This window comes from Paenibacillus rigui (assembly GCF_002234615.1).
Lineage (GTDB): Bacteria > Bacillota > Bacilli > Paenibacillales > NBRC-103111 > Paenibacillus_S > Paenibacillus_S rigui.
The window spans coordinates 1-57671 of record NZ_NMQW01000039.1 but is presented as its reverse complement, the minus strand read 5'-3'; the positions used below and the strand labels follow the sequence as shown (position 1 = coordinate 57671).

General features: G+C 44.9%; 52 protein-coding genes, 2 pseudogenes and 2 riboswitches (1 of these 56 running past the window's edge). Of the genes and pseudogenes, 37 read left to right on the top strand and 17 right to left on the bottom strand.

Annotation, left to right across the window (positions count from 1 at the left end):
- A protein-coding gene (locus CF651_RS24240; RefSeq protein WP_094017516.1) for a Cof-type HAD-IIB family hydrolase crosses the window boundary here: on the bottom strand, positions 1-259 show its start. The gene continues 542 nt to the left of window position 1, outside the view; 259 of the gene's 801 nt are visible here — the first part of the coding sequence; it begins with the start codon at positions 257-259; the stop codon falls past the left edge of the window.
- A 187-nt stretch (positions 260-446) separates the two neighbouring features.
- Here CF651_RS24240 and corA point away from each other — a divergent pair, with 187 nt between their 5' ends.
- From corA to CF651_RS24205, 7 genes are all read left to right on the top strand, one after another.
- A complete protein-coding gene (gene corA / locus CF651_RS24235; protein WP_094017465.1) occupies positions 447-1397 on the top strand; it encodes a magnesium/cobalt transporter CorA in 951 nt (316 codons plus the stop codon).
- Between the two features lie 295 nt (positions 1398-1692).
- Positions 1693-1887, top strand: a riboswitch (cyclic di-AMP (ydaO/yuaA leader).
- 174 nt (positions 1888-2061) lie between these two features.
- Positions 2062-2263, top strand: a riboswitch (cyclic di-AMP (ydaO/yuaA leader).
- A gap of 203 nt (positions 2264-2466) precedes the next feature.
- A complete protein-coding gene (locus CF651_RS24230) occupies positions 2467-2895 on the top strand; it encodes a hypothetical protein (RefSeq protein WP_094017515.1) in 429 nt (142 codons plus the stop codon).
- 130 nt (positions 2896-3025) lie between these two features.
- Positions 3026-3103, top strand: a complete 78-nt coding sequence (locus CF651_RS33430) for a potassium-transporting ATPase subunit F (RefSeq protein WP_425436318.1) — start codon at positions 3026-3028, stop codon at positions 3101-3103.
- A gap of 58 nt (positions 3104-3161) precedes the next feature.
- On the top strand, positions 3162-4841 hold the full coding sequence (kdpA, locus tag CF651_RS24220; protein WP_094017463.1) for a potassium-transporting ATPase subunit KdpA: 1680 nt from the start codon (positions 3162-3164) through the stop codon (positions 4839-4841).
- 21 nt (positions 4842-4862) lie between these two features.
- The gene (gene kdpB, locus CF651_RS24215) at positions 4863-6893 is read left to right on the top strand and encodes a potassium-transporting ATPase subunit KdpB (protein ID WP_094017462.1); all 2031 of its coding nucleotides are present in this window, start codon (positions 4863-4865) and stop codon (positions 6891-6893) included.
- A 77-nt stretch (positions 6894-6970) separates the two neighbouring features.
- Positions 6971-7579, top strand: coding sequence for a potassium-transporting ATPase subunit KdpC (kdpC, locus tag CF651_RS24210; RefSeq protein ID WP_094017461.1), 609 nt, complete (start codon positions 6971-6973; stop codon positions 7577-7579).
- Positions 7579-9894, top strand: coding sequence for a histidine kinase (locus CF651_RS24205; RefSeq protein ID WP_094017460.1), 2316 nt, complete (start codon positions 7579-7581; stop codon positions 9892-9894). Before kdpC ends, CF651_RS24205 begins: the two co-directional genes overlap by 1 nt.
- Positions 9895-9995: 101 nt before the next feature.
- Here CF651_RS24205 and CF651_RS24200 read toward each other — a convergent pair whose 3' ends face one another.
- Positions 9996-12176 carry a 5'-nucleotidase C-terminal domain-containing protein gene (locus CF651_RS24200; protein WP_094017459.1) on the bottom strand — a complete coding sequence of 727 codons (2181 nt, stop codon included), beginning with the start codon at positions 12174-12176 and terminating at the stop codon, positions 9996-9998.
- Positions 12177-12493: 317 nt separating this feature from the next.
- On the opposite strand from CF651_RS24200, the pseudogene thyA (CF651_RS24195) reads away from it, so the two are divergent.
- From thyA (CF651_RS24195) to CF651_RS24185, 3 genes and pseudogenes are all read left to right on the top strand, one after another.
- A pseudogene (gene thyA, locus CF651_RS24195) lies at positions 12494-12973 on the top strand (thymidylate synthase); the annotation flags it as partial.
- 65 nt (positions 12974-13038) lie between these two features.
- Positions 13039-13995: a thymidylate synthase gene (locus CF651_RS24190; RefSeq protein ID WP_094017458.1), complete on the top strand. Its 957-nt coding sequence runs from the start codon at positions 13039-13041 to the stop codon at positions 13993-13995.
- A 92-nt stretch (positions 13996-14087) separates the two neighbouring features.
- Positions 14088-15026 (top strand): BsuBI/PstI family type II restriction endonuclease, encoded by a 939-nt coding sequence (locus CF651_RS24185; RefSeq protein ID WP_094017457.1) that lies wholly within the window; start codon positions 14088-14090, stop codon positions 15024-15026.
- Positions 15027-15133: 107 nt separating this feature from the next.
- On the opposite strand, the gene CF651_RS24180 is transcribed toward CF651_RS24185, so the two are convergent.
- Positions 15134-16171: a hypothetical protein gene (locus CF651_RS24180; protein ID WP_094017456.1), complete on the bottom strand. Its 1038-nt coding sequence runs from the start codon at positions 16169-16171 to the stop codon at positions 15134-15136.
- A gap of 57 nt (positions 16172-16228) precedes the next feature.
- The gene (locus CF651_RS24175; protein WP_094017455.1) at positions 16229-16582 is read right to left on the bottom strand and encodes a helix-turn-helix domain-containing protein; all 354 of its coding nucleotides are present in this window, start codon (positions 16580-16582) and stop codon (positions 16229-16231) included.
- 133 nt (positions 16583-16715) lie between these two features.
- Between CF651_RS24175 and CF651_RS24170 the strand changes: the two genes are divergently transcribed.
- The gene (locus tag CF651_RS24170; protein ID WP_094017454.1) at positions 16716-17705 is read left to right on the top strand and encodes a DGQHR domain-containing protein; all 990 of its coding nucleotides are present in this window, start codon (positions 16716-16718) and stop codon (positions 17703-17705) included.
- Positions 17706-17784: 79 nt separating this feature from the next.
- A complete protein-coding gene (locus tag CF651_RS32010; protein ID WP_144029101.1) occupies positions 17785-18135 on the top strand; it encodes a hypothetical protein in 351 nt (116 codons plus the stop codon).
- 85 nt (positions 18136-18220) lie between these two features.
- Here the strand turns inward: CF651_RS32010 and CF651_RS24165 are convergent, their stop codons facing one another.
- A complete protein-coding gene (locus tag CF651_RS24165) occupies positions 18221-18784 on the bottom strand; it encodes a non-canonical purine NTP pyrophosphatase (protein ID WP_094017453.1) in 564 nt (187 codons plus the stop codon).
- Between the two features lie 65 nt (positions 18785-18849).
- Positions 18850-19476 carry a hypothetical protein gene (locus CF651_RS24160; RefSeq protein ID WP_094017452.1) on the bottom strand — a complete coding sequence of 209 codons (627 nt, stop codon included), beginning with the start codon at positions 19474-19476 and terminating at the stop codon, positions 18850-18852.
- An 88-nt stretch (positions 19477-19564) separates the two neighbouring features.
- Between CF651_RS24160 and CF651_RS24155 the strand changes: the two genes are divergently transcribed.
- The 4 genes from CF651_RS24155 to CF651_RS24140 all read left to right on the top strand — a co-directional run bounded on the left by CF651_RS24155 (position 19565) and on the right by CF651_RS24140 (position 23204).
- The gene (locus CF651_RS24155; protein ID WP_094017451.1) at positions 19565-21061 is read left to right on the top strand and encodes an Eco57I restriction-modification methylase domain-containing protein; all 1497 of its coding nucleotides are present in this window, start codon (positions 19565-19567) and stop codon (positions 21059-21061) included.
- A complete protein-coding gene (locus CF651_RS24150; protein WP_094017450.1) occupies positions 21058-22008 on the top strand; it encodes a BsuBI/PstI family type II restriction endonuclease in 951 nt (316 codons plus the stop codon). The genes CF651_RS24155 and CF651_RS24150 overlap by 4 nt, the downstream gene beginning before the upstream one ends.
- A 206-nt stretch (positions 22009-22214) precedes the next feature.
- On the top strand, positions 22215-22520 hold the full coding sequence (locus CF651_RS24145) for a hypothetical protein (RefSeq protein ID WP_179232967.1): 306 nt from the start codon (positions 22215-22217) through the stop codon (positions 22518-22520).
- A gap of 48 nt (positions 22521-22568) precedes the next feature.
- The gene (locus tag CF651_RS24140) at positions 22569-23204 is read left to right on the top strand and encodes a hypothetical protein (protein ID WP_094017449.1); all 636 of its coding nucleotides are present in this window, start codon (positions 22569-22571) and stop codon (positions 23202-23204) included.
- A 228-nt stretch (positions 23205-23432) separates the two neighbouring features.
- Here the strand turns inward: CF651_RS24140 and CF651_RS24135 are convergent, their stop codons facing one another.
- The 3 genes from CF651_RS24135 to CF651_RS24125 form a co-directional block, all read right to left on the bottom strand.
- A complete protein-coding gene (locus tag CF651_RS24135; RefSeq protein ID WP_094017448.1) occupies positions 23433-24140 on the bottom strand; it encodes a DarT1-associated NADAR antitoxin family protein in 708 nt (235 codons plus the stop codon).
- A gap of 1 nt (position 24141) precedes the next feature.
- Positions 24142-24768 carry a DarT ssDNA thymidine ADP-ribosyltransferase family protein gene (locus tag CF651_RS24130; protein ID WP_094017447.1) on the bottom strand — a complete coding sequence of 209 codons (627 nt, stop codon included), beginning with the start codon at positions 24766-24768 and terminating at the stop codon, positions 24142-24144.
- Positions 24769-24918: 150 nt separating this feature from the next.
- Positions 24919-26343 carry a nucleotidyl transferase AbiEii/AbiGii toxin family protein gene (locus tag CF651_RS24125; protein WP_094017446.1) on the bottom strand — a complete coding sequence of 475 codons (1425 nt, stop codon included), beginning with the start codon at positions 26341-26343 and terminating at the stop codon, positions 24919-24921.
- A 745-nt stretch (positions 26344-27088) separates the two neighbouring features.
- Here CF651_RS24125 and CF651_RS24120 point away from each other — a divergent pair.
- Genes CF651_RS24120 through CF651_RS24105 form a run of 4 tightly spaced genes read left to right on the top strand, consistent with a single transcriptional unit; the run spans position 27089 to position 33509 of the window.
- A complete protein-coding gene (locus CF651_RS24120; RefSeq protein ID WP_094017445.1) occupies positions 27089-28411 on the top strand; it encodes a site-specific integrase in 1323 nt (440 codons plus the stop codon).
- Between the two features lie 4 nt (positions 28412-28415).
- A complete protein-coding gene (locus CF651_RS24115; protein ID WP_094017444.1) occupies positions 28416-31013 on the top strand; it encodes a hypothetical protein in 2598 nt (865 codons plus the stop codon).
- A 2-nt stretch (positions 31014-31015) separates the two neighbouring features.
- On the top strand, positions 31016-32839 hold the full coding sequence (locus CF651_RS24110; RefSeq protein WP_094017443.1) for a hypothetical protein: 1824 nt from the start codon (positions 31016-31018) through the stop codon (positions 32837-32839).
- Positions 32826-33509: a hypothetical protein gene (locus tag CF651_RS24105; RefSeq protein WP_094017442.1), complete on the top strand. Its 684-nt coding sequence runs from the start codon at positions 32826-32828 to the stop codon at positions 33507-33509. Before CF651_RS24110 ends, CF651_RS24105 begins: the two co-directional genes overlap by 14 nt.
- A gap of 346 nt (positions 33510-33855) precedes the next feature.
- Here the strand turns inward: CF651_RS24105 and CF651_RS24100 are convergent, their stop codons facing one another.
- The 4 genes from CF651_RS24100 to CF651_RS32960 form a co-directional block, all read right to left on the bottom strand.
- Complete coding sequence (locus CF651_RS24100; RefSeq protein ID WP_094017441.1) at positions 33856-34911, bottom strand: hypothetical protein; 1056 nt, start codon at positions 34909-34911, stop codon at positions 33856-33858.
- Positions 34912-34972: 61 nt separating this feature from the next.
- Entirely contained in the window at positions 34973-35683 is a 711-nt protein-coding gene (locus CF651_RS24095) for an AbiU2 domain-containing protein (RefSeq protein ID WP_094017440.1), read from the bottom strand.
- Positions 35684-35782: 99 nt separating this feature from the next.
- Positions 35783-36358, bottom strand: coding sequence for a phospholipase D-like domain-containing protein (locus tag CF651_RS24090; protein WP_245856135.1), 576 nt, complete (start codon positions 36356-36358; stop codon positions 35783-35785).
- A gap of 14 nt (positions 36359-36372) precedes the next feature.
- Entirely contained in the window at positions 36373-36540 is a 168-nt protein-coding gene (locus CF651_RS32960) for a hypothetical protein (RefSeq protein WP_245856134.1), read from the bottom strand.
- Positions 36541-37023: 483 nt separating this feature from the next.
- On the opposite strand from CF651_RS32960, the pseudogene thyA (CF651_RS24085) reads away from it, so the two are divergent.
- The 10 genes and pseudogenes from thyA (CF651_RS24085) to CF651_RS24040 form a co-directional block, all read left to right on the top strand.
- Positions 37024-37389: pseudogene (gene thyA, locus CF651_RS24085) on the top strand (thymidylate synthase); the annotation flags it as partial.
- Between the two features lie 275 nt (positions 37390-37664).
- On the top strand, positions 37665-38441 hold the full coding sequence (locus CF651_RS24080) for an MgtC/SapB family protein (RefSeq protein WP_245856133.1): 777 nt from the start codon (positions 37665-37667) through the stop codon (positions 38439-38441).
- Positions 38442-38570: 129 nt separating this feature from the next.
- On the top strand, positions 38571-39332 hold the full coding sequence (locus CF651_RS24075) for a DeoR/GlpR family DNA-binding transcription regulator (protein ID WP_094017439.1): 762 nt from the start codon (positions 38571-38573) through the stop codon (positions 39330-39332).
- A 78-nt stretch (positions 39333-39410) separates the two neighbouring features.
- Positions 39411-40502 carry an alcohol dehydrogenase catalytic domain-containing protein gene (locus CF651_RS24070; RefSeq protein WP_245856132.1) on the top strand — a complete coding sequence of 364 codons (1092 nt, stop codon included), beginning with the start codon at positions 39411-39413 and terminating at the stop codon, positions 40500-40502.
- A 286-nt stretch (positions 40503-40788) separates the two neighbouring features.
- Positions 40789-41841, top strand: coding sequence for an ABC transporter ATP-binding protein (locus CF651_RS24065; RefSeq protein ID WP_094017437.1), 1053 nt, complete (start codon positions 40789-40791; stop codon positions 41839-41841).
- Positions 41834-42712, top strand: coding sequence for a carbohydrate ABC transporter permease (locus tag CF651_RS24060; RefSeq protein ID WP_094017436.1), 879 nt, complete (start codon positions 41834-41836; stop codon positions 42710-42712). The genes CF651_RS24065 and CF651_RS24060 overlap by 8 nt, the downstream gene beginning before the upstream one ends.
- Positions 42713-42875: 163 nt before the next feature.
- Entirely contained in the window at positions 42876-43616 is a 741-nt protein-coding gene (locus CF651_RS24055) for a carbohydrate ABC transporter permease (RefSeq protein WP_245856137.1), read from the top strand.
- A 45-nt stretch (positions 43617-43661) separates the two neighbouring features.
- Positions 43662-44978, top strand: coding sequence for an ABC transporter substrate-binding protein (locus CF651_RS24050; protein ID WP_245856131.1), 1317 nt, complete (start codon positions 43662-43664; stop codon positions 44976-44978).
- A 20-nt stretch (positions 44979-44998) separates the two neighbouring features.
- Positions 44999-45763: a glycerophosphodiester phosphodiesterase family protein gene (locus CF651_RS24045; protein WP_094017435.1), complete on the top strand. Its 765-nt coding sequence runs from the start codon at positions 44999-45001 to the stop codon at positions 45761-45763.
- A gap of 29 nt (positions 45764-45792) precedes the next feature.
- A complete protein-coding gene (locus CF651_RS24040; protein WP_094017434.1) occupies positions 45793-46884 on the top strand; it encodes a phage baseplate protein in 1092 nt (363 codons plus the stop codon).
- A gap of 99 nt (positions 46885-46983) precedes the next feature.
- Here CF651_RS24040 and CF651_RS24035 read toward each other — a convergent pair whose 3' ends face one another.
- Complete coding sequence (locus CF651_RS24035) at positions 46984-47940, bottom strand: helix-turn-helix domain-containing protein (protein ID WP_094017433.1); 957 nt, start codon at positions 47938-47940, stop codon at positions 46984-46986.
- A gap of 637 nt (positions 47941-48577) precedes the next feature.
- Here CF651_RS24035 and CF651_RS24025 point away from each other — a divergent pair.
- From CF651_RS24025 to CF651_RS24010, 4 genes are all read left to right on the top strand, one after another.
- Positions 48578-49081 (top strand): dihydrofolate reductase, encoded by a 504-nt coding sequence (locus tag CF651_RS24025; protein WP_094017431.1) that lies wholly within the window; start codon positions 48578-48580, stop codon positions 49079-49081.
- A 72-nt stretch (positions 49082-49153) separates the two neighbouring features.
- A complete protein-coding gene (locus CF651_RS24020) occupies positions 49154-49471 on the top strand; it encodes a hypothetical protein (RefSeq protein WP_094017430.1) in 318 nt (105 codons plus the stop codon).
- A gap of 221 nt (positions 49472-49692) precedes the next feature.
- Positions 49693-50931, top strand: coding sequence for an LCP family protein (locus CF651_RS24015; RefSeq protein ID WP_094017429.1), 1239 nt, complete (start codon positions 49693-49695; stop codon positions 50929-50931).
- A 129-nt stretch (positions 50932-51060) separates the two neighbouring features.
- Positions 51061-51639 (top strand): undecaprenyl-diphosphatase, encoded by a 579-nt coding sequence (locus tag CF651_RS24010; RefSeq protein ID WP_179232966.1) that lies wholly within the window; start codon positions 51061-51063, stop codon positions 51637-51639.
- 318 nt (positions 51640-51957) lie between these two features.
- Here CF651_RS24010 and CF651_RS24005 read toward each other — a convergent pair whose 3' ends face one another.
- A complete protein-coding gene (locus CF651_RS24005; protein WP_094017427.1) occupies positions 51958-53214 on the bottom strand; it encodes a glycosyltransferase family 2 protein in 1257 nt (418 codons plus the stop codon).
- Positions 53215-53344: 130 nt separating this feature from the next.
- Here CF651_RS24005 and yyaC point away from each other — a divergent pair, with 130 nt between their 5' ends.
- From yyaC to CF651_RS23990, 3 genes are all read left to right on the top strand, one after another.
- Positions 53345-53935, top strand: a complete 591-nt coding sequence (yyaC, locus tag CF651_RS24000) for a spore protease YyaC (protein WP_094017426.1) — start codon at positions 53345-53347, stop codon at positions 53933-53935.
- A gap of 27 nt (positions 53936-53962) precedes the next feature.
- Complete coding sequence (locus CF651_RS23995) at positions 53963-55777, top strand: ABC transporter ATP-binding protein (RefSeq protein WP_094017425.1); 1815 nt, start codon at positions 53963-53965, stop codon at positions 55775-55777.
- 207 nt (positions 55778-55984) lie between these two features.
- On the top strand, positions 55985-56275 hold the full coding sequence (locus CF651_RS23990; RefSeq protein ID WP_179232965.1) for a hypothetical protein: 291 nt from the start codon (positions 55985-55987) through the stop codon (positions 56273-56275).
- A 100-nt stretch (positions 56276-56375) separates the two neighbouring features.
- Here the strand turns inward: CF651_RS23990 and CF651_RS23985 are convergent, their stop codons facing one another.
- Both CF651_RS23985 and sda read right to left on the bottom strand, forming a co-directional pair.
- Entirely contained in the window at positions 56376-57140 is a 765-nt protein-coding gene (locus tag CF651_RS23985; protein ID WP_094017423.1) for a sulfite exporter TauE/SafE family protein, read from the bottom strand.
- Positions 57141-57302: 162 nt separating this feature from the next.
- Complete coding sequence (gene sda / locus CF651_RS23980; RefSeq protein ID WP_094017422.1) at positions 57303-57464, bottom strand: sporulation histidine kinase inhibitor Sda; 162 nt, start codon at positions 57462-57464, stop codon at positions 57303-57305.
- Positions 57465-57671 lie beyond the last annotated feature (207 nt).

Here is a 57671-nt window from a genome sequence, read left to right as displayed (position 1 = left end):
GCTGGGGAACCGATTGCTCGTACAGCACCTGGCTGTCCTCGGAGTTTTTGACGAGCGAGCCGTTGTACGTAATAAGCGGCACATTCAGCTGCAGCTGCGAGGCCAATTGCTTCGCGGAAGCATACATGCGGCCTGTTGCCAGCGTGACGGTAATCCCGTGCGCCATCGCTTCGGCCAGCGCCTGCTTCGTTCCCTCCGTTACTTCCTTCTCATCATTAATCAGCGTATCGTCAATGTCGATCGCAAGCATTTTATACATGGTATCCACTCCGTTTTCTCCACCGTTTCTGTCTACGGCTCCCATTATACCTTGAATCCTGCGGATTGGGGAAGAACAAAGCACGCAATTCACCATCATTTGCTAACGGTGGAAGGCGTATATTATAAGACAACGGCACTTGTGGGACACTAGCTATCAAAGCCTTTGTTCGGGGGAGAGACAGCCTGTGATTCGAATCATTGCGGTAGATCATGACAACAGACGCATACCTGAGGCAACACTGGGGGATTTGCTCAGCTTGAAGGTGAAATGGTATTGGGTTGATTTTGACCAGCCAACGGAAGAGGAAGCGAAGCTGCTGGAAACTCATTTTCAGTTTCATCCGCTTGCGATTGAGGATTGCTATCAGCTGCTGCAAAGACCGAAGGTGGATCACTACGACGACGTGCATTTTTTTGTGCTGCATGCCATGAATGCGGAAACGCTCGATTCCGAGGAAATCGACTTGTTCTGGGGAAGTCACTTTATCGTTACGTTCCATTTTTCCCGTTCCCATGAGATCGATGAAGCCTGGAGGCGGATCAGCGAGCAGGAGCGTTTGCGTGAAAAAGGCCATGGTTACTGCGCTTATCTGGTCATGGACAAGCTTGTCGATGAATATTTCCCGAGCGTCTATCAGATCGAGGACCAGCTGGACGAGATTGAAGCCAAAGGCAAGGGCGAGCCGATTCATCTTCTCATGAATGAAATTTTTGAAATCCGCTCAAAGCTGCTGAAGCTGAGAAGAACGATCGTGCCGATGCGGGATCTGATGTACCGTGTAATCAACTCGGACCGGATCGAAGGGCTCAAGGAGCAGCTGGCGTATTTTACGGACATTTACGACCATTTACTCAAGCTGTCCGAAATCAACGATTCCAACCGCGAGATGACGGCGGATATGAGAGACAGCTACATCTCGCTCAATTCCAACCGGATGAACGCCATTATGAAAACATTAACGGTCATTACGACGATTTTCATGCCGCTTACCTTCATCGCAGGGATTTACGGCATGAATTTTGACCATATGCCTGAATTGAAATGGCAGTGGGGCTATTTTGCTGTATTATTGTTCATGTTCGGCATCGGCTTCGGGATGTATTTATGGTTCCGCCGCAAGGGCTGGTTTGAGTAAGGAAACGATGTAAACTCCAGAATGAAGCGATATTCACGTTTTTTCAGCTTTTTACGGATATGAATGCGGATTCAATGGGCTGTAGCATTTCATTTCTAACCTATTGCTGCGCAATGCTTGTTTTCTTGTAATATCCTCGAAATCGTGAGCGATATGGAGCTGGATAGAGTAAATAAGAGATCTCACTTCATTTGTCCTCTTAAAATGTCACTTTTGCCTTCAAATGCCGCACGGGATTTATTTACAGAAAGGTTCGGCAAGCGTAAGATACAACTCATGATTCATACAAAGTTTCCAATTCTAGCCGCTTAATTTCCTGGTCATCAGGGAAACGGGGGAACCAATTAAGCAATGCCTGCACGGTGTGAGAGCCGTTGTACGCATTGTTGGGGTGAATCCTGAGGCTATGCCTTCTTGGCATAGCCTCAGGTAGGGCGACTCTCACCGTCCGAATCCGTCAGCTAACCTCGTCAGCGTTGGTACAGCAAGCCAGCAGGCAATGAACCGGTTCGTGCCTGTCAGGTTTGTTCATGGAGAGAGGATGATGAAGCTTGTGATCGGATAATCGACCACAGGGCTTAGGCCTCTGTGGTTTTCTTATGCTTATTTTTGAAAAAAGCTTGGAAGTCTCATTTATACGCATGCCAAATTTTAAATACTGCATGCATCTTTATCGCTGAGTCCTTGAATAGAAAAGGAACGGGGGAACCAAAGGAGGCCCGATGCTTTAACTGCGAACAAGCAGATGAAGCATCCGTCTCCATGGGGTGAATCCTGCTGAAGTGCCATGCGGCACCACTGCAGGTAGGGCGACTCTCACGCCCGAATCCGACAGCTAACCTCGTAAGCGTATCGGGAGAGGCAACGATTGTCGTGGCAGGACACGGTTTATATGACTGTGCCTTAAGAAGCCGCGGGAGGAGTTCTTCTCTTGTCCGCAGGCTTCTTTTTTGTTGCCCGAAAAGTGCCGTGAAGCCATCCGGAACGCCGGAATTGCTGAACAGGCGGGCATCACTTTCGGGGATGTCGGTTGCCTTCTCTTTGTACATGGAGGAGGAGAATGTTGAACGTGGGGGATTCGCAAGAATTTATTCTAGTTTCCGCACCGAATAAAATGGGGGAGGCTTTTATCCGCCAGCTGTGCCTTCATCAAGCGCCCTTTGCCGTCATGGTGAACAATGCAAGGGAACAGGATCGGATGGCCGAAATGGGTGTGAAGCATTTTTTGAGGGTAGATACGGCGGAACAATTAAATTGGCATATGCCTGCATTTCAGGTAGAAAAGGTGTTTCTTTTTGAAAACAGCTTTAACTTGTGCTGCCGTTATATCCAAATGTGTCGGCGTTGGACACTGAACCCGATTTATGTCATTACGCAGACGAATAACCCGCGGTTGGTGTACCGGGGGCTGGGCGCCACTTATGTGATCCACAGCAACAGCGATGAGATTCCGTTTCTTATTCAAACAGTTGTCGGAGATAGGCCCCAGGATGTATGACGCATTTTCATGGAGGGATAACCATGCTGGATCTTTATATGGTGCTGCTGCTTGCAGTCTGCTACGGACTGTACAGCGGATTTACCGCTTTGTGCGGACGTGTTATCGAAGCGTCGGGAGGCGAGCTGAGATGATCGTGATTTCGATTGTGACTTTGCTGATCTTTGTTTATTTGGCGTATGCGTTAATTTATCCGGAAAAATTTTAAATAGAAAGCTTACGAAGCCAGTTTTGCTAAAGCAAAACTTCAGGAAAGGGGCCAAACCATGGGCATTGTGCAAATTGCCGTTGTGATCGTGATTTTGCTGCTGCTGGTGAAACCGGTGGGAACGTACTTATATCATGTTTTCTCCAATGAGGCGAACCGGACGGACAAATGGTTTGCTTTTGCCGAGAAGCCGATTTTTGCACTGATCGGGATGAAGGAACGCAAGGGGATGACTTGGAAGACCTATGCGTTCAGCTTCATCGTAACCAACATTGTGCTCGTAGCAATCAGCTATTTGATTCTCAGGCTGCAAAAATATTTGCCGCTCAATCCGAATGGTATCGACAATATGGAAGAGACGCTGACCTTCAATACGGTCATCAGCTTTATGACGAACACGAATCTGCAGCATTACAGCGGGGAGACGGGATTATCGTATTTCTCACAGATGGCCGTCATCATGATGATGATGTTTACCTCGGCCGCGACCGGCTTTTCGGTCGCCATTGCCTTCGTCAGAGGGATCACAAGCAAGGGACAGACGATCGGCAACTTTTTCGAGGATTTTGTCAAGGCGCATACGCGGGTGTTTTTCCCGCTCGCATTTGTCGTTACGCTGCTGCTTGTCGCGCTGCAGGTACCACAAACGCTGCAGCCAACGCTAACTGTCACTACGCTGGAAGGCGCGGAGCAGCAAATTGCGATCGGACCTGTGGCATCGCTGGAGGCGATCAAGCATTTGGGGACGAATGGCGGGGGCTTTTTCGGAGTCAACTCGGCCCATCCTTTTGAAAACCCGAGCGCATTAACGAATGTGATCGAAATGTTATCGATGTGGGTGCTGTCTGCGGCACTGCCTTACACGTACGGCCTGTTTGCCAAGAACCGCAAGCAAGGTTGGGTTATTTTCTCCTCGATGCTGATCTTGTTCGTAGTATTCCTGTCCCTGGTGTATACGGCGGAGTTGAACGGGAACCCGGTGATGAACAAGCTGGGCATCGACGCAGCACAGGGCAGCATGGAAGGGAAAGAAGTCCGCTTCGGCATTGCCCAGTCGGCGCTGTTTACGACCGTGACGACGGCGGCTACAACCGGTTCCGTCAACAATATGCATGATACCTTGACGCCGCTCGGCGGAATCACGCCGCTCTCGCTGATGATGCTGAACTGCGTGTTCGGAGGCAAGGGTGTGGGCTTGGTGAACATGCTGATGTACGCCATTCTCGGTGTATTCCTTGCCGGCCTGATGGTGGGAAGAACACCTGAATTTCTCGGCCGTAAAATTGAGGCCCGCGAGATGAAGCTGATAGCTATAGCGATCCTGGCGCATCCGTTTATTATTTTAACCCCGACAGCGATCGCCCTGGCAACGGATTTGGGGAAGGCAGCCATTACGAATCCGGCATTCCATGGCATCTCCCAGGTTCTGTATGAATATACCTCATCCGCCGCCAATAACGGATCAGGCTTTGAAGGACTTGGCGATAACACGCCGTTCTGGAATATATCCACGGGCTTAGTCATGCTGTTCGGCCGTTATATATCGATGATCGCCATGCTGGCGGTAGCGGGATCGCTCGTTCGCAAGCAGTGGGTGCCTGAAACGATCGGTACCTTCCGTACGGATAACCGGTTGTTCGTCGGTATTCTTGTAGGTACGGTCTTGATTATTGGCGCTCTGACATTTTTGCCCGGTATCGTGCTGGGGCCCGTCGCCGAGTATTTGACGATCCGTTAAAAGAAGAGGTGAAATCCATCCATGAATACGAATAGAAAAAAACTGCTGACCGGCGATATCGTGACGAACGCAATCAAGGACAGCTTTGTGAAGCTGAATCCGGTCATCATGATGAAGAATCCTGTCATGTTCGTTGTTGAAGCGGGGACGGTTATCGTGCTGTTGATGACCCTTTTCCCCGGATACTTCGGAACGGAGGCAAGCATAGGCTTTAACTTTACGGTATTTCTTATTTTGCTGTTTACGGTGCTGTTCGCCAATTTCGCCGAAGCTTTGGCCGAAGGACGTGGCAAGGCGCAGGCGGATTCCTTGAAAAATACGAAGAAGGAGATTACGGCCAACAAAGTGGTGAGCGGCGGGCTGAAGCAGGTTCCCTCAACCGAGCTGCGCAAAGGCGATATCGTCGTTGTCGCTCAAGGCGAGATGATTCCCGGTGACGGGGAGGTTATTGAAGGCCTGGCCTCGGTGGATGAGTCCGCGATTACAGGTGAATCGGCCCCCGTCATCAAGGAGGCCGGCGGTGATTTCAGCTCTGTCACTGGCGGTACCCGCGTAGTGAGCGATAAAATCCGGGTACGCATCACAAGCGATCCGGGGGAATCGTTCATCGATCGCATGATCGCACTGGTGGAAGGCGCCAAGAGACAAAAAACGCCGAATGAAATTGCGTTGAATACACTTCTGACGAGCTTGACGCTAATCTTTCTCATTGTCGTGGTCACGCTGGCCCCGATTGCCAAATATTTAGATATTTCATTGGATATCCCTGTATTGATTTCCTTGCTCGTCTGCTTGATTCCGACGACGATCGGCGGCTTGCTGTCGGCGATCGGTATCGCCGGGATGGACCGCGTCACGCAGTTCAATGTGCTTGCCATGTCCGGTAAAGCGGTGGAAGCGGCAGGGGATATCAACACCATGATTCTGGATAAAACCGGGACCATCACATTCGGGAACCGGATGGCCAGTGAATTCGTTCCGGTGGGCTCCGAGAGCGTAAGTGTACTTGCGCAATGGGCGGCGATCAGCTCCGTCAAGGACGAAACGCCGGAGGGGCGATCCGTTCTGGAACTCATGAAAAAACAGGGATTAACGTATCCTGCTGCAGAGGCTGAGGGCGGCGAGTTCATCGAATTTAAAGCCGAAACCCGGATGAGCGGAATGGATCTGCCGGATGGACGCAAGGTTCGTAAAGGTGCGGTTGATGCCGTGAAGCAATGGGTCGAAGCCCAGGGTGGGCACATCCCGAAGGATCTGATAGACAAAGGCAACGCTATAGCCTTGGAAGGCGGCACGCCTCTGGCCGTCGCGGTAGACGGTCAAATCTTCGGGCTGATCTACTTGAAGGATACGGTAAAGCCGGGGATGAAGGAGCGGTTCGACCAGCTTCGGAGGATGGGCATCAAGACGATCATGTGCACGGGCGACAACCCGCTGACGGCCGCTACCATTGCCCGTGAAGCCGGCGTAGACGATTTCATCGCGGAGAGCAAACCGGAGGATAAAATCGCGGTTATTCGCCGCGAGCAAGCCGAAGGCAAGCTGGTCGCCATGACGGGCGACGGAACGAACGATGCGCCGGCGCTGGCCCAGGCTGATGTCGGCCTCGCGATGAACAGCGGGACAATTGCGGCCAAGGAAGCGGCCAACATGGTCGATTTGGACTCCGATCCGTCCAAAATTATTGAGGTGGTCTCGATCGGGAAGCAGCTGCTGATGACGCGCGGCGCTCTGACGACATTCAGTATTGCGAACGATGTCGCGAAATATTTTGCCATCATCCCTGCGATGTTTACGCTCGCGATTCCGCAGATGGAGGCGCTCAATATGATGAGGCTCGGCTCGCCGCAATCGGCTATTTTGTCCGCGCTGATCTTTAACGCGATCATTATTCCGCTGTTGATCCCTCTTGCCATGCGGGGCGTCGCTTATAAGCCGATGAGCTCGACGAAGCTGCTGCAGCGTAATATGGTCATCTATGGGCTGGGCGGTGTTCTTGTTCCGTTCTTGGGAATTAAGCTGATTGACCTGATCGTTCATGTATGGGTATAGAAAACGAAACGGGAGCACCGCTTCAAGCGGTGTCCCTCCTTTTTTGAAAAAGACAAAGAAGAGAGGTATGAAAAAGGATGAAGCAATCGATACAATCAGCGGCGGATACAGCGCCCATGTCTCTTGGTATTATCATTCGGATGAGTCTTGTTTTTATCGTTTTATGCGGTATCGTCTATCCGCTTGTCTGCACAGGTTTGGCTCAGGCGCTGATGCCGGGCCGTGCCAACGGCAGTCTGATTCAGAACAGCCGGGGGGCCATCGTAGGCTCCGAGCTCATCGGTCAAAAGTTCACCGACCCGAACTATTTTCAAGGCCGGGTATCGAGCATCGACTACAAAGCGGAAGCATCGGGCTCCAATAACTATGCCCCCTCCAATCCCGATATGCTGAAGAGAACGGAGGAATCAATCGAGGCTTGGAGGAAAAATAACCCGGATGTGCCGGTCAGCCGGCTGCCCATCGACCTGATCACGAACTCAGGCTCCGGTCTGGACCCTCACATTTCACCGCAATCGGCTATTGTTCAGGTGCCTCGCATCAGCAAGCTGACCGGGTTGCCTCAAGCCCAACTGGAGCAATTGGTTGCAGTGCATACGGAGAGCCGCGATCTGGGGGTGTTCGGTGAGCCGAAGGTGAACGTACTGGAGCTGAATTTGGCTCTGAACGGGTTGTTGAGCAAGTAATGGAGACCTTTCAACGGAAAACACCCGAGGACCTATTAAAGTCGATTTCCAAGCTGCATTCCGGACGTTTGAAAATTTACATCGGTGCCTTCAGCGGTTCGGGGAAAACGTATCATATGCTGCGCGAAGGCCGCTCGCTGCGGGATCAGGGGATTGACGTCGTCATCTGCGCAGTATCCACCATGCAGCGTCCGGAGACGATGGAGCAGATCGGGGATCTGGAGCGGGTCCCGAGCCTTCATTGGTTTACGAAGGAGAATAAAGAAAAGAAAGACCTTAACCTCGATGCGCTGCTTGAACGGAATCCGGAGGTCGTGCTGGTGGACGGCCTTGCGCACCGCAACCGTCAGGATGCCCCTTATGCCACCCGGTTGGAGGATATCCGGTACTTGCTAAGCAAAGGCATCAGCGTCATTACGACGGTCAACGTATATGAATTGGGCGGCGTGAAGGAGCTGGCCCGCAAGCTGACCGGCATCGAGGTGGAGGAAACCGTCCCCTCCGATACGTTGGAGTTGGCCGATGAAGTCGTGCTGATCGACGTAACGCCGGAAACGCTGCTGAATCGGGTTGCGGAAGGCAGCCTGCGGCCGAGTCAGAACAACAGTGAGCTGTTGAAACGCGGCAACCTGGCCGTACTGCGGGAGATGTCTCTGCGCTTGATGGCCGAGGGCGTGAATGAATCTCTCGAGAAGCACCGGGAGGAGGCAGGGCTCATCGGCCCGTCCGGAGCGACGGAGCGCATCCTTGTGTCCGCGCAGTACCATTGGAACGGGTCCATCTATGTCAGAAGAGGACAGCAAATCGCCAAGCGGCTGAACGGGGATTTATTGGTCGTGACGTTCGTGAACGGAAAGCGGGAGCTGAGTAAGGAAGCGGCGGCCTTTCGGCGCTCCATCAAGAAGCTGGTCGATAAAGTCGGAGGTGCATTCGAGGAGCTTCCGCTCTGCTCGAGAAGAGCTTTGCCCGACATTCTGGTCCGGTATTCGCTGCAAAACAATGTGACCCGTATCGTACTCGGGCATTCCAGGCAGACCCGGTGGCAGGAGATTTGGCAGGGCTCCATTGTCCATGATATTTTGAAAAAAACGAAAAATATCGATATTTTCGTCGTGGCCGACCGGGCAGAGCACGAGGGGGAGCGGATTTTGCCCGCCAGGCTCTCCAAGCCGCAGGAGGAAGCCGAAATGTTCCGCCGGCTGAGCCCGGCCCAGATGGAACGCAAGATTGAACGGATCCGGCGCGGGCGGTTCAAGGTGTACATTGGGGCTGCGCCGGGAGTCGGCAAAACGTACACGATGCTGCGAGAGGGGAATGACCTGGTCAAAAAAGGAATTCACGTGCTGGTTGGACTCCTGGAGACGCATGGGCGTAAGGAAACCGCTGCTCAAGTGGGAGGGCTGGAGCTTGTACCGCGCCAATCGATTGATTATCGCGGTACGCGGCTGGAAGAGATGGATACGGCAGAAATTATTCGCCGCAATCCCGAAGTGGTACTGGTCGATGAGCTGGCGCATACCAATATGCCGGGCAGTACGAATAAGAAAAGATACGAGGATGTTCTGGATATTTTGGCCGCAGGCATTTCCGTCATTTCTACGGTCAATGTGCAGCATTTGGAGAGCTTGAACGATGCCGTCGAGCAAATAACCGGAGTCCGTGTGAGAGAGACGGTTCCGGACCATATCCTCCGGCTAGCCGACGAGGTTCAGCTGATCGACGTCGCACCGCAGTCGCTTCAGCAGCGGATGAAGGATGGCAAAATTTATGCTATGGAAAAGGTTAGCCAGGCATTAAACAACTTCTTCAAGACAGGTAATCTGATCGCGCTGCGGGAGCTGGCCTTGAGGGAAATTGCCGATGATGTGGATGAAAGGCTGGAATCGTGGGAGCGCAAAAGCTCGCTTCGCGGACCGTGGCGGAGGCAGGAGGTTATTTTTGTGTGCACCGATACGACGGGGAGCGCAGAGAGGATGATCCGTCGCGGGTTCCGCATCGCTTACCGGTTGAAGGCCGCCTGGTATGTATCCTATGTTCAGCTTGGTGACGGAGGGCTGACGCATGAGAGTGAGCAGCGGCTGGAGGAGCTGAAGAAGCTGACCCACCGCCTGGGGGGCACCTTCGAGGTGATTCCGGCGGCCAAACGGAAGCAAATTCCCGAAGTCCTGATGGCCAAGGCCAATGGGTATAAGGCGACGCAACTGATTATCGGGCAATCGAGGCTGCCGATCTGGAAGGAGCTTTTCAAAGGATCCATTGTCAAAAAGCTGCTGCGCGCCTCGAGGCACCTGGATGTGCTGGTTGTAGCGGAATAGGAGGGGAGGGGGCTTGAAGGAAATTAGCAGTTGATCAAACAGGAGCAAGCTGACAGCGATAAAGCTCGCGATCAGCTTGCTCTTGTTTATTAGGCAATAAATCAGGGCTGCTGCAAATCGAGCCGAACATCCCGTCCGTCGTCCTTGAGCGATACGGCTCCTGAAGCTGACTGGGCCTTCACATAATCCACCCATGCGTCCAGCGTAATCTTCCCGTCCTTCCACTCCTTCACTTCGCCGAAGGCTGCAAAGCCGTCGCCTGCGCCGGTAGCCATGTAGTCATTGGTCGTCACCCGGAAGGTGCGGCTCATATTCAGCTTGCCGTCCACCAAGAGAGGCGTGCCGTCGAGAAGTGTAATCTTGCTGTACTTCTCTCCCGCAGGCTTACGGTTATCCCATTCCACCTTCAGTCCCGAGAACTGCAATGCAGGCAGCTTCGAGTAGGGATCCGTTACCTCCAGCAGTCTCTTGATCTGCTCCGCCGTCATCGTGCCGGTTCGATTATAATTGCCGAACGGCAGCACCTCGAACATCATGCCGTAGGTCACCTTGCCGGCCTCGATGCTCGCACGCAGTCCTCCGATATTGGTGAACGCGATATCGGATTGCTCCGCGGCGCGCATGGCATCGGTAACCGAGCTGCCGATCGGGGTCATCCCGTCACGGGCCTGGTTGCCGTTATGGTCGTAGCGGTACGATTGAACGGCCCATTTTTCAGCGGCTTGGGCAATCATTTCATTCGTCTTGGTATGGATAGCGGACTGGTAGTCCGCTACAATCTGCTGCACCTTGTTGTCGGCTATAGTAAGATTCGTGTACGTTTCAAGCAGGCTGGCGTTCGAGGAAACGACCTTCTTGGACACTTTATCCACATAGAGCTGGATATGGCCTACGGCATACAGCCAGCTCTGGGCTTCCACAACCGGAATACCGTTCACAATGCCGGCAACGCGGCGATGGGAATGTCCGCCTACGACTGCGTCAAGCGTGCCCTTACCCGTTCCGTTGGCCAAGTCGACGAGCTCGCCCATCAATTCACCGGACTTTGCATCCTGTTCACCGGGAAGGTGGGAGGTGACGAGCACGATGTCGCAGCCTTTCGCTTTGAGCTCGGCGGAGAGCTGCTTGGCGTAAGGAATCGGATCGGCAAAGGTAAGCCCTTCGATATGGGTCGATTTGGTCGTTGTCTTGGTTTGCGGCGTCGCGAGCCCGATAATGCCGATTTTGAGGCCGTTTTTTTGGATGATGGCGTACGGCTGGGCCCAATCGACTCTTTTCCCGGTTTGCTCGTCGATAATATTAGCCCCGAGAATCGGGAAGGAGGCTTTCTGGATATTGTTGATCAATACATCCCTTCCGAAATCAAACTCATGGTTGCCGATAGCTGCAGCGTCATATTTGATTTGCGACATCGAATCGATGACGGACTGCCCGTTCGTCGTGTTGGAGATAAGCGTGCCCTGCCAAGCATCACCGCCGTCCACCACGATCGTTCCGGACGGATTCACCGAGCGGAAGTCGTATACGACACCGGCTACTGTCTCGATGCCGCCTTGTGCCTGATTGCGTTTCTTGTCAAAGCCCACCTCGATATGACCGTGAATATCATTGGTGGTTAGAATATCAATGACCTGGAATAGGATGGGCTTGATCGCTCTAGCCGCTTCCTCCCGGGTAGCGGTGCCTTGCGGGTCGAAGCTGCCGTCGAGGGTCGGCTCGAACAATCCGCTCAATACGGCATACGCGACATAAGGACGAGCCCAACTGGATATCGAGCTCGCATCCTTGAAATAATTCAGTACGTTGATATTGACGTCCGGGTCGTCGCCCTTGTTCAAAATCCGGACGATCATGACGGCGAGCTCCTCCCGGGTTACGGGGCGGTTTGGCTCGAACCGTCCGAATTCATTGCCCTGCACGATGCCCGCAGCTACCGCATTCGTGACGGCCTGAAGCTGCCAGTCGTCAAGATCGGGGAAAGACGTGCTCAGCGTGTCGCTTGCCGCCAGCTTCGCCGCGCGATTGACCATAGTCACAAGCTCTGCCCGTGTGATAGGGCGGGCACCGTGGAGATCGCTGTCGTTAGGATAGCCTTCCACAATCCCCTTGTCCTTTGCAAGCTGGATATTGCTCGCGGGCTGCCCGACGGCTGCCGCAGCCGGTTCTGCCGCCGATGCCAGAGGGATGTACCCTATGCTTGGCGTGCTCTGTAATCCGTACAAGGAAGTAGCTAACAGGCTGATGACGCAGACTGCCTTCATTCTCGAACGTTTGTTGAGCATAGGTACCGTCCTCCTAAGAGTTTTTGCGCCAGCAAAAACTGGCTTCGAAAGCATGGACTGAGTTTTTGCGCCAGTTATGGATATCTCCATCTTCTATTATACTTTCATACCATTGAGAAACTTGTAGAAATTTGGTAGAGAGCAGAAAGGTCAGTTCCTCTGCGGTTTACTGAAAATTCGACAAGACGGAGGGAATTGGCGATTGATGGCGGAAGGGGGAGCCGAGGTCCGGATAAGGGCATTTTTTCCGCGATTACGAATCGGGGTCGTCTCTGTTATACTGGAGATTAGTGAATTTCATTTTTATGAGGTGACGAATGAAAGCTTATTTGGAATTGCTGCAGGATATACTGGATCATGGTGTGAAAAAGGAGGACCGTACCGGCACGGGCACCCTCTCGGTTTTTGGCCGGCAAATGCGGTTCGACTTGTCCGAAGGCTTCCCGTTATTGACAACAAAGAAGCTGCATGTACGTTCTATCTTTCATGAGCTGCTATGGTTTCTGAGTGGGGAGACGAACATTCGCTATTTGCTGGATAACGGGGTGACCATCTGGGACGAGTGGGCCAATGAGAATGGCGATTTGGGTCCGGTGTACGGCTCCCAATGGCGTTCCTGGCCCGCGCCGGATGGACGGCATATCGACCAGATCAGCCAGGTCGTCGAGCAAATCAAGCGCAGCCCAGACTCCCGCAGGCACCTGGTTGTAGCGTGGAATCCCGCGGAGGTGGACAATATGGCGCTGCCGCCGTTGTATTATATAAAAAAATGGGTGAAATGGGGACAACGCAATGTTTTCAGGGGTTGTACGCATTTCTCCCAAGTAGTATTTGGTGGAAATGGAGTAAGGGGTGTATTATCATGAGTAATAGTGAATATTTATACATCAATCTACTTAAGCATATTCTCGAAAATGGGACGAGTAAAGAGGATAGAACGGGTACTGGGACACGTTCTGTGTTTGGATATCAGATGCGATTTGATTTAAACGAGGGTTTCCCTTTAATAACAACAAAGCGTGTTCCTTTTCGTTTAGTTGTAAGTGAGCTTCTTTGGTTCATCAAAGGCGACACGAATATTCGATATCTTTTGCAAAATAACAATAATATTTGGAATGAGTGGGCATTTTTAAAATGGATTGAAAGTGACGAATATTCAGGACCGGATATGAGGAACTTTGGACTTCGTTCTCAACAAGATCATGAATTCAACAAACAATACAAAGAGCAACTGGAGATCTTCAAACGAAATATTTTAGACGATGATTGCTTTGCGGAGAGATTTGGTGATTTAGGAAACGTATACGGAAAGCAGTGGAGAAACTGGAAGACATCGAAAGGCGAAACGATTGATCAATTAAAGGATGTCATAGAGACTATTAAAAGAAATCCTGATTCCCGAAGACTGATTGTTACGGCATGGTCACCGGAAGATGTACCAACTAGTGCTTTGCCCCCATGTCATAGTCTCTATCAATTCTATGTGTCCAATAATAAATTGTCGTGCCAGTTGTATCAGAGGAGTGGAGACGTGTTCCTGGGGATACCATTTAATATTGCAAGTTATGCCCTATTGACTCACATGATCGCACACGAATGTGGATTAGGTGTGGGGGATTTTGTACACACAATAGGAGATGCACATATTTACATTAATCACTTGGATCAAATTAATACTCAGCTTAGCAGGGATCCAAAAGCCCTGCCAACCCTTAAGTTGAATACCTCAAAAAAATCTGTTTTTGACTTTGAGGTAGATGATCTCAAGTTAGAGGGATACGATCCTCATCCAACGATAAAAGCACCAGTAGCAGTTTGAAAAAGTGCATACACCGCGGCAAACTACGCAGAAACCTTCTACTCCGAAGTGGAGGAGAGGGTTTTTTGAATATTGAGAAGGAGTAGATCTTTGTGGGAAAGATTGAGGAAGCAAAAGATATATTGATGTCTTTGGGGATGCCTAAAACACAATATAACGACCGTAGTGCATATACATTCTTGGCATTAGCATCACTCATGGAACATGACGATTGGGTGAATGCTAGTAGTCATGAGAAAAGAATTTCAGAAATAATGGAGTTCACTGCAAACTATTATGGAAAATTGTACAAAACTGGTAGTAGAGAGGGTTTTAGAAAAAGTACCGTACACCAGTTCTGTGATGCCGCTATCACTGTAAGAAATATTGTTGATACGGATAGAGCTACTAATAGCCCCAAATACTCTTATCAATTAACTGATGAGATTTTGGATCTGATAAAGAATTATGGCACGGATGCATGGGAAGGGCTACTCGCAAAATATCTCGAAGGTAAGGAAACCTTGATACAGAAATATGCCCAAAAAAGAGAAATAAACCGGATCCCCGTTGTTATTGACGGTGAAGCTTTGCATTTTAGTCCTGGGAAACACAATAAACTTCAAAAAGCGATTATCGAAGAGTTTGCTCCACGGTTCGCTCCAGGTTCAAAAGTTCTCTATGTAGGTGATACCGCAAAAAAGGATTTGGTTAAAAAAGGTAAGAAACTTAAGGGATTGGGAGTTAAGTTAACAGATAATGATAAATTACCTGATGTAATTTTATATCGAAGTGATAAGGATTGGTTATACTTTATTGAAGCGGTAACCTCGGTAGGACCTGTTTCCGTCAAAAGAATGAATGACATAAAAAATATGCTTGAAAACTGTACGAGCGGCATTGTATATGTGACCGCATTTCTTGATATGTCCAGCAAGAATGGTTTTAAAAAATTTATTGATGAAATTGCATGGGACACTGAAATTTGGATTGCTGAAAATCCTGATCACATGATTCATCTAAATGGGGATCGTTTTTTGGGTCCTCGTTAATTAAATTTCAAGACAATTGTTGGGCAAATGGTCAAACCTACAAAAACGAAGGGAAGGCTAAAATAAGCAATAAAGGCAAAACTCAGAACGAGTTTTGCCTTTATTGCTTATTTTGCGTAAGTCTTAAGTCGCTCTTTAACCCAAATTAATACATCTTCCGTCATCCTTAGTCCCAATAATGCATCGTTTAAGGTGGCTACTTCTGGAAATAGTACACCATCAATCTTTGGAGCTTCATTAATGTGTGCCCCCAAGTCGGATGTTAAGGAGTAGAGGTTGTAAAAAAGTGTGAATCTTGGATAGTTGAACTGCTTCGTCTGATCATCGAATATAATGTTCTTATTCGCCGAGCCTTGTACAATATTATTGGGGGTAATAACTTTCTCGATAAATGTATCTGTGCTAAGTTTTTGTAGGCCCTTAACCCATTTGTTTCCATCATCTTTAAACTCGCTGAATATTCCAGTTATAACATTACGACAACTGGATAAACAAGGAACAGGTTGACCGCTTATGTAGTTTTCAACAGCCTCTTTATACGATCTTCCTATTTCAGGATATGTTTCATTAAGCCAATCGACTAACAACGAAGTGTTTCGATTCCCACTTTGTTCAGTAAATGGTCTCAGTATTAATTTACTATTAGTGAACGAAATATCCAAATTTAGGATATGAAGGTTATGCAGTAATTCCTGATAGTCAGCAACAGAACTCTCCATAATTAAATTTAGACCTTCTTCATCCGAGTTGTCTTTAAAAAAATCACTTAATGAAAAGTAGAAACCGCGGGATTTATTATGGAGCAAGTCGTCTATTTCACGATCAAACAAGTCATTTAAGTCAATTTCATCAACAATGGAACTTATGAGGATTATGAACTTATCGGTGTTTTCCCCATTTGCATATACAGTTTTTAAGATATTTTTGATAGCTGAGAAAAACTCATCAAATCTAGGATTATTATTTTGATATTGTCCATTGTAGGAGTATGGCTTCAAAAAACTGCTATACGTCTCATACAGGTCACTTTGTCCGGAATTTGAAAGTATCCTATCCCACGTTGCGTTATTTCGAGTTCTGATTATTTGTTTTTTATCTATTATTGTAGCGATTCTTGACAAAGCAATTTCATTGAAAGTATCCATTAGTACAGTCCTTTTTTCTTTAATATAAGGAAAAATAAAATCAAAAATGACAAGGCTTTATTTAGTATTATTGCGGTTATCGAATGCTTTTAAAACATCGGCAATGAGATTATGTATTATTTCAATTTCTATCGGACTTCGCCCCTGTAGGTTCAATAAGATTTTATCAATTAATATTTCATCCTTCGTATTCCTTTTCTTCCCGCTTGTTAAAACATCAGAGGGTTCAATTTTCAATGCATCAACTATCCGTTCCAATGTCTCCAAAGAGATGTTCTTCTCGCCCCGTTCAATTCCACCGATGTATGATTGCGGAAGTTCAACTTTTTCTCCAAGTTGCTCCTGAGTTAACCCACGATTTTTCCTGAAAAATCTGATACGTTCACCGACTATAGTCAACAGGTTTTTCAATAACTCACCCCTCTTTTAGAGTAGGCAAGTATACCCAAAACTTAAACATACTTATAACATATATTTCCGTTTGAATTTAGATCTTATAAGATCTATTATTACAATATAAAATGATTTGGAGGTAGTTTATGTGATGAATATACTATCAACACATATGGTTATTGAAAATGTACTTATGGGCAAAATGCGTGGAAAGGTGATGTACCAAGGTTCATTCCTTTCTTCACTTAGTCATCAACTGGTGTACGTAAAACCATATGACATGAAGACGGGAAAGGGATATCAGCGACCCGTTGACAAGAAACGGTGCTACGATTTTGCTAAGTATTTATCGAGAGGCGATGATGCACTTTTTTCACCAATATTATTAAATGCCGCGTCACAGTGGGAGTTTGTTCCATATGATAAGGATCGACCAAGCTTCGGTAGATTGTTATGTAAAGCAAAAGCTTCGAATATAGATGGACAGCATCGTATTGGGGGAGCACAAATCTATTCTCAAGAAACAAGTTCAGAAATTAACATTCCATTTGTCGCGTACCATTATTTGGATGAAGATGAAGAGATAAACTTATTCGATACTATTAACACGAAGGCTAAAGGGATTGGGCTATCATTAAGCAAATATCTCCGTAGAGATTTAGATGATCTTAGCTGGGTTGCTACTGAACTAGTGACTAGAACAGAAAGCCCCTTTCACCAAATCGGTACGATTACCGGAAAGCGTTCAAAAGGTAGGCATGTGACGCTACAAAACGTTTATCGGGTTTTACACATTCTAACAAATGAACCGACAATGTCTTCTTTCTCAAAGGAAGAAAAACTCAATATAGCTTTAACATATTTCTTAAGTATCCGAGGAGTTCTTAGCGAAGAATGGAATGACTATAACGAGTACAGACTCACACATATTGTGTGCCTTGAGGCATTATCAATAGCCGGAAAAGAATTACTACTTAACTGTAAACACAAAACCCGTAAACAAATTGATTTTCAAAATGTTCAAAAAGGTATTGGGAAACTCAAAACAGTTGATTGGTCTGTAAACGGTCCGCTACGTTACCTAAAGGGATTAAATGGATCAAAAACACTTGCAATGGATCTACAAGCCATCATGATTTAATGTTCGTTGTTAAATACCATTTGTTTTGAGAGTTTGAAGTATGTAACTAAATAATTACAAGAAAGGAGAAACATCATCCTTGAACTTTTTTGAACATCAAAACACAATCGCCAAAAATCTACTCCTTTTCATTCGTGAAAGAGGCTATTCAAAATTATCACTATCAAAACTTACAGGTATCCCAAGACCAATGATCGATAAATTATTAATGTCTTGTGTAACGGACCCAGTTCTTTATAACAAACTTGTAGTAAGAATTAACGAAAGCTTTGACATACCCAATAACTATCTTTTGACTCAATCCCAAATTATTAATACTTCTCAGGTATCAAGTCATAATTCGATTGAATCTTATCGATGTCCAAAAACCAGAGATCTCTTTGATGGTTTAGATAATTTATTGGATATATACTCATTGTATGTAAATTAAGGAACTGCGTTCACGCGGCAACAATTATCGCCGCGTGGATGACTATAATAAAATCAAATTTTCGGTAATAATTCTTAAGTATAAATTATTTACTGTACCATTCTCCGAATTTAAGCATACAAGAATCTTCTTTTATTTTATTATATTGATCAAAATCTTCGGTACTAAACTCTGCTAAAGTTTTATTGAATTGCTCTGGCATAAAAATAAACCATAAGTCTGACCATTTTTTTTCGTTATCATTACCTCTGATCTCATTGGATATTCTACCTGGTGATTTACTTTCGAAAAATTTCATTTCGTCACCATCATAATAAGCTAAGCAAGATCTAAATTCACAATTTCTATTTACTTCATCTTTTAATAATTTCAAAATCCCATTGATTCCGATGGTATCCAACATATGATTAACATACGTTCTTGGGAATCCATTTAGCTGTGAAATGAAAAATCCTGCATCTAGTGAAATGCAAGGTCGCTTTACAATACTATAAGCTTGTAATACTTTCTGCCTTGCAATTTCATTAATATCATCACTTCGAGGTTCAATGAGTTCTGCTTCGTAAGCATGTACCACAATATTCTTCAAGTCTTTTTGAGCAGATGCTATTTTTCCTTTGTTACTTGTAACGAAAACTATCTCTTTCATTAGTTCATCCATGCCTCTCGTAAAAAGTTAGTTATAATCGTATTCTCTCAAGAATACTCTTTGGGTCATGATTTATTGGACATATACTTCCAGATACTATAATCAAAATGTGCTTTATTTACCTTTAGCAACTCAGCCGCGTCATTAATAATATCCTGACATTCCTTATAACCAGTTGCAATGACTCCGGCTTCTTTAATAAAGTTTTCAAGATGACGGTCAATTGCTGTTGTTTCTATCCCCACTAATATTTTAAAGTAATCAACCGTTTTATTTCCAATCCCTTTTAATTTTTTGAGTTTCCTTTCGTTACTGGATAATTCAAGCCATTTTTTCAAATCCTCTTCTGTTTCAATCTCATTTTCAATAAAGAAATTAGTTACTTTAAGTATGTAGTCAGGTTTCCTTCCTTTAAAGGATACACCACTATTTGATTGAAGCAAATTACTTGCGGGTACTCGTTCTAATAAATATAAAAACTTGCTTGAAGTGTTTGCATCTGGATAATTCATTCGTATTTTATCCACACGCGGTTTGACGACTGTTTCGTACCTTAGCCCTGATTGTAAGATACCATCAACTATAGTTGCACCAATATGGTTATAACCACCGTCAATACTAGTAACGATTTCGAAGTTTGCTAATGATAAAGTATATTGTGCAAGTATATCTGCCTTTGAATTTGAAACCATCGTCAATCCTCCAATTAATTGTTATTGTTTCATTGCACTCACTGATATACAATAATTTGATAGACTTACGTACGAAGAGGTGCATCTAATGACGACTTTACTTGAAAAAGTTGACAATACAAGAATTGAAGCAAATCAGTTACTGAACTCAAAAAAAAGATCAGAATTAGGTCAATTTATGACACCAATGAGTGTTGCAAAGTATATGGCTTCCCTCTTTAGAGAAAAGCATTTAAAAGCTCATTATATACTCGATGCAGGAGCCGGAGTTGGTTCGCTAACATGTGCTTACTTAGAACGTCTTATCAACAATAATTTAGCACAATCAGCAAATGTCGTCGCGTTTGAAATCGATAGTATTTTGAGGGGACATTTAACAAACTCAATTCAAATGTTTTCTGAGAAACTTAATCTGAGTAGTCAAATAATGTCTGACGATTTTATTGAATGGGCAGTACAAACTCTACTAGATAATAAAACACTACTTGATCAAAACAATCAACTTCGAGTTACACATGCTATTTTGAATCCGCCATATAAACAAATCGCCAGTGACTCAAGACATCGGAAGTTACTCCGGTCTGTTGGAATCGAAACAGGCAATTTGTATTCAGCTTTTATTGCTTTATCACTCGCTTTGATGGAAGAGGGGGGGCAAATAGTTGCAATTATCCCTCGTAGTTTTTGTAATGGTCCGTACTTCCGAAGATTTAGACAGTATCTACTTGAAAAAGCCGCTATTCATCACCTACACCTTTTTGAGTCAAGGGATAAAGCATTTAAGGATAATGAGGTATTACAAGAGAACGTAATCATTATGTTAGAACGCGGCGGAATCCAAGGTGATGTCACAGTATCTACTTCTACTGATGGTAGCTTTAATGATTACGTTACAAAAACACGTCCGTTTGAACGAATTGTTTCGTCCACAGATACTGAGAAATTTATTCACATTCCAACTTCATCGGTCGAAAATCCTATCGTTGAGTCAGATAAGATCATATATTCTCTACAAGATATAGGTGTTCAAGTCTCGACAGGTCCTGTCGTCGATTTTCGCACAAGAGGAAGTCTACGGGCTATGCCAGAAGAAAATACTGTTCCGCTTTTCTATCCTAATCATTTTGTAGGACAGTATACGGAATGGCCAAAAGAAATGAAGAATCCGAATGCAATAATTAGAGATGATACGACTGAAAAATCAATGTACCCTAATGGCTACTATACCGTTGTAAAAAGATTTTCTTCCAAAGAAGAAAAGAAAAGAGTTGTAGCAGGAGTATTAGACCCAGAAAAATTTGATACTGATGTAGTAGCATTTGAAAACAGTTTGAATGTCTTACATTCAAACAAACAGGGAATTCCTAGAGAACTCGCGTATGGCTTATTTGTCTACCTAAATTCTACCTTAGTCGATCAATACTTTCGAATTTTCAATGGGCATACACAAGTCAATGCAACAGACCTTCGTACAATGAAATTTCCAAGTAAACAAGTTTTGATGGAATTAGGTAGTTGGACACTAACCAATTCTGGTAAAATAGAACAAGAACAGATAGATAAGAAAGTGGAGGAAATACTTTGACCGATGCCCGCCAAAGCAAAATTGATGAAGCATTACAATTGATAAAGTATCTAGGTCTACCTAAAGGTCAACATAATGAGCGGACTGCTCTCTGTTTACTTGCTCTATTAAACATAACACCGGATAGAAATTGGCAGGATGCAGAAGCACCTCTTATTGGAATAACCCCTATGATGGATTTTAGTAGAGACTACTATGCTAGAGAATACGCACCGAATACAAGAGAGACCTTTAGACGTTTTTCAATGCACCAACTTGTTGATGCAGGGATTGCATTATATAACCCTGATAATCCTAAACGTCCAGTTAATAGCCCAAAAGCCGTATATCAAATCGAACCTCAAGCCTTGCAATTACTTAAAACGTTCGGACAACCCAACTTTGAGCTTAAGTTGGCAGAGTATCTTAGTGAAAGACAGACTTTAGCTGAACAGTACGCAATGGAAAGAGAACAAAATAAAATTCCTATTCAGGTCGCTCCTGGGAAAGAGATCCATATAAGCCCTGGAGAACACAGCGAACTTATTAAAGCAATTATTGAAGATTTTGGACCCCGTTATGTACCTGGGGGCGTTCTTATTTACGCGGGCGAAACTGGAGACAAGAATGGGTATTTTGATAAGGCATTACTTGAAAAACTTGGTGTTACTGTAGATTCTCATGGTAAAATGCCGGATGTGGTTTTATATTATCCAGAGAAGGATTGGTTACTCCTGATTGAATCCGTAACCAGCCATGGACCTGTTGATGGAAAACGTCATAACGAATTGGCACGATTGTTTAAAGATTGTTCGGCGGGAATTGTATATGTCACTGCATTCCCCTCAAGGTCTATTATGGCTAGATACCTATCTGAGATTGCTTGGGAAACAGAAGTATGGGTGGCGGAAGCTCCGTCACATTTGATACATTTTAATGGTATACGCTTTTTAGGACCATATCAGTAAAAAGAAAAGACATTAAAGCAGACTTTGCTTTAATGTCTTTTTGATAGCATGATGATATATGGGTAGCAAGGGTACTTAATTTCTATTGACTTTATCATTATATTTCTCCTCAATAACTTCAACTCGGTCGTTCCCCGTATGGACTAAAAACATTCAGTATACTAATATATTTTAAAAAGACACTTGTCTAGCGGTTGACTGAAATCGTGGAAGCTATTGATGAATTCGCTACCAAAGTTTGGTATAATCGTCATCAGGTCTTAAAAGAAAAAATTGAGGAAGGAATTATTGAAATAGTTGAACGAGAAACTTTTCCTATTAAGGATCATACAACCCGACCAATTCAACGGGATATATGGGAAGGGGCACTTAGAGCCGCGGCGATGGTTGAAGAAAGACTTGGCATTGATAACTTAGGTCCCTGGGATGACTTTGAATGGGGAATGATTAACGGCAAGCTCTCTGCATTACGTTGGGTTCTAGGTGATGAGTGGGATATGTTGGATACGTAATCGTGATCAGTTCGACGTTTGTAATGTATTCACTTAACGGGAGGAAAAATGTTCCTAAAACATGAGGCTTTTTTTGATTATATCGATCTTACTGAGTTGAGTTTAGAATATGGCTACATAACAATTTTTGAATTAATTCAGAGATATAAGACAGCAGTAACGCTTATTGACAAAGATAATCCACTAAGAAATATGATTATAAGAAGATTAACGTATCATGGTGTTGATCTAAAAAGTTTAGATAAGGAATTCGAATTTGATGAATTAGATCGAAGTTCATCAGAGCAAAAGGGTTTAGAACAAGAAGGCACAGAACAGGAAGGATTGGCACAAGTAGGCTTAAAAAAGAAGGATAATGACAAATTAGATTTGATTCGGGCATCCGGAAAATATAAATGGAATTTCCGAGCAGGTGACCCGGACTTTTTCCCTTCTATTCCACATGGACATAACTATATGAATATTAACATAAAACTAGATCCATATAGAGGGGAAGTCTTTGATATACTTCATGATAAGCAATTAAAATCAGAAGACAGAAAGTTCATAATACAACTTTGGAACGATGACGAATTTAGGGACGTTGCTCGTAAAGCAATAAATCATTATGCTACCAATGTAAACCCTGGGTTTGCATGGAGAGTACCAAACTACAAAAGGCTTCCTCGCAAAAGGCGTGTTTAAAATTCTTATTTGCCTACATCTATTTTAATCATTCAATTTATTTATCGAAAAATTAATAAACAAACGTTTTTTCTGACCCGACATATTAAAGCCGTCGGGTTACTCCATTTTAAGGGGATTTTAAACTATTTAACTTTCAGACAACACTCGATTACAAAAAAAGCCGTAGAGGTGCTTCCCCATACGACTCATGTATATAATACGAAATTTTTATGTCGATGTAAATATTTAGCTAAAAAGATCCAATTGCTTAGGTGGAGCTGTTTTTTCATCCTTTGTTGGTTCCTTACTAACACCCATGCACTTAATATAATTTTCAGTTGATTCTAAAACATAAGTTAAGAGGTTTTTGCGAGATAAAGAAATGTACAATGCGGCAGATCTCGCTTGGCAGTTTATTGACTTTTCCGGGTTGAATTCTATATCTGAAAAGGCATCGTATTTCAATATCGAAGTGCTTAGCTCCTTGTTAAGTGAAAGAGCGTTAATGTATAACCAATCGTAAAATAGTGTCTTAGGCTCTAATGACCAAGTTCGATTAAAATATTGAAATCGAATAAGCTTTCCACTGTTTTTTAAGCGTTGATCTTTTTTTGCTTCTCTTGAATTGTGACCCAGTAGGTCAGTATAAGGACCACCATGTTCGAACACTTTACTTGATTGGAATGCTGTTTCAACACTAAAAGACTTATTATTTTTCGTTTCAATTGTTAAGTTAAATGCACTTAAAGCAACGCCTAGCTCATTTTCTGATTTACTTGATATTTCCAGTATGCTTAATGTTGGGTAGTTTTTCTGGAAATTATTATGCAACGAGGAAATCGATCGTTGTTTTTGTTTAATCGAAAACCCAGGAAACCAATCGAACTCAACATCGACAGTTTTTACGTAATTGCCATTATTGGGGTCCGAAATGAAGACTGGTCGATTTGCCATTTTACGCCTCTCTCTGCCAATGTACATAGTCTTTCCTCGGAGCAAAGAATTCTTCAAATACGTCTGCTTCAAGATCATTAGGGACCATGTGTCGATACTTTTGTAAGGTGGCATTATTTTCAAATATTACTGCACCGATGTGATGGGGCTCTATTTTACCAAACACAAGCACTTCAGCTTGTGGATTAGTTGGTAAATATTTTGGTATGCCGAGAACAGCTCTTGTAGGTTTACCAGGGATTTCATCAAACATTCTTCGTAATGCGTCAGCTCCAATTCGATCTCTTAATGCTTGTTGTGAGATATTCGAATTCGCGGCATTATCTGTGCAAAATGCACACTGTTTTTCTATTAACAATTCTGGTGATAAAAGTAATACTACCCAATCAACCGACATGTCATTCCTTCTGAATCTGTAGAATAATCGATAGTTAGGGAAATGGATTGATGTACTTGTTGCATCTTCGCAGAAATCCATCCTAAACACATCATTCCTTCTAGCGGATATGTTATGAGAGCGTTGTTGAGCAACTGGTAAAATTCCATGTCTAATGATGCTAGACAAATTCTCAGCTTGGGTGAAATGAACTAAATAATCAATTTCAAATTCCTTCATAGCTTCTCTCATACTTTAGTCCCCCTGTTCGCATCTTTATACCTAATATTATAACGAGCAACCATCTTAATTACTATATTTTGGTATGATCAAAATTAGAACATAGGGAATAAAGTATTATCGCTACGATTGTCACCTCATAGAATTGATTTAAACGCCTGGTTATGTTAAAAAAATAGTTCGAATAAAGAAGCCATGTTTACCATAGCATTTATTTCCGTACTTGTCTTTGTGAGGGTTTAAACTTCCATTCTGAATTTTCCTTCGAAACTCTTTATTACAATAAGAGCATTTATAAATAAATGTAGGACCACTTAGTACCTTTCCACTTGATCCTCGCTTCGAAACAAAAACTTTTTTACCGAGAGTACGACGTACAAGCTTTTGTTTGCTTATTCTGGTTTGTCCAAAATATGTATTGTCCTGATACTCGCCGGCCTTGGAGATTTCGACTTCAAAGCGGGGTTCAAACTTAATGTCGGTTACATCCATAGAAGTTATTTTTGTATGCATGAAGCTCTTAATCGAAGGAGGGGAATCCAGTCTTGACGTTGTATCAAATACATAGAGGTATTCACTTCCGATCCCTTGTTTAGTTACTTTATAAATCAAGGAATAAGGCTCAACTAATCGCACTGTCCCATTGTAATTTACTTTGAGCATAGTCATTTTTTGACCAGCTTCCATTACCTTGTTCCGTAATTGTGAAGGAAAGAATGCTACTTCTCCTCTACCAATGGGTAGTGACCCGAACATTTCTTCAATGATTTGTTTGTACTTTTCAGTTACCATTTCAAAAAGTAACATCCCTTTTTGAGGGACGACGAGATGTTTATCCCAAAATCTCTTTATAAATTGGAAGGGTAAATCGATAAGTAAGCTCCGTGCGATGCCTATACTACGTTCCTCAAAAATAGTCATTCTTGAGAATGTTTTAATAATCTCTGTTTTGTTTAAATCAATAGATTTATTCAAAACAAATGAAAATACATAATCATACAAGTCCGAAGAATGTCTCCTTTGAAGAAGACACTTCAGCTTGGATGCCAATATCTCTTCTAGCTTAAGACAGTTTATTTGAATGTGGATATCTCTGAAATCTGAGTAAGGATGGACCAAGTATCTTTTCTGAATGGGTAAATGTATCTTATCGAACTGAGTTATATCCATCTTGATGCTAATGGTCAATTGACTGGTTGCCGCGTAGAAGTCCTTGAAATAAATTTTTACCTCGTAGACTTTTTTGTCTTTATCGATCCGTTGCTTCTCGAATACTTTGTTCTTCTCCTTTTCAAACATAACCCCAGAATTCAATTGTACAAAATCGCAGATTTTATCCATTTCATGCTGAATTAGTTCCTGTGGTAAAGTGTGTTGTATAGCAAAATCCAGATCTCCAGAGAATCTTGTGTTTTCAAAATATGCCTTCCTTAACGCATTTCCACCTTTCAAAACAAGATGGTCTTTTAACTCCGAAATTGAATATATACCAGCTAAAAACCATCCGAAAACATAATCCCGTTGAACATTGGATGTATTAATTTGAAACTCTCTTCCTTTTTCAATGATCTCTTCACGAGTTATCATTCCAAGACCTCCCCTCGTTAATAGTCTAGTTTTATTAATAATTATATGATAGCTGACTATAATACCGGAAGAGGTAATGTTCGATAGAGCGTATAATTGGAGAAATATCCCAACAGATGTGGAGCCTTACAGAAGGCGGTATAAGGGAAGAAGAGGCGTTGAAAGCCCCATAATCAACATAAACCGTGCTTATTGGGCTAAAAGGCATACTGGTGCTTTTTACGGTGTGTTGATGGAAGCATCACAATCAATTAGAAAAAATATTTGGGTTGCGTATTCTCCGTCACATTTGCTACACTTAATGGAACGATTGTTGGACCTTACAAGCGAATTCAGTGGCTTTTATGCATGCATTGGTTTTCTGTCTTTGTTTCCGCCATTAAGAGAGATAACCTAAGGGCACTTATGTTTGTTTTAGGTTGTCGTTTGATATTATTAATTACGCTTCGCGGGGAAGTGATTGCAAGTGAATTCATTATATTGTGACTCAAAACAGCATAGCGTTTATAAGAACACCCTTGTGCAGAGGGTGTTTTTTTATTGCCTATAATCAATAAAAAGTCTGCATTGCTTATAAATAGCGGAAAGAAAATATTAAGGAGAAGAAACAAAGTGTGCAGTGTATACAGTTCAAACTATAAACTATCCAACTTCTACTGGTTGGAGTTGGGCGGAACTGTGGGAATCCTATTTGCCTTATTATCGAGATTAACTTTTGAGGATTTGAACTGAGGAGGAGAAAATCATGATAGATAGGAGATTTGTGGTAAAAGAATATACTTTAGAAAAATACGTTGGTGGTAAAAGATACGCTCAAAGGGTTGCAGGTATTGGTATTCAGATCCTTGATACATGCATCATCCATCCCTTGCCTATAACAAACTTTATAAGAAGCATTTTTGGAAGAGGGGGTATAAGTGCACAAAAGAATGCCGCATATGAGATATGTAAGTTCTTGAACTATTGCTGGGATATGTCGAGCAACGGATACGATGAATTTAGTAACCTGGTAACCCGAGGAATATCCGGTCTTAAGAAGTTGCATGGTTCATTATTTATTTCTGAGTTGTCCACCCGATCCAGAGAAGGCGAAATTGACGGAGGTTATGTGCGTAAAATTATCAGGTATTTAAATAAATTTTATTATTGGTTGAATAAGGAGGGATTACTATATGAACCCTTACAATTTAAGCATGTTAAAAAGCAAATATATTACGGTCGTGACAACAATAACCGAGAAGTAGAGGTTTTGGAAGATATCTTTAATGATGGTGAACTGAATACTATTTATCCTCCTGAAAAAAATAAACGAATGAAAAAACTTTCAGACTTTGGAAGGAACAGAATAGAGATACTCAATGAATTCCTTCAATTTGCAAAGATAGAAGCCACAGATATCTACTTGGGGATATGCCTTCAATTTTTTGGAGGACTCAGAAGAGGTGAAGTTGTCAACTTAGATAAATTCAGTATCTTACAGAAACCTGAAGGACATTACGTAGATATTGATGATAGGCAAAATATTCTCTTTCCTGGAAAAAAGAATACAAGTAGTGAGCAAGTGAAGTTCCCACGTTACCAAGCACTCTTCTGGAACACAATGTTAAAGATTGCAGTCGATGAACAGTTAAGTAGGTTGGATACATTCCGGAAATTAGGTAGGCTTAAAAATGATAGGGCACTTTTTATTTCATCTCGGACGGGTGATGCAATTACTGGCAGTGCCTATTGGTATCAATTTAATAGAGCCAAAAATGCCTTCTTAATGCATCTTTGTCAGTCAGGAAGAATAGCTTTATTCGAAAGCTTGTCTAACATTGATTGGTCTACACATTTATCAAGAGGTGTGTTTACGCACTTTTGTTTTGACGTTGGAATGAGTGTTAGTGAGGTCGCAATTGCTCGGGGGGACTCCAGTCTCGACTCTTTGCTATCGTATATTGAAGAAAGAACGGTTCAAGAAACGATGGCAGATGCAATGAACAAAGTAAAAAAATTTTTCGAAGAAGCATCGGATGGAAAAATTACATCAAGAATCAATGATAAACAACCTCTAACTTGGAGTTAATTCTATGCACAATATCGATGGGAAATTTGGATTAGCAAAAGCAGTAAGGTATTTGTTCATGATTAAGCAAGTAACGCTAAGTTGGGTTTATGTAGATACACTGCAATCCGAAGAATATCAAACCTTTGTAGAATTCTTTGGAGTAACCATTGGAGAAACCACATACTTCTCTAAAGATAAAATTGATAATTTTAAACTTTCTCATACGCAGTTAAATCAAGTAGTTAACTTTATTCAAGAAAATGTTACCACAAATGCCTTAGCTCCAATAATCCAAAAATGCAATATGATCGGAATCAAACCAATAAGATTTGGAAATTCAAAGAATAGGATATTCATACATAATAACGATGTGGAAAAAATCGTCGAATACTATAAGTATGTTAATAACCTACCATCCAAGATATATCATAAAAGGGCAATGATCAAACATCTTCGCCTGAGCAAAAGTAAGATTGCAGATGTATTCAAGGAGTACGGTATAACTCCCTATTTTACTATCACAGTCGTTGGTGACCATTATCACGAGAATGATTTGAACTTTCTGAGGGAGGAGCAATCCAAGATTGTAAAGAAGCTTAGGGATGAATATTACATTTTAACAAGGGATATCGATGCATTAATACTGAAATACAAAGAGTACGTTAATGAAAGTGTATACTTTGAGATGCCAGCAATTGGGCAGACTGCTGGGGAAGATTTTAAATATACATTTACCCGAAAAGTCATCTTAAAGAAATTTATAGATGAATTGGAAGAGAAACGGAAAGACGATAAAAGAAAATCTATTACAAAAGGTAATACAAAAAATAACATAAATAGTAATACAACAGAAGTCCATGTAAAATCCTTGAAAGAAGAAAGACACATTATTAACTCAAATATAAATTTTCCATTTCGAGCATACAGCGAGCTATTAATACTTCATAATATCTGCTTCAACGATAAGATTCGGTTCACTTCATTTCATTGGAGAAATTTTGTCCGTCTAAAATTAAACAGTTCATCAGGTCAAGAAACAACACAAAAGAAGAAAATTATGTTGTTTGTACGAATAACCAAACTGCTTTCAGAAGTAATTAAAGAACAAGAGATCTTCTTGTTCTCCACAAAAAGAATTGAATTTGCCCTTTTCCACAAGGACATACCAATTGGCTGGCAATTAGAGTATTATAGTTTCCTTTATGCACTAACAAAGACCTGTGAGAAAGAAGGCATTAAGACTCTCGCTTTTAACATAAAAGAAATAACAAACCCCAAACATAAAATCGGAAATAAAGAGAAGGCTGTTTATAATGCATCCGAATACTTAAAACTAATTGAATATGTAAAATCAGATATTCACAAGTCAAAGTCAATTGCTGAGGCAATGAAACAGATTAACGGGGAGCGGTCATTTACTAACTACTCAAACATGTGGCTCTATGTAACAATCTTGTTAAACAATGCATGGCGGCATGAAGATGTCTTAACTTTACCTACCTTGCCCGTGTCACTTTATACAAACATAGATCTTGATTGGCTAAATGACAATGATGTGACGTATGATGTCGCAAACGCGATTGCTGACCATTATCGAAGTTTACCATACCTTCATAGCAAGACTGGCGGTCGCCGCTTTTTTATAATATCCGATGACCTTTTGGTGCCCTTTGCCACATCCGTAATAATTAGCTCAACAATCCAGAGGAAATTGTTTCCTTTATCTAACACAGTAATAAATTTATCTGGGTTGCAAAGTGTATACACTTATAATCACGAGTCATTTTTTGCTGGATATATATCCGAGTTCGAATTTAAGTTTAGAAGTTTAACTATGAACCGAACACTTCTTTCGTTGATGATTTCAGTTATTGAGAAACTGACGAACCGGAATCCTGTAGAAGTAGTTAAATTTTTAAGAAACCATTCCGATGTTGAGGTAACAAATATATATATCACCATTCCCCAGGACAAGGTTAATTTTATTTCAGAACAACTGTTTAATATTGGGAATTTTGGATTTGTGTACGATGCGATTGCCGACATTCTATCTCAAAGAAAATATGAAAATAGAGAAGACAAGACGCACCATACAGTAATAATAAAACAGGGACTTGGCTCAATATCCGCAGTTGAGGAAATTTCACGTTTTGCGAACTTCATACTAGAGGAACGAGATGCTGTGTACGATATCTTAAACCGGATGCCGACAGAAGATCTTCGTACGAAATATACTTTTTTGAATCTCGGGATACTTCCATCAAAATCAGAGGATTTTCAATGTTTAGTAGGCGAGGACCGGTGTCCTTTTGGCAAAAGAAACTGTGAAAGTTGTCCATTATCGTTACCTAACCTGTATACGTTATCCTCTATTAACAGAAGAATTCAGAATAAAATTCAAGAATTTCTACAGCAATTTGGTTCAACCCAATATAAGGCTGAAAAAATTCGCTTGGCGAATCAATTATTTATAGAACGGGAACTACTGGTTTCTGCTATTCAAAAATTTGGTAGGGAACGAGTGGATAATTTTATTGATGGTGGGCTTAACAAAATAAATGAGATGTTTTCAATATTACCAAGTATCAAAGAATACATTACTATCCCACTGGAGAGTTGAAAATGGAGTTGGAATTACGAGAACTGGACATAGATTTATTAAGTGAAAGTTCCGATCATGTATTTGACATAGAGCAGAGTGTTGAAACAAGCAACGAAAGTTTGCGAATACTGATGGGACAGCACCCTGAGAATGATTGCAACTTCGAAAATAACCAATGGTACGTAGTACACGAAGGATCGGCAATACGTTTAAATTTCGATTTTGAAATTACAGCTCAGCATCTACGTTTCAATTCAGATTTAGGCAAGATAGAAAAAGAGAAGTTCATCGTTGTAGTTAAAAGTTGGATTGCATCCCTGCTTACATATTTAGATGTTTACAGTGTTCTCCGATATTATAGGTACTTAAATAGAATTGTTGAAGTAAGTAAGTGCTTCAATCCAGATGAAAACACGTTATCCTTAATAAAGGACACTGTGGAAAGGATAGACCAAGAAACCGAACATACAGCATTTATCACTTGTTTAGGGGTACTCAATTTTTTGGACTATTATCAAGAGATTGATACTAATTCCGTATATCTAAGGCTCTTTAGAGACCTTAAAGAAGTTGTGCGATCACCTAACAATATACGAGATCTCCCTCTTCCTAAAGATGTTTTCCTCTTTGATAAAATAGTTGAGGACTATTTCACAAGTTTAGAGCGAGGCTCAGCAGAATATCTGCTTTACTTTCCTATTTACTTATGGTGGAATTTAACAAACATTATCCCACTCAGGCCATTTGAGTTCTGCGGAGTAAAAAGAGACGCATTGTTGTTCAAAGAAGATTCTTTTTTCCTTCGTCTTCCCCGTTCCAGCAAAAAAGGTAGCAAGAACCGGAATAGAGATCGAATTCAAGTCGTCGACACGATAAAAATATCTTTTTCTTTAGGGACAGATATCGAGACATACATTAAGTTCTCTGATTGTTTTGGGATAACAGATACCCTCATCTCGCATACAGCGACCGTACAGTTGAAGTGTAAACTTTTTAAGAATTACTACAGCGAAAGGAAAATTGATACTGAAAAATATACAGTTAGCTCATTATACAGGGATATAAAATTCTTTTATGCCAAAGTAATCGAAAAGCATTTTGGATATTCCGTTAGACCACTGGAATTGAAAGACCGGCACCTAATGAATGTGTCAGATCGCACATATGATATTAGTTGCATGATTAGACCTGGTGATACACGACATTTTGCTTTCTTGAACCTAATGAGATTAGGCTACAATCCCGTAGAAATTGCAAGAATGGGCGGACATATTAAGTTGAACACCCAATATCACTACCATAGGCATAAAGAGTTCATGCTGAATGTAGAAGTCCTGAAATTGATGGATAAATTCAAATATGAGAGGACGTTCTCGACCTTCCAAGGCTCTTGTGAAACCAAGATAACATTGAATAATAAGATGTCTTGTAACTTTGGTTTAGCATTAGCTGTGGAGGATACTTTCGTCTCGGTCATACCACTTGTAGGTAAAAAGTTAGAGTTTGGTCATTGTACTGATCCCTTACAAAGATGCATATTTCATGACTGTGCTTTCTGTGATTATTGGAAAATTTCCTATGAAGAGTACATCCAAAATAAAGAAAAGATTCAGAGGGAAATTGAAGTCGCCTATGATACTGTGAAGGCACTTCTTGAATCAATGGAGAAAATTCATCTTTTCATTATCAACAGAAATGATAAGTCCCCAGATGCTAACGAAATGAGCATGGACCTAAATAGGGATCTCGCTGTTCTCTCCAAAAAATTAGACAAATCAATTGAAGAATACATTGAGCTAATGTCAATTGTACATAGAAAGGTAATTACCGATGAGCACAAATAATCGCGGCAGAAACCCTGAAGTATTTGATGAACAACTAATACTTAGAATTATTGACGATTGTAAGAGGGGGTTGAAATTAAAAGGGAAAATCAAGTATATGGACGTTTACAGATTTGCATCAGATGGTTTCAACAATGGCAAATATCCTTATTTAAAAAGAAAACTTTCCGACGATTATTGGAGAAAGCCAAATAGACAAGGGAAACAATTGGTCGACAAGGTAAATGCCTTCACAGAGGAACATCTACCAGCTATTGGAACATCCGAGAGCAATGAAATATTGATTAATACTGAAGATGCGGTAAATAGGCTTTTCTCCGGTAGTGCAAAAGATAAGAATCAACTGATAAATACGCTTCGTATTAACGAAATGAAGGCGAAGCAATTTTTCAGTAGACTTTCTCGAATAGAGAAAGAACTTCAGAATGAACGGGAACAAAAACTTTATTGGAAAAATAGGTTTGAACGCATACAAACCATCATTTTTCAATTAATGGAATATAGTGCTTCCAAGGACTTTCCTATCGAAAACATAATGAATACCGGAAGGACAAGAACGAAGCCAGTTACAAATATTTTGGAAAGCGTTTTTTCAAATGACCCTACGATATCATATGAATTTGAATCATATATCGTTAGTAAGTCAACTGAGAGAAATGATAAAGTGTAACCATTCCGCGTCGATCAGCATTAGACGATTTCGGTTCACTTTAAAAAATAGAAATGAAATTGTATGGTAATCTATTCTAAGGGCGTATAAGGCTTTCTAAGGGCTTTCTCTTGTTTGCCCTTAAAAGTAGTGGCTCCATTGAACAGAATGTCTTAAACGCCGTTTTCGTAGTTGTACGTGTAATGTTATTCTAAGATCCAGTTTAGCATGTAAATAGGTAGAGCCATCATCTGTAAGCAAATGATGGCTCTACCAATTTCAATAAGTCGTTGTTTTAAGGGGACAACTGTGACTGCTACGGTGTAAAGCTACAGTCTTTTAATCGTTAATATTCTGTTCTTTTTGATCACTGTAATGTGTCTTCTTGAGAATTATCAAAGCCAACATTCCAGACATTCCTAGCATACAGAAATCTATGTTTAATTCGTACATCCTCAGCGTTAAAGCACACTGTTACATCAATATCATCGAATAAATCTGGATTAATAGGATATTTTGCAAAAGGATTAATTAAAACATACATTCCATCCAATAATGATTCGTGATACTTTCTGTGAGGAATTCCATACTCTTTTATTGTTTCTGGTCCGAAATCATTATAACGTACAGTGTCGTAGGTTAGGTATTTAAGCTTTTTAGTTTGAAATGCTCTCACTTTTCCAATAGTCGCAATCGGATTAAAAATTACCGCACTAAGATATTCATAACGATCATCATTAAAAAGACCGATATCAATTTCTGCACCATTATGCTTTAATGTTGTATCCCCATAATTCAATTCTGGCTGATCATTAACACCATACTTTGCACTTTTTAAACCGTAAAGTACCCTCGATATTGCTCCGGATTTTTGCGTATAGAATAGCGGTTGCTCGAACGCACCAATCGCTAAAACAAAGGGCTTATTTTTTACGTGAGAGAGGTGTTGATAATTTTCTAGGTAATACGAATATTTACTACGTAGGCTATTACTAATTCTCTCCGTAGCAAGCGATAACACTTCTTCATGCATTTCTTCTTGATCAGACTGAAAAAAGTATTTCCTATTTTGCTTTTCTAGGTACTTCAATTTTTCATGTTCAGGAGTAAAATTCTTGGGATTACTTGTTGAAACAGCTTCAACAACATATTCATGTCCATTTTTTGATATGCAAAAATCAGGAGCATGATGTTCAAAATCAAATCTGAAATTTAACTTATCTAGACAAGCGTACAAATAAATTTCCCAAAAGGTAGAGTTAAATGTTTCTTGGAATTGTTTGGCAATTTTGTTATCACGATCAACGAATCCCTTTGACCACTTTTCAAGGACTTTAACTAAATCAGGATCATTTAAAACATTTTTAAAGTTAGGATGTAGTTTGTGTTCTGGGATTTGGATTTTGAATAGATTCAGCGACATGCCACACCTCATTATATTTAGTCAATTGATTTGTAGTATTCAGTTTGTTTTTTTAATCTAGTTATAATTTGAATAGGTTTTTAATTTCTTTTAAGGATTGAATCATGTCTGGAGATTTATAGGCTTTGTTAAATTGTATCGCCATACTTATCTCATTCGTTACATCTAGCATATAATCAAGCGTATCAATCGTAAATTGTGTGAGTGATATTAAGTTTTCGGACATTGTTTTTGCTTTTTTATTCAGATACTTATAGTGTTTTTCCATTTCTGATGTCGGATCGAAATTGCGACTCTTGCTATTTTTAAAATTGGGTGCTAATAATTCTGGGTCTGTGTGAGCAAGAGATTTGTTCCTGAACATATAAGCGATGTTTATTGAATTTTCATATTCTTTGATTTGCTCCTCTATGTGGCTAATTCTGTTTTCCAACTCCTGCATATTTACTTGTGTAATTTCACTTAGGGGAATCAATTGTTCTTTCATTTCTTTTAGGAATTTGTGTATATTGACATTCGAAGGATTTTTTTCGGATGGCTTCTCATAAACTTTGCATAAGGCAATTATCCATGAATTGTAGACATTTTTCTTTAAAAACTTATTAAATGTCGTTTCTAAGCCAATTTTACTTGCTAAACTCTGTGTCTCTTTCGAATTTAAAAAGCTATACGAATGGAATGCGGAAATTAAATCTTCCATTAAGTATCGTATAAAATTTCTGTCATTCGAAAGAGTATTCAACTTCATTAAATTTCCTATATGATTGTTCATAAATAGCCCCTTATTCTCATTACTACTTTGTGTGAAAATAAGAGTCACCTTTATTCGGTGACTCTATGCTCAATAATATCGTACTTCTTGGCACTCCGGTTAATGATGTTCTGCATACAACCTCATAAATTCATCAGCAAATTTCCTAACGAAATCTCTATCCAGTGCTGTTGCCCAAGTTTCATTATTGTTTATCGCATTGTTTCTCCAATTATAGGTACCGTGCATGACATATTCAAAATCTATAATGCAAAATTTATCATGAACCCTATTGGATAAATACTTACCCCAAAGTTTTACTTTTATTATTTCAAAATTCTCCTCTAAATCGGGAAGTAAATATTTATTTGAGTCTTCAGCTGATGTGACAATACGGATGCTAACCCCTGCTTGTTTTTTTAACAGCAATTCTTTAAAAATATCTCTATCCGTAAACCAAGCAACCGCTATCCATATTGTATATTTCGCACCTCGGATACCTTGAACGATTACTTCTTTTATTTCGTCAAAAATCACATCATGTTCTTTATGTAAATCTTCTTCAAGATCTACAGGTTTTGGCTTTATTTGGATCCCTGCATATTCATAATCGATCATAGTATCAGTCGGCTTCATATATACTTTAGATGCGACTCTTTCGAAGTCATCTTCAAGAAATCTCGCCATTTCCAGCATTGGGATGGGTACCCTTAAAAGATATATTCACGGAAATGGTCTTGTTTACGACCATAAGTACCAGTCTTTTCACAAGTAAGCATAGAATACCTTAAGATGCTAAGTAACTCGTTTTTATTTTTATACTCTTTGTCATACTTTATTGTTTCTATCATGGTTTTCAAAAATTGTTCTTCTTTCATTCGTATTCCCCCTCGATCTTCGGTAACCATAATATACCATATAACTTTAATTATCCGGTCTTAGTTTCAGTTTTCCTCTTACATTTTTATTAAGAAAAAAAGATCCTCCAAAAATTTCACCAAATGTTTTAAGCATGAAAGGAGACCATCTACGTTTTCTTTGAACCAATCATTTCTTCAACTTTGGTTTAAACAATACGGTTTAACACAGCCTTTAATTTAAGAAAAAATGCATAAACCCCATTTAGAGGGGGTTAGCGGTACCTCCAGTGGTCTATTGACTAAAGTCTAGGAGTACCTTCGACACTTTATTGCTTTACATGAATATTAAATGCATAGATAATGAATATTATCTTGAACGAGTATAATGCAATTTTACCCAATTTTCTATAAGATGGGAGATGAACAATCATAGGTATATCAAGAGATTTTGGGTGTTTTAACAGAGGTAATAATGATTTTCCCCCAATATTTCTAATACAACCGCCATGCCATTACGCTTTTCAATTTTATGTAGCGGAAGGGAAGCTTTCGTGCATGTTTCAAATGCGCTCGGTCGATACGTTCCTTGGACTGCCGTTCAACCTGGCTTCCTATGCCTTGTTAACGCATATGATCGCCCAGCAGTGCGATCTGGAGGTCGGAGACCTTATCTGGACAGGCGGCGACGTGCATTTGTATTCGAATCATCTGGAGCAGGCCAAGCTGCAGCTGACACGGGAGCCGTTCCCGCTGCCTAAGCTGATTATCCAGCGTAAACCGGACTCGATCTTCGATTACAAGTACGAGGATTTTGTGATTGAAGGCTACCAGAGCCATAAGGGAATCAAAGCCCCTATCGCAATATAATAAGTGAAGGAGCAGTTTTTGCGTTGCTATCCATGGTGCGCAGAGGCTGCTCTTTTTTAGCCGCCAGCGTGAAAAAAGAAGGGTATATAAAGGCCCGGATAGGGGGCAAAACAAAAATGAATGCGCTACCAATAAATGTATTGAATTGCGCGTATATGCGTGATATAATTCAAATTAATGAACAAATGAACAAAAACAAGCATTTATTGTTTCGTTTATACAGGAAAATAGCACGGTCGTTACTTAAGGAGTTGCCTTTTAAAGGGGGAGATCTATTGGTTGAAAGTATCTGGCACATCAGTGATTGGGATTTAACCCTGCGCTTGCTTTTGTCTGCCGCGTTGGGCGGCTTAATCGGCCTGGAGCGCGAATGGAATAACCATGCAGCCGGTTTTCGTACGCATATTCTGGTATGCTTGGGGGCCACAGCGATTATGCTGCTGTCCATTTACGGATTCGAAGGCTTTCTGCAGGAGCCGAATGTCCGTGTCGATCCGGCGCGGCTTGCCGCCCAGGTCATCAGCGGTATTGGTTTTTTGGGTGCGGGCGCTATCCTTCGCACGGGTTCGACGGTTTCAGGTCTTACAACGGCCGCTTCCATTTGGGTCGTAGCTGCAATAGGCTTATGTGTTGGCGCAGGCTTTATGTATCCGGCATTGTTGACGACAGGACTCGTATTCATAAGCTTATTTGCTTTGAATAAATGGGAAAAGGTTTTCATGCAAAAGCGACGCAGCCATGAGCTTTTGATCAAAGTACCTGACAAGCCGGGTATGCTGGGGGCCGTCACCAGCGAATTAGGTGAGCTCGGCATACAAATAAAAAACATTCAAATGAAGACGCTCGACGAGAGTTGGGATCGTGACACAAGCTTATCTATTGTAGAGCTTAAGCTCGATATCCGATTTCAGAAGCAGGAAGCGGTCGTTGCGGCCTTGGAGAATATTTCGGCCATTCCTGAAGTGCTGTGGATTGAGGCGGCCGGACAATACGCAGGCAAGCCCAAAAGCCTGCATCAGAACCGTGCTCGTTCCAGCAATACCTTTACTTAATATTTACAAACCGAATGATTGACAAGAGGCTGGGCGTGGGTTACTCTAAAATTGCAAAAACGAGCAAATGTGAACATTTATTATGCGTTTCATGTTTGCTTTCACGCTTGGTATGAAAGGATGAGCAGGTTGCTGGCAGCTGAAAGAAAATTGAGGATTGTAGAGTATGTGAGACAATACCGGTCTGCGTCCGTTGGGGCATTGGCCAAGGAATTCGGTGTTCATGAAGCGACAATCCGCAGGGATTTGGCGGAGGTTGAGCAGGAAGGCTTGCTCAAACGGACACACGGCGGTGTTATTGTAGAGCAGGTCACAAATAATGAGCCATCCTTTAATGAAAGAACCAACGTCCAGCTCGAACAGAAAATGCGCATAGGCAAGATGGCTGCGAGCCTGGTAGAGGACGGGGATCACATCATCATTGATTCCGGTACGACGACGCTGCATATCGCCAAGAATCTGGTTCATCACTCCAACCTCACTGTTGTAACGAATGATATTAACGTAGCTGCCGAGCTTCGCGACGCTCCCGGTGTGAAGGTGACTGTCACGGGAGGGGAGCTGTATCCGTCCAGCTTTATGCTGAACGGTATGTTCACAGACCACGTGCTCCGTTCGCTGCATGTGTCCAAAGCTTTTATTGGCACGCCGGCCATCCATCCCAAGCATGGTCTTATGCATCCGGAAGCGCAGCTGGTTTTGGCCAAACAAGGGATGATCGCCGCAGCGCAGGAAGTGATCGTCGTTGCGGATGAAACGAAAATCGGCAAGCTTTCTTTATACGAGGTTGCCCCCAATAGCTCCATTCACACCTTGATTACGGGAAAGGAAGTGCCGGAATACGACGTAAGACCGTTTCAGGATTCCGGTATTAATGTCATTACCGTATGACTTTCGGTGAATCTCTCCAGCCGCCTCTCGCGGTTAGGAATTCATAATATCGATATTTCAAACGGAGGTGTTCTGTTGGTGACCACAACAACAGGAATTGTACAGTCACGAACCCTGCGCTTGACTGAGCCGCATGTCGTTCAAGAGCTTCAAGTGGACAGAAGCGTTCGCAACGGGTTTGTCGTCGTTGAGCCGACGATCGCAAGCATTTGTCATGCCGATCTTCGCTATTTCGGCGGTCTTAGAAAGCCGGAGGTGCTGGCAAGAAAATTGCCGATGGCACTGCTTCACGAAGGGATAGGCACTGTCGTTGGCGGAAATTCAGGCAAGTATGCGCAAGGCCAAAGGGTTGTTATCGTTCCCTACATACCGGGCTATCTGCTTCACGGACTGAAGCCGGAAGAATGCTGCCCGGCCTGCCGGGGTGAGATTCCGGACAATTATTGCTCCCGGGGAGAATTTCTGGGAAGCGGAACGGACGGCATTGCCCAAAGCCGGCTGGTGCTCCCCGAGCCGTGCGTCATCCCGATTCCCGACTCAATTCCGGATGAGATAGCCGTATTGACGGAGCTGTGCAGCGTTTCCTACCGTGCGCTTCGGGCAGTAAAGGATTTGCTTGGGTCTGCACGGATTGCCGTATTTGGAGATGGTCCGGTCGGCTATTTAACGGCTGCCATGCTGCATCATGCCTTTCACGTCGATCGTGATCGTCTGACGGTATTCGGTGCCATTCGGGAGAAGCTGGATCAATTCACCTTTGCTCAGACCGAGATGGTGCAGAGCTACGATTTCCTATCCGGTGACAGGGTAGACATTGTAGTGGAGTGCACGGGAGGGCGATTCAGCGAGAGCGCGATTAACCAGGGGATCGACATTCTGAAGCCCGGCGGGCAGCTCATAGCGATGGGGGTCAGCGAGGAATTTGTCCCGATCAACACACGGGATGTGCTGGAGAAGGGAATTACGATGTACGGCAGCAGCCGCAGCTCGGACAAAGATTTCCGTGAAGTGCTCAAGGTTATGGAAGACGAGGCTTGTCAGGATACGTTAAGAAGATTAATTCCGGAGCAGTATACGGTGGTGAGCAAGGCAGAAGACTTTGTTGGCGCAATGGAATCTGCCTTGGCTCACAAGGACTGGAAAAAAACAATCCTCGACTTTCACTGGTGACACAGTGGAAGTCTTATAAAGGATTTTACCACAAAGCGAATGCAAAGTTAAGGACAAGTGGGGAGTTAGCCGATCGATGAAGGCGTTCCCCTCCGTAACACAAGTAAGAAGAATTTTGTAAGCGCAATCATTCAAGTTTACAAATCATTAACTTGCGTTTAACACGTTCATGACAAATGCTTTATAGAATGAAAAATGAACAGAAATGAACAACGTTGAGCGCGAATCATCAACAGAAGTGACAAAACTAAGCAAATCGTGCAAATGACGGGGGAGGGAGTCACAATTGGCATCCATTGAGTTTGTGAATGTCACGCAATCGTTTGATAAGCATGTCGTGATCCAAGATCTGAATTTAACCATCGAGGACGGGAAATTCACCGTGCTGGTCGGGCCTTCGGGCTGTGGTAAAACCACACTTCTGCGAATGATCGCAGGATTGGACCGCCAAACCTCAGGACAGGTGCTCATTAATGGGAAGGATGTCTCCCGTATTCCTTCAGGCCAGCGGGGCGTAGCGATGGTATTTCAGAACTATGCCATCTATCCGACCATGTCGGTGCGGGAGAACATCGAATTCGGCTTGAAGAATAACAAAGTGCCCAAAGAGGAACGGACCCGGTTGGTCGAGAGCATCAGTGAGACCGTTGGCCTGCGCCCTTACCTGGACCGCAAGCCGTCGGCCTTATCCGGCGGTCAGCGGCAGCGGGTAGCCCTCGCTCGTGCCATGGTCAAAAAACCGTCCGTGTTTCTCATGGATGAGCCGCTATCGAACCTGGACGCCAAGCTTCGCGTGCAAATGCGCATTGAATTGATCGAGCTGCACAAAAAGCTGGGCTCCACATTCGTCTATGTAACCCATGATCAGGTGGAAGCCATGTCGATGGCGGATACCATCGTGCTGATGAACCAGGGGCAAATTCAGCAAAAGGCGGCTCCGGAAGTCATATATCGCCGGCCAAGCAACCTGTTTGCCGCCCAGTTTATCGGCGTCCCTCCGATGAATGTGGCCGAACTCGGAACCGAAGGGGTTAAGTTCGGATTTCGGCCGGAGAGCGCGGTCTTGTCTACGGAGCCGGTCGATTCCCGCTATGTGGCCCGCGGTGTTATCGTCACCAGAGAAATGCTGGGCTCCGAGACGATTTATCAAGTGAAGGTCGATCAGCAATCGTACATGGTGAAATATACGGACGATTTGTTTACTGTCGATCAGCAGGTGTACCTTTCGGTCGAGGCCTCCAAAATGTATTTCTTCGGAGCGGACGAGTATTGTATCGCCAATGAGGATGCTTCCTACGATACGTATATGAACAGTCTAAGAGGTAACCGGTATGGATAATAAACGAGCTTGGGAAGTCATTCGCCCGTATGTCATGATTTTACCGGCGATGGTCGGCAAAATATTGTTCGTCATCTACCCGATTTTTTACTTGATCAAGCTGAGCTTGTATAAGTACAACATATTGAACAAAGCCAAAAGCAAGTTCATCGGGCTGGATAATTTCAAGGAAATATTTTCACGGGCCGATTTCTACAATGCGTTGATGAACACGGTTATTTATACCATTTCAGTCGTATTCCTGACGCTGGCGCTAGCGCTGCTTTTTGCCGTATGGCTGAACAAAAAAGGGATTTTTAACGGTATTGTGCAGGCCGGTATTTTTACGCCGCATATCATTTCGATCGTATCGATCGCCTTGGTGTGGATGTGGCTGATGGAACCGAACTACGGTATCCTGAACTATTTGCTCAAATCATTGGGGCTGCCCGGGCTGTCCTGGCTGCAAAGCTCCAATACCTCGCTCATGTCCGTGATCATCGTTTCGGTCTGGCAAAACGTCGGTTATTACACCTTGATCATCGTAGCTGCACTGCAAAGCATTCCTCCGACCATCTATGAGGCCGCCGAGCTTGATAATGCAGGCAAGTTCAAAATGTTTTATAAAATTACGCTGCCGCTCATTTCACCTCAGCTGTTCTTCATTCTGATTATTATGACGATCGGCTCGTTTAAGGTGTTCGATACGGTCAAAATTATGACGGGCGGAGGGCCCAACGGCTCGACGACCACGCTCGTTTATTACATTTATGAATTCAGGACGACCAGTATCGGCTACGCATCGGCGACGGGAGTTGTCTTAATGGCCATTATAGCTTTATTGACCTTCGTCTACTTCAAGGTGCTTTCCAAAAAGGTGCATTACCAATAATGCCCGTTTTCCAAACTAATGAAAGGGAGGTGGCTATCCGGTGCTTGCGCGACTAGAACAGCAGGCGGTCAAGGAGGAGCTGCGTCTGACACGGCTCTGGAGGATATGGGGCTTTGTATGGAAGGCGATTATACTCTTGGTGTTCATCTTTCCTTTTCTATGGATGATATCGACCTCCTTACAGACGCTGCAGGAGACGCTGAAGTTTCCGCCTACCTGGGTTCCCTCGGTTCCTCAGTGGAAGAACTTTGCGGAGGCTTTGCGATCCGGTCCTTTTTTGACCTACTTCAGCAACTCCGTCATTATCACGTGCTCCATTATTTTATTACAGATGGCGGTCATGATACCGGCAGCCTACGCTTTTGCGAAATATAAGTTTATCGGCAAGGAATTCCTGTTTGGCATCGTTCTGCTGGCCTTTATGATTCCAGGGCAGGTCACATTTATCCCGGTCTATCTGATGCTGGCGGATTTCGGCTGGATCAAAACGCTGCTTCCGCAAATTCTTCCTTTTATGTCCAATGCTTTCGGCATCTTTCTGTTAAGACAGTACTTTATGCAAATTCCACAGGAGATCATCGAATCGGCCCGTTTGGATAATGCCAGCGAGTTCAAGATTATGAAGGAAATCATGATTCCGATGTCGATGCCTGCGCTTTCTACTATTGCATTGTTCAGCTTTGTCAGTCATTGGAACGATTACTTCTGGCCGCTCGTTATGACCGATTCGGTGGATGTACGGCCCTTGACCATGGGGATCGCCACGCTTCGGGAATCCGAGGGCATCACCAATTGGCATACGATTATGGCGGGAAATGTAATATTGGTCGTGCCGATTCTGGTTGTCTACTTATTTGCTTCCAAGCAAATTTTGAAGGCATTTGTCTACTCTGGGATTAAATAAGCTTCGCAAAATCTATCTTTATATGACAAACGGAGGAACATCCTAATGAGAAAAATGAAAAAAACGATTCCAGCGATTACCCTGGCAGCCATGATGATGACCGGCATGCTGACAGCCTGCTCCGGAGGAGGCGCTTCTCAAGAACAGGCCGCATCACCCCAGTCTTCGACGCCTGCTACTCCGGCAGGCAAATCGAAGGTTCAGTTCTGGCATTCTCTTGGCGGCAAGAACGGGGAAAATTTGGATGCGATGATCAAGCGTTATAACGAGTCCCAGGACAAAGTAGAAGTCGTCGGCACCTTCCAAGGCTCTTACGATGAGACGGTGACGAAGCTGCAGCAGGGTGTTGCGGCAGGCTCCGCTCCTGATGTCACTATGCTGGAGCGTGCGTACGTGCAAATGTTCGCAGACTCCGATGTTCTGGAAGATCTGACTCCTTATATGAAGAAGTCCAACTTGAACAAGGATGATTTTACGCAAGGGCTCATGGGTCATTCGGTCTTTGACAATAAACTGGTCTCGCTGCCGCTTAACCGTTCGACGCCGGTACTTCATATCAACAAAACGATGCTGGATGAAAAAGGGCTGGCCATCCCCAAAACGTGGGAGGACATGAAGAAGGTAGCCGAAGCGTTGGTTGTCAAAGAAAACGGTGAATTTAAACGGTATGGGCTGAGCATGCCTTATGATTCGTGGTATCAGCTTGCGATGATCACGCAGGCCAAAGGCAAGTTTCTTAACGATCAAGGCACTTCGATCGGCTTCGGCGGCGGTGAAGGAGCGAAGGCATTCAAGCTGCTGAAGGATATGCAGGCTACAGGCGGGCTTTATTATCCTCCAATGCAGGATTCAGGCAATATTGTCAACCAAATGTTCACCAGCGGCAAAGTCGGGATGATATTCCAATCGACGGGTACTATCGGCGGTATTTCCAACAGCGCGAAATTTGAGTATGTGACGGCCTTCCTGCCGATGGATCAGGTGTACGCGACGCCGACCGGGGGCGCCAACATAGCTATGCTGGCGGGTTCCAAAAACAAACAAGCAGCTTGGGATTTTGTGAACTGGGTTATGACGAACCCGAACGGAGCTCAACAATTTGTGATCGATACAGGCTATTTGCCGTTTACCAAGAAAATGGTCGAGTCCGAACAGATCAAACAGCTGTGGGCCAAAGAGCCGAATCGTAAAGTAGCCTACGACCAGCTGCAATATGCAGTCGATACGAATAAAAGCGTCACATGGCCGCAATTGAATCAGGAATTTAACAAGGCGATCCAGGCGATCATGTATGACAACAAAAATATCGAAGCCACCCTGGATAACTTCAAGAAGGAAGCGGAACGGATTCTCAAAAAATAGTATCGAAAGGAGCTAGGGATATGATTGAAAAACTGATAAATAACCCGTCTCTTATTGTAGCCGGCCATCGGGGCTGGAAGTCCGCTTATCCCGAGAATACGCTTCTTGCCTTTCAAAAAGCGCTGGAGCTGGGCGTCGATATGCTGGAATTCGATCTCCGTTTCTCCAAGGATAGAGTGGTGATGGTCATTCATGATGCAACCGTAGACCGGACGACCGACGGCTCCGGCCCTGTGAGCGATTATACCGTAGCAGAGCTGAAGCGGCTCGATGCAGGCGGATGGTTCGGCAAAGTATTCGAGGGCTTGAAGATCCCTACCTTTGAAGAGCTGTGCGAGCTGCTCGCGGCTTACCCGGAAGTGCTGCTGAACGTGGAGGTGAAGCCGAGCCCCGACGCCAAAGAAGTAGCGGATGCGGCGATCTCCATCCTTAAAGCTAATGGTTATCTCGAGCGATGTGTATTTACTTGCTTCGATGCGGAGGTTCTTGCCTACATTCATGACACGTATCAGTTAAAAACGCAGGGCTTTCCCGGTGAACTCATGTCCAATTATGTTCCCGGTCATGACGGGACGACCTCAAAAATGTGGGCGGTCGGCCTTAATATGAAGCTGCTGACCCCGCAGCTGGTGAAAGAGTATGAGGAATTAGGCATTCTTCCCTGGTGCTATTGCCCTGATAACGAGCAGCAGGTCTATTATGCTCTGGGGTGCGGTTCTACTATGATGACCGTCAATAATCCGCTCCCTGCTATGCAGATTCGCAAACTGAATCATCTTGTATAACATTTCATTAGCCTACACGGAGGTGTACTATGAATAACGTTCGGGAGAAAGGCATGCAAGTATTTCGGAAGCTGGTTGGCGGTAATAGGCGTGTCAGGCTTGCTGCAGTCGTTACTGTTTTTACTCTTCTTCTATCCGTCGTGCCCGGTGTTCAAGCGGCCAAATCGCCGCTGCATTCCAAAATGTTCGATCTGTCCGAGCCTGCGGCTGAACTGATTGGTGATCAAGAGCTGCATAACGGTACCGTTATGCAATCGTTTGCCATCGACAATGTAAACCGGCATATGTACATAGTCCAGCTGATGGCGGGAGGGCAGCAGCTTCCAGACGAGTCCGCTCCCGTTAAGGGGGCAGCCCGTGATCTGAATGGGGATTTGGCGCTGACGAAGCTGGACATGTCGGGAAATAAGCTGGGGTATATGTTCCTCAAAGGGTTCGGTCACGGAGTTCAGATCGGCGTGGAAACCGTCGGTGATACCGCCTATTTGTGGACGGAGACGGATTCCGTAGCCGAAAAAGACGGACATGGCTGGGGGACGCAGCTTGCCAGATTTGCATTTGAGGACGGCAAGGTGCTGACTCCAGGATCACCGGAGCTTGAGAAATTCTCCCTTGTGGAAGGTGCGGACAGGACAACGGTAAATATCGATCCGGCGAATGGACTGCTGACGATGCGGTACCGGATCAATAATGCCTTTCACTATGGGGTCTATGAGCTGGAGAAGGTTAAGCGGCACGTGTATGAGCCTGTTGCAGATGTGCTGCAGCCAAGCGTAGGTACGTTCCAAGGCTTTGCCTCCTATGGAGGGTACTTGTACCTGCTGGAGGGAGATGCCTTCGGTTCGAACGGTTCGACCGCACCAACCGGTAATACTAAAATAACTGCGGTAAGCCTCAACACGGGTGAAGTCGTGGATAAACAGCTGATATCGGCTGGAGATAGCCTTACGTATAGAGAGCCGGAAGGGATGGCCATCCATCTTCCCGATGCGTCGCACCCGCAGAAGGCCGAGCTTACGTTCGGGTTCGCCTCAAGCTTCACTCCGTTACGGTTAGCCAACATTTATACAATAGACCGGCTGCTGCCGGAGCAGGCGATTCTAAATAATAAGCAGAACTAGGCTGGCAGCCTAAGGTTCTGCATTTACCTAACAAAAGAGCAGTCCATGTGCCTCATCTGAAGCGCAGGACTGCTCTTTTTGTATTGTCAGTACATCAGGTTATTTTCGTATCTCCGTCCATATATCCGTTACGGGAACGCCAAGCTCCGCCGCAATGAGCTGAGCGGTGAGCCGCTGAGGCTTGGTTATTTTGCCGTTGCGCAGCTTCGAGATGGTTTGGATCGTGATGCCAGTGGCTTCCGATAATGCCTGGGCTGACATGCTTCGCTGGGCCATAATAATTTTCAGCTTGATCGCCGGATTGTCCGTTTCTTCGGAAGGCTTAAGCTCGGTAATGACGAAGGCATAGTTCAATATATGTCCTGAGCCGTTGAAAAAGGGGCGCAGCATGATTTTCAGCTCCAGCTCGAGTACATTGTTCAGCCGGGTTGTTTTTAATACGAGGTCCTTCACAAGCTTCTTATCCTTCATTTCCGCCAGCGCTTGTTTGATGGCTGGATGATCCTGCTCTGAGATCAGATCGAATACAGAGATATTTTCGTAGAACATCTTCTGCTCGAATTCAAGAATCGGATCAAAATACGGATCGTAAAGCTCGATGATGAGGTCCCGGTTCAAGATACCTGAAACAATAACAGGGACCGGGTGCTTGGCCAGTTGGTGCTGAATCCACTTCCTTGCAGGGATGGGTTCAACGATGACCAGCTGGAGCCGCTCATACGGATCATCCATCGGATGAAGCTCGAGGTCGACGAGAAGTTTCATATTATGCTTTGCGATGATCTCTGTTTCCGTCTTGAAATATTGCCTGATGACGAGATAGTTTCTGTTCTTATGAAGCTCTGAAATATGGGTAGCGGCTATTAGAGAGAGAGGCTCTTTGGTCAGAAACTCGCTTCTCGAATACCCGGTAAGCTCAAGTAATCGTTCGTTGCAATCAACGAATGAAAAGGTTTGGCCATTGTCGGCTGTCTCAATTACGGCCATGGCCTTATGCTTTAGTAAGGTCAGCAAGCTTTGGACGGCTGCATGTGAACTCCATGCCTGTTCTTTCATGATAGCCCCTTCCTGGGAATCAGTTTAACAACCCCTACAGTATGCTACGAACACCTGCGGAAAAGCAAGATGATAAACATTGGAAAGAAGATAAGTTAATTTATTAACCTTGATTGAATAAAACAGGGCAGAGACGCAAGAAAAAGGATTAATGCTGGAGTCCGGCGGCTTTTCCCGGTGAACAGCATGTTTTATGAATTCGAGGTTTTCCCTATATAATTTAACTATAGCTATTCTGAGGTTGCTCCTCTGCTAACCAGACAGAAACTTAAGAGACTTAAAGGGGCCTAAGAATATGAAGGAATGTACAATTGAGGGATGCTCCCAACCTGTAAAAGCCAGAGGTTTATGCTCCACACACCACCAAAGAATGCTGCGCAACGGCTGCCCTCACACCATCAGAAAAAAAATGAAGAAGGAACCGAAGCAATGCCAGTGGGTGAATTGTCAGGCACCTTCCGTTTCGAAGGGGTTCTGCTCCAGACATTATTATGTGTACAGAACAACCCATTTGGACAATCACAATGCCGTGCAATAAAGAAGGGCCCGATGAATTGATGCATTCGGGAGCCTGTGCTATCATTGTTGCAACATCATCTCTCTGAAGGGGAGATGCTAGGGGAGGATGGCGCGGCGAATGATATCATTTATTTTGGCTATGGATGAGAACAGAGCCATTGGGCTCAATAATCAGCTTCCTTGGCGTTTGCCGGAGGATTTGGCCTATTTCAGGAGAACGACGAGCGAACATACGGTTTTGATGGGACGAAAAACGTTCGAATCGATAGGCAGGCCGCTTCCGAAGCGTCACAATGTGATTTTAACGCGGGATCCCCATTTCCGTGCGAAAGGCTGTGAGGTCGTTCATTCTACAGATGAGATCGTGAATAAATATGGTGCCTCGGCCGAACAAGAAGAGCTCTTCGTGATTGGAGGCGCAGAGGTATACCGGATGCTGCTGCCTTATGCGGACAGGTTGTACATAACGGAAATTGCGCATGCTTTTGAGGCGGACGCTTTTTTTGAACCTCTTCACGCGGCGGATTGGACGGAGGTTTCCCGCGTCAAGGGGCCTAAAGACGATAAAAATCCGTATGATTATGAATTCGTACTGTATGAGAGGAACAACCGCTCCGCTTAGATGTCAGGTGAATGAAATCTCCTGGTTTGGTACACCTTAACAAGGAAACCTGACTAGAGAGGAAGAACGAGCATGACCAATGCGAACCAACATCAAATGAATTTGGAGCACGTGATTGACAACGCGGAGAAAGCGATTCAGATCGCAAAGGATGCCGAAATGGCTGTCCGCCATGCGCAGCTGGAATCCAACCCGCAAAAGCTTCAAAGCTCCATTCAGCAGCTTCAGACCGCTCAGCGGACTTTGGAGCAGGCGCAAAGCCAGCTCAGCGCACACGACACGGACTCTGTTCATCAGCAGCTGCAGCAGGTGCAGGACCAACTGACTCAAGCGATCCAAAGCGCCGAGATTGTCAGTGATCATACGGAGCAGCCGAAACAGGTAAGATAGCTGACGCCTCTCTCTTGAGAGCCCCGAACTTGTCATCCGGCAAGCCGGGGCTGTTCGTTTTTTGCATGAAACGGCGGAATTCGAAGCAATCCGACACGATTTGGACAAGACCGCTGGGAAAACGACGAATTTTAACCTTTTTGTCATCCTTTTGTAAAATGCTGCGTATATAATCGTAATTATCTGTTTTTCCAACCAAAAGGAAACGAGGATATTTAACGATGCGAAGTCAATTGAAGCAAAAGAAGCCGAAAATGGGATTGAAAATCGTACTTTCCTGCCTGTTGCTCCTTGTCGCGGTTTTAGGTACATATGCTTATACTTTATATAGACAAACGAATTTGGCTATTGATAAAATCGGCACGGACGAGCCGGTGACGGAGGTGGAGGCTGCGGCAATCAAGACGAAACCGTTAACCGTCCTGCTGCTGGGAATCGATCACCGCGAAGACACCGGAAGCTTGAACTCGGATGTCATTATGGTGGTGACCGTGAATCCGATGACCCAATCGGCTACAGTCGTGTCCCTGCCAAGGGATATGCAGCTGGCACCCAAAGGGCTTCCGTCCCGGAAAGCGAACTATTACTACCCTTACTTTTATAATAGCGACCGCGATCACGCGTATGAGGAAACGAAGAAAGTGTTCAGCGATTATTTGGATGTTCCGATCGACTATGTGGTCACGGTTGACTTCGACGGCTTCCGGCAGACGGTCGATATATTGGGCGGGCTTACCGTCAATGTGGACATGGACATGAGATATGTCGATGATGAGGACGGCACGAACATTAACCTCAAGAAAGGCGTTGCCAAGCTGAGCGGCAAGCAGGTGCTTGATTTTGTCCGTTACCGCAAGTCCAATCGGGGCACCGAGGATTCCAGCGACCTGGAGCGCAACCAGAGACAGCAGCAGGTGCTTAACGAGTTGTTGACGACGGTGAAGAGCGCCGGCGGAATTACGAAGCTGAACCAGATCATTCAAGCGGTGGGCGATCATATGCGAACCGATGTGCCTTCGTCTCAAATCCGCGAATTGATCAGCACGTATTTCACGTTAAAGCCGTCGAATGTGAACTATATCCATTTGGACGGAGATTGGGAAAGTCCTTACATCATCGTGAAGGATGAGGATATCGATAAAGCCCGCGAAGCGCTCAAGCTGCAGCGCGGGGAGTCGCTAACGTCAGCGGATGACGGAGAGAACCGTGTGGGGAATGGTGCCTTCGAGACGAATACCCAACGCAGCGGGAGCTATGATGCTGGCAGCACGAAGGAGCCGGGTACCGGTAAGAGCACGGTGAAGCCAACGGATAAGACTTCCGGGGCGAACCGGACCGATTCCAGCCAAAGCCCTGCCGGCTCCGCCAAGGACAACAACGTCACAGGCACGACCTACGGATCGTCCGTGAAGAAGACGCAGCCTGCCGGAACCTCCAAGCCTGCTTCGCCGAATGAATAGGCTCGTACGTGCCCGTGCGAATAGAGCTGCCCTTTAGAAAAAGGGCGGCTTTTTATATTTTAATCAAATTTTAAGAATAACAAAGTATACTTGAACTGTTCTTTACTATGTTCGTGGAGGTTCGGTACATTGAATTATGATGTGTTTCAATGGATTAATAATTTAGCAGACCATTACGATTGGATCGACGATATCATGGAATTCGGCGCCCAAGGTATAGTGTGGGTAATGATCGTGCTGCTGGCCGTTGTATGGTTTACAGGACGGGAGAGGAACCAGAGGCTTGTGTTTTTTGCCTGTGTATCGACTGCGCTGGCTTTATTGGTGGCAGGCTGGGCTATATCCCCTGTCATTGCCCATCCGAGACCCTTTATGGAGCACAATGTACATCAATTGATACCGCATGCGGCCGACCCTTCGTTTCCAAGCGACCATGCCACATTTGCGTTCTCATTAGCTTTTACGGTTTGGTTTGCGAATAAGCGTCTTGGCCGGCTGCTGATTGTTCTGGCTGTTATTACGGGAGTGTCCCGTATTTATGTGGGCGTGCATTATCCGGCGGACATATTGGGCGGGGCGGCAGTGGCTTTCGTGTCCAGTCTGCTCGTAAGGAAGCTGACGCCCTGGATCGAGCCTGCATGGGCAATCTCCCTGAAATTGTACCGCAAGCTGACGTCACATGTTCCTTTTTTATCAGGGCGGAGCTAATATCGAGCGATGGCTCCAGTATAAAAAACGAAGACCCGCCTCCCAATAGGGAAGAGCGGGTCTATGTTTTTCCACACACCGGAACGACAAAGTCGTTCTTCTATGTCTAAGCTTCGTCAGTTACACCGTTTGACAGAGCTGATAAGCAATCATAAGAGCAAAAGTTAGCAGCGCTGCACCGGTTACATAAGAGATTTTGCGGGTCGGAATATTGGATGTCGTCATGGGCGGCTTCTCCCTCTCTTTTGTCGTCTTTTCTTTTATTTTATAATAACATATCTGAGCGCAGTGTTAAAATTTCGTGAAGCTTATGGGCGGCTATCGCTGCATCTGCTTCAGCTCGTCCAAGGAATAAAAGGTGCCCCGCCAATAAATGCCGCCCTGACGCAGCGTCAAGCCTACCGAACGGATGACGATGTAGCACAGGATGCAGATCGTTACCGGGAGCGCCAGCACTTCTTTCCCGATCCCGCCGGTTAACGAACGGATCAGCTGCAAGTAAATTGCGAGCATCAGCAGGATAGACAGAGCAAAGACCGCACGGATCCAGCCGCCGGGGAGAAGCACCCCGAGGAATGGGAGCAGGAACAGCACGAGCTGGCCGATGATGGCTGCGGCGGCAAGGCTAAGCCGGTACTGGAAGCCGGAAAATAAATTTTTCTCCAAGCCTTTCACGGCTTCCTTCAAGCTTGAATACCATTCGACCGCCAGATGATCCTGGCCGGAGACGAGCCGTTGGCGGAGTCCCGCCCGTTTGACCCTTTGACCGAGCATGAGATCGTCGTCGGGGCGCAGTGCGAAAGCTTTATGCGTGCCGATTCGTTCATAAGCGGCGCGTGTCAGCAAATTAAAAGCACCGATACCCATGCCGTGCTTATGCTGGTGATCTGCATTGGCGCGCCAAGGGCGGACATACAGGCTTAAGGTGAAGAAGAAATAGTTCACGAAAGCCCTCAGCCAGAAGCTCCTCACGATCATCCGCGGAGCCAGCGTCAGATGGTCGACTTCGTGCTCGCGCATATAGCCCACGGCATCGGCCACCGTATCGGGCTCGAACAGGACATCGGCGTCGGTAAACAGCACCAGCTGTCCACGGGCCTGCTGGTACCCTTGGTACAGGGCATGGTTTTTGCCGAGCCAGCCGTCGGGCAGCCGGGTGACGTGAATGATTCGGAGCGGAACGGGAATGTGCTCTTTCCCTTCGGACCATTTGCGCAGCTCCTCCAGCTTGCGTCCGGTCCCGTCTTGGGAGCGGTCATTCACCGCGATAATCTCCAGCCGGGGGTAGGTTTGGTTCAGCAAGTGCTTCACGGTTTCGGTAATGGAAGCTTCCTCTTCCTTAGCGGCAATGATGACAGAGACAAGCGGCAGTTCTTTGGCGCCGTCATCTGCCGAAGCGGAGGCGGTGTACCGCTCAGGCGATGCGGCTGCAGGCTGCGGTACCCTCCCGTAAGCATGGGTGCCGGAGGAAGGCAGTTTAATCCTGTACTGTCGTGATCGAAACGTATCCCATAGCATAAAGATCCAATAGGATAAGGTAAGGAAGGCAATGATGGCGAATGCTAAGTTCAGCATGGCAGGACCCCCGCAAGTTTGAGGTTTTTTTGGCATTATATCACGCCCTGTGAAGGAACAACAAATGCCGGCAAGGCTGTGCTACAATAAGAAATACCAAAGTAAAGCGGCAAAGGAGGTACGCCTCGGTATGAACCCTAACCAACAGCCTGGCCCGCTTCCGCTGATTCGCAAAAAAATAAAAGGCGCCGAGCTTCCCGCATTTCTGCAGTCCATCCGAGACACCGGTGCCGGTGTCCGCGAACTGCTGTTTCTATGCATCGGGACGGACCGGTCTACAGGGGACTCTCTGGGCCCTCTGGTTGGAACGATGCTGGAGGAAGCGGGCTATGACTGTGTCGTCGGCACCTTGCGCCGGCCGCTGGATGCCAGCAATATGAGAGAGAGGCTGCTTGCGGAGGTTGTGCCGCATAGGGCTTCCCGTAAAATCATCGCTATCGATGCTTGTCTGGGGCAAGCATCCTCGATATGCAGCTATCAGGTATCCAATCAACCGATGGAGCCCGGGAAATCGCTCGGCAAGCAGCTTCCTGCCGTGGGGGATTTCTCGATAGCAGGGATTGTGAATGTGGATGAAGGGCAGAAATATGCCATTTTACAAAGCACATCGCTTTACAGGGTAATGAACATGGCCGGTGAAATCGCCGCAGCCGTTACATCGGTGTTTCCCGTTGAGAAGACGTCGGAGGCGTCACTGCAGCAGGATGCGAAGGGGAAGTAACCGGCCTGAAAGCAAGGGGGAACGGATATGAGAAATGATGCGCGCTGGGAAAGCAGCCGACGTGAGACGCTGCAAAGCAGGGGCAAGGCTACGCTCAAGGATGTATCCTTGCGCCGGATTTATGGGTTGTTTCGGGGATATCGCTGGCAGCTGGGCGCCATCGTGGGCTTGGCTCTGCTGGCTGCGGTGATGGGGTTAATTCCTCCGCTCGTCATGAAGGAGATTATCGACAAGGCGATACCGCAGGGCGATAAGGTGCTGCTGATGCAAATGATAGCGCTGATGGTGCTGCTGCCGCTCGCCAGCGGCTTGCTCGGCGTTTGGCAGAACCATGAGAACACCAAGGTTGGCCAAGGGGTGATGCGCGATTTGCGGAGGTCGCTGTTCCGCAATCTGCAGAGGCAGTCGATGCGATTTTTTACGGATGCCAAATCCGGGGAAATTATTCAACGGCTGACCGGCGACGTGCAGGCGGTCCAGAACGTCGTCACCACGGTCATCGTGTCCGCAATCACGCAGGCGGTGATTGTTTTGACGACCGTGATCATTATTTTTGCGCTGGATTGGCGGTTGGCCCTGCTGTCTACCGTCATCCTGCCGTTGTTCATTTTGCCGGTACGCAAAGTGGCGAATATCCGCAAACGTTTGCGTGGGGAGACACAGCGCGTACGGGGGGACATGTCGGCCCAGCTCGGGGAAATATTCGGCGTTTCCGGGGCATTGCTGACCCGGATTTTCCAGCAGGAGCGGCAGCAGGAGAAGCAATTCGACGAACTGAACCAAAAGGTGATGGACCTGGAGCTGCGCCTGAATTTGGTGGGGCGCTGGTACGGCATGGTGCTGGGGATTCTTGGGCCGCTCGGTACGGCACTGATCTATATGTACGGGGGCTGGAATGTGGTCCAGGGGACGATGACCATCGGCAGCATCGTCGCTTTTGCAGCCTATTTGGGGAGGCTGTACGGCCCGATCGGGACGCTTTTGAACCTGCATGTCGAGGTGGCAACCGCTCTGGGCGTATTCCAGCGTATTTTCGAATATGAGGATATGGAGGCTGAGGTAGCCGATGCTCCTACGGCCAGCGAGCTTCCTGCTGCTGCGGGGCATATTGCCTTTGACCGGGTGTCGTATGCCTACCAGCAAGGAAAATATGCGCTTCAGGATGTTTCCTTCACCGCCTTGCCGGGCGAGGTGGTCGCCATTGTCGGCCCAAGCGGAGCCGGCAAGTCGACATTGATCGGAATGCTTGCCCGATTGTACGACCCGACGGAAGGTACGGTTGCCGTTGATGGCTGCGACGTGAAGGAAGTGACGCTGTCCTCACTCCGAAGCCAGGTGGCCTTCGTCACGCAGGAGTCGTTTCTGTTCCACGCATCGGTGCGCGAGAACCTGCGTTTTGCCCGCCTCGATGCAACGGACGAGGAGCTGGAAGCCGCGTGCCGGCAGGCCTACATTCACGATACGATCGCGGCTATGCCTTACGGCTACGATACGATGGTCGGGGAACGCGGACACCGCTTGTCCGGTGGGGAACGGCAGCGGCTTGCGATCGCGCGCGCCATACTCAAAAATCCGCGCATCCTCGTGCTCGACGAAGCGACCTCGCACCTTGATTCCGAATCGGAGGCGTTCGTGCAGGCGGCACTCGATAAGCTGATGCTCGGCCGGACGACGCTGGTCATTGCGCATCGCCTCTCCACAATCCTGTCGGCAGACCGCATTGTGGTGCTGGAGGCGGGTCAGGTTGTGGAAGCGGGCCGCCACGACGAGCTGCTGGAGCGGGAGGGGCTGTATGCGCGGCTGTACCGGACGCAGTTCGCCAAAGCGCTGGAAGCGATTTGATGGTGAAGCAGCCGGTGAGCCGTTTTCTCTTAAAGCGGCGCGGCTTGTTCGTTGCAATAACGTTCCGACCGCTTTGTGCATACAATGAATTTCAGCAGGGCCAGCCTGTTTCTCAACATAACATTAACACAACCGTTTCATACATTTAACAATCGGTTTATATAATAGAGAGCAGGAAGGCATTTACCTTGGAAGGGGCTGACACCATTGGGCGCGATTACTCATGTTAATTATTCCGATCCGGATGGACAAATATATTGCTGTCTTCGTAATAAAGTAGTGAAACTGGATGAGGAGCAGCAGACCCGTTTTTGTCAAGGCTGCAAAATGTTCGGGGGCAACGCGGAAGGCAAAGGCGTCGAGTGCGTATGGGAGGACATGCGGAGCGTCAGCGATCCTTATGTGGTCACAGACCCGATCCTTGAGTTTATCAAAAATCAGACCCGCATCGTCGGGGTCAACTATATGACAACGATGACGGCTTACTTCGGCGGCTAAGAAGGCCAAAGAACCCCGCCCGGACGAATGAATGACCTTCATTCCCGGACGGGGTTTTTGCTGCTTTTGCTTTATACGCCTGCTTTCGCACATGCGGTCTTTACCAAAGGAGCTCCCACAGCTGCTTTCCGATCAAAATCGTTGTAATGCCGATGAACAGCGGCTTGACATAGCGGGAGCCGTGCCGTATGGCCACCCTGGAGCCGACGAAGGCTCCAGCGATCATCGAGATGCCCATGGGCAGCCCGTAGCCGATATGCACGGATTGTAACAGGAAAAAAGAAGCGAGGCTCGCAATGTTGCTGGCCATATTCAGCACCTTGGCATTGCCGGATGCGCCTACGAAGTCAAAGCCGAGCAGCAAAAAGAAAAATAACAGGAACGAGCCCGTTCCCGGCCCGAAGAAGCCGTCGTAGAAGCCCAGGACGACAGCGCACAGTCCGGCAGCTATCTTGGTCCACGCGGTCATAGGGCGGGGAGATGCCGTGGCCCCCCAATTCTTTTTGAGCAGCGTATAGATGAGAACAACGACGAGCAGGCACACCACCAGCGGCTTGAGGAACGTGGAGGGTAGTAAATGGACGGTATAAGTGCCAATAGCCGAGCCGATAAAGGACAACGGGAACAAGGCGAGTACCAGCTTCCCATTGATTTTACCGGATGACAAGAAGGATAGCGTGCTCGTTACGGAGGATAGCGTTCCTCCCAGCTTATTCGTCCCTAGCGCCAGGGTCGGGGGCAGTCCGGCGATGAGCAGTGCGGGCAGGGAGATAAGTCCGCCTCCACCTACGACGGAATCGATGAAGGCGGCGATAAAGCCGGCGGCAATCAAAAAAAGAAGCATATCCAGTGCGGGCCATTCCATGATGCGGTAACCTTCTTTCTAGAGTTCGAACGAATCATTTAACAAGAATTAAGTATATAAAATTCATTCTATCGCTACAATACTCAATTCATGACAAAAGAGGCTGCTTCAAGAAGCGGCCTCTTTACATTCTGGAGAGACAGCGATTCCGCCTTCTCCTGCCTATTCTAGCTTATATTGAAAATACAAATCCTCCTCGGATACCCGAAGGTTGCGCTGCTCCATTGCATAAAGAAGCAGGCCGAGGAAATCCGTATCCAGCTGCATTTGGACGGCATTGACATAACAATCTATCAAATCTTCATCTGCAATTTCTTTGTACATGGTGCTATGGCTCCTTTTTCTGAATAGAACAGTCTGATCTTGCCGTTGTCACTCTCTGACCGTACTTGTATGTTAATATATTAATATACTAATCATAAAGTAAAATGCCTTCAAATAGAGTGCAAAAAGATTGCGTGATAATACATATCTTTTTGCATCGAATAGCCTATATTTCATAGAAAACACCAAAAAGAGATTGTATATTAT

What these genes read in the sequence shown, in the direction of transcription:
- CF651_RS33430 (WP_425436318.1), top strand. Translation starts at nt 3,026, where the DNA reads ATGATCGTGATTTCGATTGTGACTTTGCTGATCTTTGTTTATTTGGCG.
- kdpA (WP_094017463.1), top strand. Translation starts at nt 3,162, where the DNA reads ATGGGCATTGTGCAAATTGCCGTTGTGATCGTGATTTTGCTGCTGCTG.
- kdpB (WP_094017462.1), top strand. Translation starts at nt 4,863, where the DNA reads ATGAATACGAATAGAAAAAAACTGCTGACCGGCGATATCGTGACGAAC.
- kdpC (WP_094017461.1), top strand. Translation starts at nt 6,971, where the DNA reads ATGAAGCAATCGATACAATCAGCGGCGGATACAGCGCCCATGTCTCTT.
- CF651_RS24205 (WP_094017460.1), top strand. Translation starts at nt 7,579, where the DNA reads ATGGAGACCTTTCAACGGAAAACACCCGAGGACCTATTAAAGTCGATT.
- CF651_RS24200 (WP_094017459.1), bottom strand. Translation starts at nt 12,176, where the DNA reads ATGCTCAACAAACGTTCGAGAATGAAGGCAGTCTGCGTCATCAGCCTG.
- CF651_RS24190 (WP_094017458.1), top strand. Translation starts at nt 13,039, where the DNA reads ATGAGTAATAGTGAATATTTATACATCAATCTACTTAAGCATATTCTC.
- CF651_RS24180 (WP_094017456.1), bottom strand. Translation starts at nt 16,171, where the DNA reads ATGGATACTTTCAATGAAATTGCTTTGTCAAGAATCGCTACAATAATA.
- CF651_RS24170 (WP_094017454.1), top strand. Translation starts at nt 16,716, where the DNA reads ATGAATATACTATCAACACATATGGTTATTGAAAATGTACTTATGGGC.
- CF651_RS24165 (WP_094017453.1), bottom strand. Translation starts at nt 18,784, where the DNA reads ATGAAAGAGATAGTTTTCGTTACAAGTAACAAAGGAAAAATAGCATCT.
- CF651_RS24160 (WP_094017452.1), bottom strand. Translation starts at nt 19,476, where the DNA reads ATGGTTTCAAATTCAAAGGCAGATATACTTGCACAATATACTTTATCA.
- CF651_RS24155 (WP_094017451.1), top strand. Translation starts at nt 19,565, where the DNA reads ATGACGACTTTACTTGAAAAAGTTGACAATACAAGAATTGAAGCAAAT.
- CF651_RS24140 (WP_094017449.1), top strand. Translation starts at nt 22,569, where the DNA reads ATGTTCCTAAAACATGAGGCTTTTTTTGATTATATCGATCTTACTGAG.
- CF651_RS24135 (WP_094017448.1), bottom strand. Translation starts at nt 24,140, where the DNA reads ATGGCAAATCGACCAGTCTTCATTTCGGACCCCAATAATGGCAATTAC.
- CF651_RS24130 (WP_094017447.1), bottom strand. Translation starts at nt 24,768, where the DNA reads ATGAGAGAAGCTATGAAGGAATTTGAAATTGATTATTTAGTTCATTTC.
- CF651_RS24125 (WP_094017446.1), bottom strand. Translation starts at nt 26,343, where the DNA reads ATGATAACTCGTGAAGAGATCATTGAAAAAGGAAGAGAGTTTCAAATT.
- CF651_RS24120 (WP_094017445.1), top strand. Translation starts at nt 27,089, where the DNA reads ATGATAGATAGGAGATTTGTGGTAAAAGAATATACTTTAGAAAAATAC.
- CF651_RS24115 (WP_094017444.1), top strand. Translation starts at nt 28,416, where the DNA reads ATGCACAATATCGATGGGAAATTTGGATTAGCAAAAGCAGTAAGGTAT.
- CF651_RS24110 (WP_094017443.1), top strand. Translation starts at nt 31,016, where the DNA reads ATGGAGTTGGAATTACGAGAACTGGACATAGATTTATTAAGTGAAAGT.
- CF651_RS24105 (WP_094017442.1), top strand. Translation starts at nt 32,826, where the DNA reads ATGAGCACAAATAATCGCGGCAGAAACCCTGAAGTATTTGATGAACAA.
- CF651_RS24100 (WP_094017441.1), bottom strand. Translation starts at nt 34,911, where the DNA reads ATGTCGCTGAATCTATTCAAAATCCAAATCCCAGAACACAAACTACAT.
- CF651_RS24095 (WP_094017440.1), bottom strand. Translation starts at nt 35,683, where the DNA reads ATGAACAATCATATAGGAAATTTAATGAAGTTGAATACTCTTTCGAAT.
- CF651_RS24090 (WP_245856135.1), bottom strand. Translation starts at nt 36,358, where the DNA reads ATGCTGGAAATGGCGAGATTTCTTGAAGATGACTTCGAAAGAGTCGCA.
- CF651_RS32960 (WP_245856134.1), bottom strand. Translation starts at nt 36,540, where the DNA reads ATGAAAGAAGAACAATTTTTGAAAACCATGATAGAAACAATAAAGTAT.
- CF651_RS24060 (WP_094017436.1), top strand. Translation starts at nt 41,834, where the DNA reads ATGGATAATAAACGAGCTTGGGAAGTCATTCGCCCGTATGTCATGATT.
- CF651_RS24055 (WP_245856137.1), top strand. Translation starts at nt 42,876, where the DNA reads ATGATATCGACCTCCTTACAGACGCTGCAGGAGACGCTGAAGTTTCCG.
- CF651_RS24050 (WP_245856131.1), top strand. Translation starts at nt 43,662, where the DNA reads ATGAGAAAAATGAAAAAAACGATTCCAGCGATTACCCTGGCAGCCATG.
- CF651_RS24045 (WP_094017435.1), top strand. Translation starts at nt 44,999, where the DNA reads ATGATTGAAAAACTGATAAATAACCCGTCTCTTATTGTAGCCGGCCAT.
- CF651_RS24040 (WP_094017434.1), top strand. Translation starts at nt 45,793, where the DNA reads ATGAATAACGTTCGGGAGAAAGGCATGCAAGTATTTCGGAAGCTGGTT.
- CF651_RS24035 (WP_094017433.1), bottom strand. Translation starts at nt 47,940, where the DNA reads ATGAAAGAACAGGCATGGAGTTCACATGCAGCCGTCCAAAGCTTGCTG.
- CF651_RS24025 (WP_094017431.1), top strand. Translation starts at nt 48,578, where the DNA reads ATGATATCATTTATTTTGGCTATGGATGAGAACAGAGCCATTGGGCTC.
- CF651_RS24020 (WP_094017430.1), top strand. Translation starts at nt 49,154, where the DNA reads ATGACCAATGCGAACCAACATCAAATGAATTTGGAGCACGTGATTGAC.
- CF651_RS24015 (WP_094017429.1), top strand. Translation starts at nt 49,693, where the DNA reads ATGCGAAGTCAATTGAAGCAAAAGAAGCCGAAAATGGGATTGAAAATC.
- CF651_RS24005 (WP_094017427.1), bottom strand. Translation starts at nt 53,214, where the DNA reads ATGCTGAACTTAGCATTCGCCATCATTGCCTTCCTTACCTTATCCTAT.
- yyaC (WP_094017426.1), top strand. Translation starts at nt 53,345, where the DNA reads ATGAACCCTAACCAACAGCCTGGCCCGCTTCCGCTGATTCGCAAAAAA.
- CF651_RS23995 (WP_094017425.1), top strand. Translation starts at nt 53,963, where the DNA reads ATGAGAAATGATGCGCGCTGGGAAAGCAGCCGACGTGAGACGCTGCAA.
- CF651_RS23985 (WP_094017423.1), bottom strand. Translation starts at nt 57,140, where the DNA reads ATGGAATGGCCCGCACTGGATATGCTTCTTTTTTTGATTGCCGCCGGC.
- sda (WP_094017422.1), bottom strand. Translation starts at nt 57,464, where the DNA reads ATGTACAAAGAAATTGCAGATGAAGATTTGATAGATTGTTATGTCAAT.